The organism is Spectribacter acetivorans (assembly GCF_031846305.1).
Taxonomy (GTDB): Bacteria; Pseudomonadota; Gammaproteobacteria; order Nevskiales; family Salinisphaeraceae; genus Spectribacter; species Spectribacter acetivorans.
This window is the reverse complement of record NZ_JAVRHY010000005.1, coordinates 57210-112430: the sequence shown is the minus strand read 5'-3', so window position 1 is coordinate 112430 and position 55221 is coordinate 57210. Positions and strand designations below refer to the sequence as shown.

General features: G+C 66.2%; 62 protein-coding genes (2 of these 62 running past the window's edge). 10 read left to right on the top strand and 52 right to left on the bottom strand.

The features are described from left to right. The 42 genes from RM531_RS07235 to RM531_RS07030 form a co-directional block, all read right to left on the bottom strand. Positions 1–307: the beginning of a protein phosphatase CheZ gene (locus RM531_RS07235; protein ID WP_311658348.1), read on the bottom strand. Its footprint begins 338 nt before the window's first position; the window shows 307 of its 645 coding nt (coding positions 1–307); it begins with the start codon at positions 305–307; the stop codon falls past the left edge of the window. Beyond that, positions 304–696 carry a chemotaxis response regulator CheY gene (gene cheY / locus RM531_RS07230; RefSeq protein WP_311658346.1) on the bottom strand — a complete coding sequence of 131 codons (393 nt, stop codon included), beginning with the start codon at positions 694–696 and terminating at the stop codon, positions 304–306. The genes RM531_RS07235 and cheY overlap by 4 nt, the downstream gene beginning before the upstream one ends. Further along, a complete protein-coding gene (locus tag RM531_RS07225) occupies positions 693–1448 on the bottom strand; it encodes an RNA polymerase sigma factor FliA (protein ID WP_311658344.1) in 756 nt (251 codons plus the stop codon). Before RM531_RS07225 ends, cheY begins: the two co-directional genes overlap by 4 nt. After that, positions 1445–2341, bottom strand: a complete 897-nt coding sequence (locus RM531_RS07220) for a MinD/ParA family protein (RefSeq protein ID WP_311658343.1) — start codon at positions 2339–2341, stop codon at positions 1445–1447. The genes RM531_RS07225 and RM531_RS07220 overlap by 4 nt, the downstream gene beginning before the upstream one ends. Continuing rightward, positions 2328–3569, bottom strand: coding sequence for a flagellar biosynthesis GTPase FlhF (gene flhF / locus RM531_RS07215; protein WP_311658341.1), 1242 nt, complete (start codon positions 3567–3569; stop codon positions 2328–2330). The genes RM531_RS07220 and flhF overlap by 14 nt, the downstream gene beginning before the upstream one ends. Before the next feature lie 31 nt (positions 3570–3600). Further along, on the bottom strand, positions 3601–5685 hold the full coding sequence (gene flhA / locus RM531_RS07210) for a flagellar biosynthesis protein FlhA (RefSeq protein ID WP_311658340.1): 2085 nt from the start codon (positions 5683–5685) through the stop codon (positions 3601–3603). Between the two features lie 3 nt (positions 5686–5688). After that, on the bottom strand, positions 5689–6828 hold the full coding sequence (gene flhB / locus RM531_RS07205) for a flagellar biosynthesis protein FlhB (RefSeq protein ID WP_311658339.1): 1140 nt from the start codon (positions 6826–6828) through the stop codon (positions 5689–5691). A gap of 4 nt (positions 6829–6832) precedes the next feature. Beyond that, positions 6833–7606, bottom strand: a complete 774-nt coding sequence (fliR, locus tag RM531_RS07200) for a flagellar biosynthetic protein FliR (protein ID WP_311658338.1) — start codon at positions 7604–7606, stop codon at positions 6833–6835. Beyond that, the gene (gene fliQ, locus RM531_RS07195; RefSeq protein WP_311651073.1) at positions 7603–7872 is read right to left on the bottom strand and encodes a flagellar biosynthesis protein FliQ; all 270 of its coding nucleotides are present in this window, start codon (positions 7870–7872) and stop codon (positions 7603–7605) included. Before fliQ ends, fliR begins: the two co-directional genes overlap by 4 nt. Next, on the bottom strand, positions 7869–8615 hold the full coding sequence (gene fliP / locus RM531_RS07190; RefSeq protein ID WP_311658337.1) for a flagellar type III secretion system pore protein FliP: 747 nt from the start codon (positions 8613–8615) through the stop codon (positions 7869–7871). Before fliP ends, fliQ begins: the two co-directional genes overlap by 4 nt. Continuing rightward, positions 8612–8974, bottom strand: a complete 363-nt coding sequence (fliO, locus tag RM531_RS07185; RefSeq protein ID WP_311658336.1) for a flagellar biosynthetic protein FliO — start codon at positions 8972–8974, stop codon at positions 8612–8614. Before fliO ends, fliP begins: the two co-directional genes overlap by 4 nt. Positions 8975–8976: 2 nt before the next feature. Continuing rightward, on the bottom strand, positions 8977–9357 hold the full coding sequence (gene fliN, locus RM531_RS07180; protein ID WP_349255410.1) for a flagellar motor switch protein FliN: 381 nt from the start codon (positions 9355–9357) through the stop codon (positions 8977–8979). Between the two features lie 13 nt (positions 9358–9370). Beyond that, positions 9371–10375, bottom strand: coding sequence for a flagellar motor switch protein FliM (gene fliM / locus RM531_RS07175; protein WP_311658334.1), 1005 nt, complete (start codon positions 10373–10375; stop codon positions 9371–9373). Continuing rightward, positions 10375–10809 carry a flagellar basal body-associated FliL family protein gene (locus tag RM531_RS07170; RefSeq protein ID WP_311658333.1) on the bottom strand — a complete coding sequence of 145 codons (435 nt, stop codon included), beginning with the start codon at positions 10807–10809 and terminating at the stop codon, positions 10375–10377. Before RM531_RS07170 ends, fliM begins: the two co-directional genes overlap by 1 nt. A 224-nt stretch (positions 10810–11033) precedes the next feature. Then, on the bottom strand, positions 11034–11852 hold the full coding sequence (locus RM531_RS07165) for a flagellar hook-length control protein FliK (RefSeq protein WP_311658332.1): 819 nt from the start codon (positions 11850–11852) through the stop codon (positions 11034–11036). Positions 11853–12280: 428 nt separating this feature from the next. Next, positions 12281–12733, bottom strand: coding sequence for a flagellar export protein FliJ (fliJ, locus tag RM531_RS07160; protein ID WP_311658331.1), 453 nt, complete (start codon positions 12731–12733; stop codon positions 12281–12283). After that, positions 12720–14099: a FliI/YscN family ATPase gene (locus RM531_RS07155; protein WP_311651080.1), complete on the bottom strand. Its 1380-nt coding sequence runs from the start codon at positions 14097–14099 to the stop codon at positions 12720–12722. Before RM531_RS07155 ends, fliJ begins: the two co-directional genes overlap by 14 nt. Before the next feature lie 14 nt (positions 14100–14113). After that, positions 14114–14683, bottom strand: a complete 570-nt coding sequence (locus RM531_RS07150) for a FliH/SctL family protein (RefSeq protein WP_311651081.1) — start codon at positions 14681–14683, stop codon at positions 14114–14116. Continuing rightward, the gene (gene fliG, locus RM531_RS07145) at positions 14676–15686 is read right to left on the bottom strand and encodes a flagellar motor switch protein FliG (protein WP_311651082.1); all 1011 of its coding nucleotides are present in this window, start codon (positions 15684–15686) and stop codon (positions 14676–14678) included. The genes RM531_RS07150 and fliG overlap by 8 nt, the downstream gene beginning before the upstream one ends. Continuing rightward, complete coding sequence (fliF, locus tag RM531_RS07140) at positions 15679–17277, bottom strand: flagellar basal-body MS-ring/collar protein FliF (protein WP_311651083.1); 1599 nt, start codon at positions 17275–17277, stop codon at positions 15679–15681. The genes fliG and fliF overlap by 8 nt, the downstream gene beginning before the upstream one ends. Before the next feature lie 7 nt (positions 17278–17284). Next, on the bottom strand, positions 17285–17647 hold the full coding sequence (fliE, locus tag RM531_RS07135) for a flagellar hook-basal body complex protein FliE (protein WP_311658330.1): 363 nt from the start codon (positions 17645–17647) through the stop codon (positions 17285–17287). Positions 17648–17716: 69 nt separating this feature from the next. Then, positions 17717–19075 (bottom strand): sigma-54 dependent transcriptional regulator, encoded by a 1359-nt coding sequence (locus tag RM531_RS07130; RefSeq protein ID WP_311651085.1) that lies wholly within the window; start codon positions 19073–19075, stop codon positions 17717–17719. Positions 19076–19123: 48 nt separating this feature from the next. Next, positions 19124–20440 (bottom strand): RNA polymerase factor sigma-54, encoded by a 1317-nt coding sequence (gene rpoN, locus RM531_RS07125; RefSeq protein WP_311651086.1) that lies wholly within the window; start codon positions 20438–20440, stop codon positions 19124–19126. 143 nt (positions 20441–20583) lie between these two features. After that, the gene (locus tag RM531_RS07120; protein WP_311651087.1) at positions 20584–21222 is read right to left on the bottom strand and encodes a LuxR C-terminal-related transcriptional regulator; all 639 of its coding nucleotides are present in this window, start codon (positions 21220–21222) and stop codon (positions 20584–20586) included. A 54-nt stretch (positions 21223–21276) separates the two neighbouring features. Then, entirely contained in the window at positions 21277–21822 is a 546-nt protein-coding gene (locus tag RM531_RS07115; RefSeq protein WP_311651088.1) for a PilZ domain-containing protein, read from the bottom strand. After that, on the bottom strand, positions 21819–22139 hold the full coding sequence (locus tag RM531_RS07110) for a hypothetical protein (RefSeq protein ID WP_311658328.1): 321 nt from the start codon (positions 22137–22139) through the stop codon (positions 21819–21821). Before RM531_RS07110 ends, RM531_RS07115 begins: the two co-directional genes overlap by 4 nt. Then, positions 22136–22531 (bottom strand): flagellar export chaperone FliS, encoded by a 396-nt coding sequence (fliS, locus tag RM531_RS07105; protein WP_311658327.1) that lies wholly within the window; start codon positions 22529–22531, stop codon positions 22136–22138. Before fliS ends, RM531_RS07110 begins: the two co-directional genes overlap by 4 nt. A gap of 63 nt (positions 22532–22594) precedes the next feature. Then, positions 22595–23971, bottom strand: a complete 1377-nt coding sequence (fliD, locus tag RM531_RS07100; RefSeq protein ID WP_311658326.1) for a flagellar filament capping protein FliD — start codon at positions 23969–23971, stop codon at positions 22595–22597. Positions 23972–24005: 34 nt separating this feature from the next. After that, positions 24006–24347, bottom strand: coding sequence for a flagellar protein FlaG (locus RM531_RS07095; protein ID WP_311658325.1), 342 nt, complete (start codon positions 24345–24347; stop codon positions 24006–24008). Between the two features lie 87 nt (positions 24348–24434). Then, positions 24435–25568, bottom strand: coding sequence for a flagellin (locus tag RM531_RS07090; RefSeq protein ID WP_311658323.1), 1134 nt, complete (start codon positions 25566–25568; stop codon positions 24435–24437). 141 nt (positions 25569–25709) lie between these two features. Then, complete coding sequence (gene flgL, locus RM531_RS07085) at positions 25710–26894, bottom strand: flagellar hook-associated protein FlgL (protein WP_311658322.1); 1185 nt, start codon at positions 26892–26894, stop codon at positions 25710–25712. 3 nt (positions 26895–26897) lie between these two features. After that, positions 26898–28775 carry a flagellar hook-associated protein FlgK gene (gene flgK, locus RM531_RS07080; protein ID WP_311658321.1) on the bottom strand — a complete coding sequence of 626 codons (1878 nt, stop codon included), beginning with the start codon at positions 28773–28775 and terminating at the stop codon, positions 26898–26900. Positions 28776–28790: 15 nt separating this feature from the next. Further along, positions 28791–29663 (bottom strand): flagellar assembly peptidoglycan hydrolase FlgJ, encoded by an 873-nt coding sequence (flgJ, locus tag RM531_RS07075; RefSeq protein ID WP_311658319.1) that lies wholly within the window; start codon positions 29661–29663, stop codon positions 28791–28793. A gap of 2 nt (positions 29664–29665) precedes the next feature. Continuing rightward, positions 29666–30781 (bottom strand): flagellar basal body P-ring protein FlgI, encoded by a 1116-nt coding sequence (locus RM531_RS07070; RefSeq protein WP_311658318.1) that lies wholly within the window; start codon positions 30779–30781, stop codon positions 29666–29668. A gap of 12 nt (positions 30782–30793) precedes the next feature. Beyond that, positions 30794–31465 (bottom strand): flagellar basal body L-ring protein FlgH, encoded by a 672-nt coding sequence (flgH, locus tag RM531_RS07065; protein ID WP_349255416.1) that lies wholly within the window; start codon positions 31463–31465, stop codon positions 30794–30796. Further along, on the bottom strand, positions 31465–32250 hold the full coding sequence (gene flgG / locus RM531_RS07060) for a flagellar basal-body rod protein FlgG (RefSeq protein WP_311658314.1): 786 nt from the start codon (positions 32248–32250) through the stop codon (positions 31465–31467). Before flgG ends, flgH begins: the two co-directional genes overlap by 1 nt. Positions 32251–32273: 23 nt before the next feature. Next, positions 32274–33014, bottom strand: a complete 741-nt coding sequence (locus RM531_RS07055; protein ID WP_311658313.1) for a flagellar basal body rod protein FlgF — start codon at positions 33012–33014, stop codon at positions 32274–32276. Then, positions 33014–34228, bottom strand: coding sequence for a flagellar hook protein FlgE (gene flgE / locus RM531_RS07050; RefSeq protein ID WP_311658312.1), 1215 nt, complete (start codon positions 34226–34228; stop codon positions 33014–33016). Before flgE ends, RM531_RS07055 begins: the two co-directional genes overlap by 1 nt. A 19-nt stretch (positions 34229–34247) precedes the next feature. Continuing rightward, positions 34248–34901, bottom strand: a complete 654-nt coding sequence (locus RM531_RS07045; protein ID WP_311658310.1) for a flagellar hook assembly protein FlgD — start codon at positions 34899–34901, stop codon at positions 34248–34250. Positions 34902–34914: 13 nt separating this feature from the next. Further along, positions 34915–35319 carry a flagellar basal body rod protein FlgC gene (flgC, locus tag RM531_RS07040; RefSeq protein ID WP_311651104.1) on the bottom strand — a complete coding sequence of 135 codons (405 nt, stop codon included), beginning with the start codon at positions 35317–35319 and terminating at the stop codon, positions 34915–34917. Positions 35320–35321: 2 nt separating this feature from the next. Next, complete coding sequence (flgB, locus tag RM531_RS07035) at positions 35322–35726, bottom strand: flagellar basal body rod protein FlgB (RefSeq protein ID WP_311658308.1); 405 nt, start codon at positions 35724–35726, stop codon at positions 35322–35324. Positions 35727–35880: 154 nt separating this feature from the next. Continuing rightward, on the bottom strand, positions 35881–36819 hold the full coding sequence (locus RM531_RS07030; protein WP_311658307.1) for a chemotaxis protein: 939 nt from the start codon (positions 36817–36819) through the stop codon (positions 35881–35883). Positions 36820–36901: 82 nt separating this feature from the next. Here RM531_RS07030 and flgA point away from each other — a divergent pair, with 82 nt between their 5' ends. The 3 genes from flgA to RM531_RS07015 are packed head-to-tail and all read left to right on the top strand — an operon-like array spanning position 36902 to position 38438. Beyond that, positions 36902–37585, top strand: coding sequence for a flagellar basal body P-ring formation chaperone FlgA (flgA, locus tag RM531_RS07025; protein ID WP_311658305.1), 684 nt, complete (start codon positions 36902–36904; stop codon positions 37583–37585). 41 nt (positions 37586–37626) lie between these two features. Continuing rightward, on the top strand, positions 37627–37989 hold the full coding sequence (flgM, locus tag RM531_RS07020) for a flagellar biosynthesis anti-sigma factor FlgM (protein ID WP_311658303.1): 363 nt from the start codon (positions 37627–37629) through the stop codon (positions 37987–37989). After that, the gene (locus tag RM531_RS07015; RefSeq protein ID WP_311658302.1) at positions 37986–38438 is read left to right on the top strand and encodes a hypothetical protein; all 453 of its coding nucleotides are present in this window, start codon (positions 37986–37988) and stop codon (positions 38436–38438) included. The genes flgM and RM531_RS07015 overlap by 4 nt, the downstream gene beginning before the upstream one ends. 7 nt (positions 38439–38445) lie before the next feature. Here the strand turns inward: RM531_RS07015 and RM531_RS07010 are convergent, their stop codons facing one another. The 3 genes from RM531_RS07010 to RM531_RS07000 all read right to left on the bottom strand — a co-directional run bounded on the left by RM531_RS07010 (position 38446) and on the right by RM531_RS07000 (position 40705). Next, complete coding sequence (locus tag RM531_RS07010; protein ID WP_311658301.1) at positions 38446–38877, bottom strand: DUF4345 domain-containing protein; 432 nt, start codon at positions 38875–38877, stop codon at positions 38446–38448. A gap of 77 nt (positions 38878–38954) precedes the next feature. After that, positions 38955–39755: an ABC transporter permease gene (locus tag RM531_RS07005; protein ID WP_311658299.1), complete on the bottom strand. Its 801-nt coding sequence runs from the start codon at positions 39753–39755 to the stop codon at positions 38955–38957. Next, the gene (locus RM531_RS07000; RefSeq protein WP_311658297.1) at positions 39752–40705 is read right to left on the bottom strand and encodes an ATP-binding cassette domain-containing protein; all 954 of its coding nucleotides are present in this window, start codon (positions 40703–40705) and stop codon (positions 39752–39754) included. The genes RM531_RS07005 and RM531_RS07000 overlap by 4 nt, the downstream gene beginning before the upstream one ends. Positions 40706–40876: 171 nt before the next feature. Between RM531_RS07000 and RM531_RS06995 the strand changes: the two genes are divergently transcribed. From RM531_RS06995 to RM531_RS06985, 3 genes are all read left to right on the top strand, one after another. Continuing rightward, a complete protein-coding gene (locus RM531_RS06995) occupies positions 40877–41704 on the top strand; it encodes an OmpW/AlkL family protein (RefSeq protein WP_311658296.1) in 828 nt (275 codons plus the stop codon). Between the two features lie 139 nt (positions 41705–41843). After that, positions 41844–42326, top strand: coding sequence for a cupin domain-containing protein (locus RM531_RS06990; protein WP_311658294.1), 483 nt, complete (start codon positions 41844–41846; stop codon positions 42324–42326). A gap of 41 nt (positions 42327–42367) precedes the next feature. Further along, on the top strand, positions 42368–44011 hold the full coding sequence (locus tag RM531_RS06985; RefSeq protein ID WP_311658292.1) for a flavin-containing monooxygenase: 1644 nt from the start codon (positions 42368–42370) through the stop codon (positions 44009–44011). Here the strand turns inward: RM531_RS06985 and RM531_RS06980 are convergent. Then, positions 44008–44808: a glycosyltransferase family 32 protein gene (locus RM531_RS06980; RefSeq protein WP_311658291.1), complete on the bottom strand. Its 801-nt coding sequence runs from the start codon at positions 44806–44808 to the stop codon at positions 44008–44010. The two genes, RM531_RS06985 and RM531_RS06980, sit on opposite strands and share 4 nt — an antisense overlap. A 221-nt stretch (positions 44809–45029) precedes the next feature. Between RM531_RS06980 and RM531_RS06975 the strand changes: the two genes are divergently transcribed. Then, a complete protein-coding gene (locus RM531_RS06975) occupies positions 45030–46577 on the top strand; it encodes a fatty acyl-CoA synthetase (protein ID WP_311658290.1) in 1548 nt (515 codons plus the stop codon). A 21-nt stretch (positions 46578–46598) separates the two neighbouring features. Here RM531_RS06975 and RM531_RS06970 read toward each other — a convergent pair whose 3' ends face one another. The 6 genes from RM531_RS06970 to RM531_RS06945 all read right to left on the bottom strand — a co-directional run bounded on the left by RM531_RS06970 (position 46599) and on the right by RM531_RS06945 (position 51466). Then, positions 46599–47486: an AraC family transcriptional regulator gene (locus RM531_RS06970; RefSeq protein ID WP_311658289.1), complete on the bottom strand. Its 888-nt coding sequence runs from the start codon at positions 47484–47486 to the stop codon at positions 46599–46601. A gap of 106 nt (positions 47487–47592) precedes the next feature. Beyond that, complete coding sequence (locus RM531_RS06965) at positions 47593–47889, bottom strand: response regulator transcription factor (protein ID WP_311658287.1); 297 nt, start codon at positions 47887–47889, stop codon at positions 47593–47595. A 233-nt stretch (positions 47890–48122) separates the two neighbouring features. Further along, positions 48123–48689: a DUF2452 domain-containing protein gene (locus tag RM531_RS06960; RefSeq protein WP_311658286.1), complete on the bottom strand. Its 567-nt coding sequence runs from the start codon at positions 48687–48689 to the stop codon at positions 48123–48125. A 109-nt stretch (positions 48690–48798) separates the two neighbouring features. Beyond that, complete coding sequence (locus tag RM531_RS06955; protein ID WP_311658285.1) at positions 48799–49197, bottom strand: hypothetical protein; 399 nt, start codon at positions 49195–49197, stop codon at positions 48799–48801. Next, the gene (locus RM531_RS06950; protein ID WP_311658284.1) at positions 49194–49559 is read right to left on the bottom strand and encodes a hypothetical protein; all 366 of its coding nucleotides are present in this window, start codon (positions 49557–49559) and stop codon (positions 49194–49196) included. The genes RM531_RS06955 and RM531_RS06950 overlap by 4 nt, the downstream gene beginning before the upstream one ends. A 266-nt stretch (positions 49560–49825) precedes the next feature. After that, positions 49826–51466, bottom strand: a complete 1641-nt coding sequence (locus tag RM531_RS06945) for a flavin-containing monooxygenase (RefSeq protein WP_311658283.1) — start codon at positions 51464–51466, stop codon at positions 49826–49828. A gap of 380 nt (positions 51467–51846) precedes the next feature. Here RM531_RS06945 and RM531_RS06940 point away from each other — a divergent pair, with 380 nt between their 5' ends. The 3 genes from RM531_RS06940 to RM531_RS06930 form a co-directional block, all read left to right on the top strand. Further along, positions 51847–52599, top strand: coding sequence for an EF-hand domain-containing protein (locus tag RM531_RS06940; protein WP_311658282.1), 753 nt, complete (start codon positions 51847–51849; stop codon positions 52597–52599). A gap of 122 nt (positions 52600–52721) precedes the next feature. Further along, entirely contained in the window at positions 52722–52988 is a 267-nt protein-coding gene (locus tag RM531_RS06935; RefSeq protein WP_311658281.1) for a DksA/TraR family C4-type zinc finger protein, read from the top strand. 99 nt (positions 52989–53087) lie between these two features. Further along, positions 53088–55221 carry the 5' portion of a penicillin acylase family protein gene (locus RM531_RS06930; protein WP_311658280.1) on the top strand. Its footprint extends 941 nt past the window's final position, so only the first 2134 of its 3075 coding nucleotides appear in the window; its start codon is at positions 53088–53090; the stop codon falls past the right edge of the window.

The following is a 55221-nucleotide window of genomic DNA, read 5'->3' as shown; positions in this document are numbered from 1 at the left end:
CGGCCTCGGTGAGGTCGAGCGTGCGCATGGCCGCGTCCTCGCTCATGTGGATCACCGCCTCCAGCCGGCTGCACATATCCGGCAGATCCCGGTCCGCCGCTTTGGCCAGCGGCGCGTCCAGCGCCAGCCGGCTGAGGCCCTCATGCAGCCCCCGGGTGATCTGGGCCACATCCACCAGCAGGCTTTTCTCCGCCGCTGGCTTGAGCGCCAGCAGCGCCGCATGGATGTCGCCATCGCTGCCAGCCTCGATCGCCGCCAGCAGATCACGGGCCCCGGTTGCCAGGGCCTCGCGGCCCGGCTGACTCATGCCGCAGCCCCGATACGCTCGAAGATGCGGTCGATCTTCTCCTTGAGAGTGGCCGCCGTGAACGGCTTGATGATGTAACCGTTCACGCCGGCCTGGGCGGCGGCCACGATCTGGCCCTTGCTGGCCTCGGCCGTCACCATCAGAACCGGCAGGCTGGCCGTGGCTGCCTCTCCACGAATGGTCTGCAACAGTTCCAGCCCGCTCATCTGCGGCATGTTCCAGTCCGTGACCAGGAAGTTGTACTGGCCGGTGCGCAGCATCGGCAGCGCCTCCTGGCCGTCCTCGGCTTCGCTGATGTTGTGGTACCCCAGATCGCCCAGCAGATTCTTGACGATGCGGCGCATGGTGGGAAAGTCGTCGACCACCAGGATCTTCATGGATTTGTTCATGTCATCACCTCATTGACACGGCGCGCCGGGCCCTCGGATACCGCGGCGATATGGCTGCGCAGACGCAGCAGCGCCTGACCCAGCAGTTGGGATACCCGCGAGTAGCTCACCCCGATGACCTCACCGATTTCGGTCTGGTTGAGCTCTTCGTCGTAGTACAGGGAAATGATCAGCTGCTCGCGTTCGGGCAACGCCGCAATGGCCTGCGCGATGTGCTCGCGCATGTCCCGATCAGCCATCTGATCGAGCGGGTCGGCATCCTCGGCGGCAAACTCCAGCGGCTGACCGTCGTCGTGATCGGTAGCGCCCAGGGTCAGGACGTTGGCGCTGGCCGCTTCCGCGGTCATGCGCGCGTATTCCAGGGCGTCGATGCCGAGTTCGGCGGCCACTTCGCTGTCGCGCGCGGCCCGTCCTTCCCGCTGTTCGATCTGGCGCATGGCGCGCGCGGCCTCCCGCATGCTCTTGCGCACCCGCCGCGGGGTCCAGTCGTTGCGGCGCATCTCGTCCACGATGGCGCCGCGGATGCGAATGCCGGCGTAGGTTTCAAAGCAGGCACCATGGCCCGACTCGAAGCTGCGGGCGGCCTCCAGCAGGCCGAGCATGCCGATCTGGATCAGGTCATCCAGCTCGACGCATGCTGGCAGGCGGGCACGCATGTGCAGGGCGATGCGACGCACCAGATCGCGGTGGCGTGTGACCAGATCGCCGGCCTCGGCCTGGCCACAGGCCCGATACTCGCCGACCGCGCTCATGCGCCCACCAGGGCCGGCGCCGCCGGACTGCGTCCGAGCAGGCGCTCCACGAAGAACTCCACGTTTCCGCGCGGGCCACCCGGGGGCTGCCAACTGCTGACCTGTTCACCGATCTTGTCGAAGGCGAGGCTGCTCGGCGCACCCGGGTAGGCCTCGACCACCGCCCGCTGCTGGCGCACCGCGCGGCGCACGGCTTCGTCGTGAGGTACGGTGCCGAGAAAGTGCAGGGTGACGTCCAGAAACCGGTCCGCCACACGACACAGATGATCAAAAACCTGGCGTCCGTCCGCGGCGCTTCTCACCGCATTGGCGACCACCTGGATACGGCCGATGCCGTAGTCACGCGACAGCACCTTGATCAGCGCGTAGGCATCGGTGATCGAGGCCGGTTCGTTGCAGGCCACCACCACGACTTCCTGGGCAGCCTGGGCCAGGGTGACCACCGAGCCGGAAATGCCGGCGGCGGTATCCACCACCAGCGTATCCAGATCGTCGCTGAACTCACTGAATGCCTGGACCAGGCCGACCAGTTGGGCGCGGTCCAGCTCGGCCATGCGCTGCCGGCCGGACGCCGCGGGCACCACCTTCAGGCCCATCGGCCCCTCGAGCAGAATGTCGGCCAGACCAACCCGGCCCTCCATCAGGTGGGCGAGGTTGTAGGTCGGCTGCAGACCCAGCAGGACATCGATGTTTGCCAGGCCCAGATCCGCATCCATGAGCATGACCCGCTGACCCTGTCGGATCAGGGCCAGGGCGAGATTGAGCGAGACGGTGGACTTGCCCACCCCGCCCTTGCCGCTGGCCACGGCAATGACCCGGACGGGCCGGTGGGGATGGAGACGGATCAGCCCGGCCGCCTGGCCGGCCACGGTATTGGAATCAGGCGCACGCATGCACGATTTCCTCGGTGACGAAACTCTGGGGTTCCGGGCATTCGCGGGCCGCGCGCAGCGCGCGCAGGATGAGATGATCGGGGCGCTCCCGATGCAGGTCCTGAGGCACCTGCTGGCCGTCGGTGACATAGGCCACCGGCAACTGGCTGCGAACGACGGCGGACAGGGCGCCGCCAATGCGGGTGGCCTCGTCCATCTTGGTCAACACGCAGCCAGACAGCGGCGTGGCACGGAATCGCTCTATCACCTGCTGCAGGTCGCGCCCGTGGGCATTGGCCGCCATCACAAGGTAGGTCCGCAATCGATCACGGGCGCCTTCCAGCATCCCCAGCTGGGCGGCGAGGCGCGTATCGCGCGGACTCATGCCGGCGGTGTCCACCAGCACCAGGGTCCGTTCCGCCAGCCGCGACATGACGGCGGCCAGATCGGCCTTGTCGTCGGCGGCAAACACCGGAATGCCCAGCATCTGGCCGTAGCTGAACAACTGCTGCCGCCCGCCGACGCGCATGCTGTCGGTGGTCACCAGCGCCACATCCCGCAGGCCGTGTCGCTGGGTATAGCGCGCGGCAAGCTTGGCAATCGTGGTGGTCTTGCCCACCCCGGTCGGGCCTACCAGGGCGATCACGCCACCATCCTGCAAGGGATCCCGGCGCGGCACGGGGATTCGCTGACGCAACAGGCTCAGTGCCTTGACCGGGCGGCGACCGTCACCGGGTTCCGGCAGGGCCTCGGCGATTTCCCGGGCCAGCGTCGAATCCACGCCGATACCAGCCAGTTCACGAACGGCTTCGGCCCGGTGCGGTTGACGCTGACACCAGTCGCGAGAAATAAGCGAACCGACCTGACGCTCGAGCAGACTGCGGACATTGTCGAGATCGCGCCGCACCTCGGCCAGATGCGGATCCTGGGCCCAGACGATACGCTGGGCTGACGGATTGCCGTCGGCCGGCGCCGGCGCCTTGTCGGCCCGGTTGCCGACATCGGCAGACGGCGCCTCGCGCCGGGGTGCGGCCGGTTGCGACCCAGCTGCGGGCGCGCCGTCAGGGGCGGGCCGGTTCTGCTGCAGCGCCTGGTGCACCAGCGACTCGTCGTAATCCACCGCCGCGACCACCTCCACGTGGTCGTCGACCCGCCGGCTGGAGAGGATCACCGCATCCGGCCCCTGTTCTTCCCGGACCCGGCGGATCGCCGCCCGCATGTCCGTTTCCACGAAACGCTTGATTTTCATCAACTTCTCCTCGGCGACCCTTGCCCCGGCCCTAGCCGGTGACGGAGTCGGTCATGCGAATCTGCCGATCCGGCGGAATCTCGTTGTAGGCCAGAACGTGCAGCCCCTTGACACTGTTGCGGATGAAACGGGCGAGCATGCCGCGCAAGCCTGCCGGTACCAGCAGTACCGCCGGCCTGCCGGCGGTTTCCTGGCGCTGGGTGAACTGCTTGAGCGCGTCGTGCATGCGTTCCGCGAGCCCCGGTTCGATGGCGTGCTGACTGTCCTGGAGGGACTGGTGCAACATGCGTTCCAGGGGCTCGGCCAGGGTCGCCACCGGTAATTCAGCTTCCATGCCGTTGATTTCCTGGACAATCTGCCGGCCAAGCGCGACGCGCACTGCCGCCGTGAGGGTGACGGGATCCTGACTGGCGCCACCGTGGGCTGCCAGCGCTTCGGCGATGCCGCGCATGTTGCGTACGGATACGCCCTCTTCCAGCAGGCTGCCGAGCACCTTGACCACCACCGACAGCGGCAGGAGCTTGGGCACGAGGTCCTCGACCAGCCTGGGCGCGGCGCGCGCGAGGTTGTCGAGCAGATGCTGCACTTCGTCATGGCCGAGCAATTCGGCGGCATGGGTGCGCAGTGCCTGACTGAGATGGGTGGCGATCACCGTGGTCGGGTCCACCACGGTCCAGCCGTTCTCCTGTGCGCTGTCGCGCTGACCGGGCTCGATCCAGTAGGCGGGCAGACCAAAGGCCGGGTCCCGCGTCTCGATACCCTCAACCGGCCCGAATACCTGGCCCGGGTTGAGAGCCATCTCGCGGTCGACACGGACCTCGCCAGCGGCCACCGGCACCCCGTGGATGGCAATGCGATACCCCTCGGGCGGCAACGACAGGTCGTCGCGGATGTGGACCGGGTGCATCAGGAATCCGAGTTCCTGGGTGAGCTTCTTGCGAACGCCCTTGACCCGACCCATCAGCTCGCCACCCTGCCGGCTGTCGGCCAGCGGGATCAGCTTGTAGCCGACCTCCAGGCCGATGACATCGTCCGCCGCCACGTCATCCCAGCCCAGTTCGCGCGGTGTCTGCGGACCGCTGTCGACCGGCTCGTCATTGCGCAGGGTTTCGGCCTGCCGGCGGCGGTGGAGCAGATAGGCCGCGCCACCGGCTGCCGCAGCCAGCGTGAGAAATGCCAGGTTGGGCATGCCGGGGATCAGCCCCAGCACCAGCAGCACGCCCGCCGTCACCAGCAGCGTCCGCGGGGAACTGAAAAGCTGGCCCACCATCTGGGCACTCATGTCCTGGGGCTGGGACATGCGAGTGACCAGAATCGCAACCGAAGTGGACAGCAGCAGCGCCGGTACCTGGGCCACCAGCCCATCGCCGATGGTCAGCAGCGTATAGACCTGCAGGGCCTCGCCGGCCGGCAATCCGCGTTGCAGCATGCCGATGGCCAGACCACCGAAAATGTTGATGAACAGAATCAGCAGGCCGGCAATGGCATCGCCGCGCACGAACTTGCTGGCGCCATCCATGGAGCCGTAGAAATCGGCTTCCTGGCGGACCTCTTCGCGACGCGCGGCCGCCTCCTCACGGGTCAGGGAACCGGCGTTGAGATCGGCGTCGATAGCCATCTGCTTGCCCGGCAGGGCATCCAGCGTGAAGCGGGCGCTGACTTCCGAGATGCGCTCGGCGCCCTTGGTCACCACCACGAAGTTGATCAGCGTGATGATGGCGAACACCACCAGACCCACGGCGTAATCACCGCCGATCACGAACTCGCCGAAGGCCTGGATGACCTGGCCGGCGGCATCCGGGCCGGTGTGACCCTCTAGCAGTACCACGCGGGTTGAGGCCACGTTCAGGGCCAGCCGCAACAACGTGACCATCAGCAGGACCGTGGGGAAGGCGGTGAAATCCAGCGGCCGCATGACATAGATCACTGCCAGCAGAATGGCGATGGCCAGCGCGATGTTGAAACTGAAGAAGGCGTCCAGCGCAATCGGCGGCAGCGGAACCACCATCATCGACAGCATCACCAGCAGCATGACCGGCACGCCCAGGCCGCGCGTGAGCCAACCCCGCAGGGCGAAAATGCGGGTCAATGGCGAAGAGGCGACGGCGTCGGCCATGGATTACTCCGGTGAGGGTGCGCCCGCCGGCGCATCAGGCAGATCGAATCGGGGCAGATCGGGTCCCGGCGTACCCGGCCGATGTGCCCGCAACTGGAAGACATAGGTCAGCAACTGTGCGACCGCGGTGTAGAGCATCACCGGCACGTCCTGGCCCACGTCCGCCGAGGCATACAGGGCGCGGGCCAGCGGCGGTGCGGACACCATCGGCACCCGATGCTGGATCGCACGCTCGCGAATGCGGGCAGCCAGATGGTCGGCCCCGGTGGCAACCACCCGGGGCGCACTCATGGTGTCGGGGTCATACTTCAGCGCCACCGCGAAGTGGGTCGGGTTGGTCACCACCACATCCGCCGTGGGCACGTCCTCGAGCATGCGACGCCCGGCCGCCGCCTGCTGCAGCTGGCGCTGCCGTGACTTGACCTCCGGCTTGCCCTCGGTGTCCTTGAGTTCGTCACGGACCTCCTGCCGGGTCATGCGCAATTCCTTGGTGTGCTGATGGATCTGCACCGGCACATCCACCAACGCGATCAGGGCCAGCCCGCCCAGCAGCCATAATCCGAGATATAGGCATAGCTGCAGGCCGCGCACGATGCCGCTGGCCGCGGGGGCCACGGACAGCTGCAGGAGTTCGTCGCCGTAGACGGCGACATAGAGCACGGTGATCCCGCCGAGCACCGCGAACTTCAAAAACGCCTTGCCGAGTTCGGTCAGGCTGCGGGCGGAAAACATGCGCTTGATCCCCTGCAGGGGGTCGAGGCGACTGCCCTTGGGCGCGGTGGCCTTCCAGCTGAAATTCCACCCGCCCAGCAGTAGCGGCGCGGCAATTGCCGCCACCCCGGTCATCACCAGCAGCGGCACCATCAGCCAGAGTCCCTGGGCCAATCCGGCCGCGAGTCCCTCGGTCAGAGCATGACTGTCGAGTGCATCCGCACGATCCAGACGCAGGCCACCGGTCAGCAGGGCCAGGGCCTGATGCCCCGCCCAGCCGCTGAATCCCCCCATGCCGAGCATGCCGGCCGCCACCAGCGCCAGCGCGCCCAACTCGCGGGAGCGGGCAATCTGGCCTTCCTTACGAGCATCACGGCGCCGCTTCGGCGTCGGCGCCTCGGTGCGTTCGGCGGCAGGTTTTTGTTGTGCCATCGGATCAGACGCCGATGAACGCAGCGATGAAGGCCCAGGCCTGCTCGAGACGACGCTCGAACACCACCGCCATCGCATCCAGCGTCATCGGCAGCACGGCCAGCGCGAACAGCAGGGCAGCAGGCAGGCCGATGGCAAACAGATTCAGACTCGGCGCCGAACGGCTGATGATGCCGAAGGACAGGTTGACCACCAGGATCGCCAGGGTCGCCGGCAGGGCAATCTGCATGGCCCCGGCAAATAGGTGCACGCCGTAGTCGGCAACCGCCCGGGCCACATCCGGGGTGAAGCCGATGGCGCCGACCGGCAGGGTATGAAAACTGGTGGCAACAAAGCTGATCAGCGCCAGGTGGCCGCCCAGGGCGAGAAACAGCAGCGTGGTGAGGATCACGAAATACTGGCTGACCACGGGCGTCTGGACGCCGCGCAGGGGATCCACCAGCGTGGCAAATCCCAGACCCGCGCCCATGGCAATGACCATGCCGCCCAGGACGATGCCCTCGAATACCAACTGCAGGACAAACCCCATGGTCAGCCCGATGAGCATCTGTTGCAGTACCGCCGTCCACCAGGCGACCGAAAAGGTGACCAGAACCGGTGGCGGCGGCAGTATCGCCATCAGCGCGATGGTCACCGCCACGGCCAGGGTCAGACGGGCACGCGCCGCGATCATCCGCGAACCGAACACCGGCGCGGCGATGGTCATGGCCCCAACCCGAAGAAAGGGCCAGAAGAACGCGTTGACCCAGGCGGCAAGCTGCTCAACGGTGAAGCTCACCCCAGACGCTCCGGGATCATGAGAATCAGCTCACGGGTGTAGTCGACCAGCACCCGCAGCATCCACGGCCCGGTGGCCACCAGCACCGCCGCCATCGCAAGCAGCTTGGGGATGAACGACAGCGTCATCTCGTTGATCTGGGTTGCGGCCTGGAACACACCGATGATCAGGCCCACTACCAGGGCGGTAATCAGCAGCGGCGCGCCGATCAGCAGCGCCAGGGTCAGCGCGCCACGACCGAACTCGATCACCTCATCCGGACTCATTGATAGAAGGTCCCGGCGAGGCTGCCCATCACCAGCGCCCAGCCGTCCACCAGCACGAACAGCATGATCTTGAACGGCAGGGATATGAGCATCGGCGAGAGCATCATCATGCCCATGGACATGAGCACGCTGGCTACCACCAGATCGATGACCACGAACGGGATGAACAGCATGAAACCGATCTGGAAGGCAGTGGTCAGCTCACTGGTGACAAATGCCGCCAGCAGCACCGGAAACGGCACGTCCTCGCGGCTGGCATAGCCCTCCGGCTGACCGGCCAGGTCCGCAAAGGTGTTGAGACTGGAGGTTCGGGTCTGATCGAGCATGAAGGCCCGCAGCGGCGTCACGCCCACCGATACCGCTTCCTCGGCGGGGAGGCTGCCATCCAGATACGGGGTGACGGCATCGTCGTAGATGGTCTGCAGCACCGGCGCCATGACGAACAGCGTCAGGAACAGGGCGAGGCCGACCAGAATCTGGTTGGAGGGGGTCTGGCCGGTGCCCAGGGCGTGCCGCAGCAGACCCAGCACGATGACGATGCGGGTGAACGAGGTCATGGTAAGCAGCATTGCCGGCAACAGCGTGATCGCCGTCATCGCCAGCAGCACCTGCAGTGACAGGGAGTAGGTCTGCCCACCCTCGCCGTTGCCGGTAACCGTCACCGCCGGCAACGCCTGGGCCGAGACCAGCGTCGGCAGTACCAGCAACGCCAGAACCATCAGTCCGGGCAGCATCCGCCTCATGGGTTCTGACTCCGGCCACGCAGCCGCGCCAGCAGATCGCCGAAGCTGGCCGCTTGCGGCACTGCCGCGGCGGGTGGTGCATCCAGTTCGGCCAGAGTGCGGACGCTGCCGGCGGCCACCCCCAGCAACAGGGTTCGCCCGCCCGCTTCGACCACCACCACCCGCTCCTTGGCACCGACGGCCGCCGCGGCATGGATCCGGATGCCGCCACTGCGCGCACCGATGCCGCCATGTACCCGGCGCAACAACCACAACACCGTCAGCATTGCCGCCAGGACCAGCAGCAGCGAGAGCAGGACCTGCCCCCAGCCAACCAGGGGCATGGCGGCACTGCCGGCCGCCTCGGTTGCAGCTTCCATGATCAGCGCAGGTTGCGGATGCGTTCGGCAGGGCTGACCACATCGATCAGACGCACGCCGAACTTGTCATTCACCACCACCACTTCCCCGTGGGCCACAAGGGTGCCGTTGACGTAGACGTCCAGCGGCTCTCCGGCGGCGCGGTCGAGTTCCACGACCGACCCCTGGTTGAGCTGCAACAGGCTGCGGATTGGCAGCCGCGTACGCCCCACCTCCATCGACAGCGTGATCGAGACGTCGAGGATGACGTCGAGATTCACATCGCCGTTCTCGGCAGCGGACGAGTGGGCGTGGCCATCCTGCTCGTGCAGTTCATCGAAATCGGCCCTGGCCACATCGCTGCGGGCCTTGCCGTTGGGCTGGTCGGTGACGGTGTTGTCCATGGAGTTCATCGCTCTAGTGAGTGGTGCGTTGTGCCGGCGGATCACGCCGGATCACGCCTTTGATTTGCAGGGCGTTGTTGCCGCGGGAGTTACCGAACTGGCAGCGGAAGGTAGGAATGCCCTCCACCTGCAGCGCCACTTCGGGCGGGAGATCGATGGGCAGGATGTCGCCGGCCTTGAGTCGCACCAGCTCGCCCAGCCTCATGCGCTTGGTCAGAAGCACGCTCGACACGTCCACCTCCGCGTCCTTGATCTGCTCGCGCAGCGCAGCCGCCCAGCCCTCGTCGCGTTCCTTGCGATCGCTCTGGATGCCGGCATCGAGAAGCTCGCGGATCGGTTCCAGCATCGCGTAGGGCAGCGTCACGTGGACCTGGCCGCCGCCACCCTCCAGTTCGACGTGGAAGCGGCTGACCACAACTACCTCGGACGGGCTGACGATGGTGGCCAGATGGGGATTCATTTCCGACTGGACATGCTCGAACTCGATATCCATCACCGGTGCCCAGGCCTCGATCAGGTCCGTGAAGGCCTTGTCGAGCAGCAGGCGCACGACCCGCATCTCGGTGGGCGTGAATTCGCGGCCTTCGATCTTGGTCTGGTATCGCCCGTCACCGCCGAAGAAGTTGTCGACCAGCGTGAACACCAGCCTGGGCTCGAACACGATCAGCGCAGTGCCGCGCAGGGGCCGTACGCGAACCATGTTGAGATTGCTGGGCACGTAGAGGGTCTGCAGATATTCGGCATATTTCTGGTTTTCGACGCCCACCACGTTGAGTTCGGGCGAACGCCGAAGCATGTTGAACAGAGAGATGCGGAACGCCCGGGCAAAACGCTCGTTGATCATTTCCAGCGTGGGCAATCGGCCACGCACGATGCGATCCTGGGTGGCAAGGTCAAATTGCTGTACCTCGCCCGGCCGGGACGGCACCGGATCAGTGTCGACCGCACCGCTATCCACGCCGTGGAGCAGCGCGTCGATCTCGTCCTGGCTGAGAATTTCCTCGTCACTGGAAGCCATTACTGCATCACCATGCTGGTGAAGTAGAGGGCCTCGACCGCGCCGGTTTCGCCGGCGTCGGCCAGTACCTTGCGAACCTCGTCGAGGGCAGCTGCCTGAAGCGCTTCCTTATCGGCGCGGGTCGCCAACTCCTCGAAGCGCCGGCTTCCCAGCAACAGCAGGAGCCGATTTCGGATCACCGGGAGATGGGTTTCCAGGGCCGCCACCATCTCCCCGTGCCGCGTCATCACCTCGACCTCGGTCTGCAGAAACCGCATGGCCTCGTCGTCGGCGAGATTGACCACGAACGCGTCACCCAGTGACACGTAGTAGGGGTTGGCGAGCGGAGGCGTTGCCTCGTCGGCCGTCTCGGCAGCGGCCTGATTGGCCAGCGCAAACCACCAGAAGGCGGCACCCGCCGCCGCCAGAGCCAGCAACGTGGCAAGACCGCTCACAATCAGAATCAGACCGCCCCGCTGGCGAGATCGCGGGCGGAACGAGGGACGAACATGTCGGGGCATCGGGCCAGGCAGTGAAGAAGTGTGGGATGACAAGGAGCAACCCCTGTGCCAGGCCTTGTGGGTGCGTTTTATATTTTTAATCAGATGGTTATGCGGGCACGGATTTCGGACGCCAAATACCCGTCCCGGCGGTCGGCAGCGCCGCCAAAAAACCGGCGTCAGGCGTAGAGGTCGATCAGGCCTTGCGCCGTCGCCGGATCCGCACCGGTGGCGACATCGCCCGGGCTCGGCGTCAATGCCGGCTCGGAAACGGGGGTGCCATCGTGCCGTGGCGCTGCCGGTTCACCCGGCTGCCGCCGCGCCCCGTGTCCCTGGTCACCGACCGCGGTTTCGCCCAGCTGCAGGCCCTGATCCGCCAGCATCTCCCGCAACCGCGGCAGGGCCGACTCGATCGCTTCGCGGGCCGCCGGGTTCGCCGACTGGAATTGCAGGTTGACCTGATCCCCATCCAGCTGCAGCTGGATCCGCAGCCGACCAAGGTCGGCGGGCTCCAGCATCAGCTCGATCTGCTGGTCCCCTCGCTGGACCGCGACGAAGACCTGATCGGAGAGGGCTTGCGGGGTCGGCGGCGTTCCGCCCGGGGGCAGCGGCAGTGCCGCGGCGGGTACCGGAACCGATAGCGAAGTACTCGACAGGGAACCGACCATGAGGCCGGCCGTGTCAGCCGACGATACGACAACGGCCTGACCGGGAGGATCACCGACCGGCCGTCGGAGCAGAAGATCGGCGAACGCGGCCGGGGCAGGATTGCGAGAGGCCTGTGGCGGCGTGCCGAGCGCCGGATTCGCGAAAGAATCCAGCGCAGGCGCCGCGCGGCGGGTAACCTCGATGCCGACCGGCAACTGCCGGGAGTCGGCCTGCCCGCGCCCTGATCCGGTCGGGGCCGTGGCATCGGTGGTCGTCGATGCCACAGGTGGCATCGATGTCTCAGCGGCCCCGATCCAGCGCCCTGTGACACCGGCTTCCGGTAGCGGCATCGTGGACGAGCCTTGGCGAGCCGAGGCCACCGTCTGAGATCCCGCGGTGGCAGTCAGTGGCGGTGCCTCGATTGCCGCACGATCCTCGGCAGAAATTCCGGTAACGCCAGGTAAGTGCGGCGAAACGCCTAACGCGTTGTCCGGTGTGACAGAGATGGGGGCACCGGTCACGCCGGGAACCGGTGACGGAACCACTGACGGGTCATCCCGTACAACGGCAAACTCGTCGGCGCCAGCGCCGCTAGCATCCGGGATCGGCTGAGCCGGGGCGCCCGGCTGTCGTAATGCCCCGGCGTCCGCGGGACCGGCGAACGCCGCAAACAGTGCGCCGAACAGCCCGCCGCCCGTATCGGATACCCGCGTGTCATCCCCCGGCGACGTCGTCCGGGTGCCTTGGGCGCCTGTCGGCAGTGACGACTGGATCATGCTCAACCGCCGACCAGCGCCGGTTGCCCGAAGCGCTGCACGGCCTGCTCGTCGGCCATCTTCTGCTCGAGACCCAGCCGGCGAATGCGGGCGGTGTCATGGGCCCTGTTTAGCAGCGTTTCCACCCGGCGGGCATCCTGGCGCTGCCCTTGCCAGCACCCATGGGCTTCGGACTCCCGGGCCCTGGCGGCATCCACGACCTGCATCTGCATCTCGACGGCCTGTTGCAGCCGCGCCATGAATGCACGCTGATTGGCCAGCAGCACGGGAGAGGCAGCACGGCCTTCGGCCGCGGCGCTGGCCCGATATTCATCGAGATACTGCTCCAGTTCCTGCAGCCGGCCGGCCTGTCGCGCGGCCTCGCCGCGACTGTGTCCCAGCTCCGTCACGGCCTGCCGGACACGCTCGCCGGCCAGTCGACCCAGTGTGGCGAGCTGTTGTTCACGTTGCTGCATGATGATCATCCCCTTCCTTGGTAATGAATGGCGTATCGGCCGACGGGCCGAATAACCCCCGCAGGTCGATCACGCTCTGGCGCATGTCCGCGGCTTCCTGCCGCGTTTGGGTGAGATAGGTCTCCAGCGCCGGCCAGGCGCGGATGGCGGCGTCGATCTCGGGATCGCTGCCGGCCTTGTAGGCACCCAGCTGGATGAGATCCCGGTTGGACTGATAGCGGCTGTAGAGCCGCCGGAAACTGGCGGCTGCCTGCTGCTGCTCGGGACGGGTAATATCGCTCGCCAGGCGGCTGACCGAAGCCTCGATATCAATGGCGGGGAAACGACCGCCTTCGGCGACGCGCCGCGACAGCATGATATGGCCATCCAGAATCGCCCGGGCGGTATCCGCGACGGGGTCATGCGGATCGTCACCTTCGGTCAGGACGGTGTAGATCCCGGTGATCGAGCCACCACCGGGACCGGTTCCGGCCCGCTCGACCAGCATCGGCAAGCGTGCGAACACCGAGGGCGGATATCCCCGCGTGGTCGGCGGTTCACCCACCGCCAGTCCGATCTCCCGCTGCGCCTGGGCAAAGCGGGTCAATGAATCCATCAGCAGCAGTACCTGCCGGCCCGTGCTGCGAAAGTACTCCGCGATGGCGGTAGCCAGCCACGCCCCGCGCAACCGCATCAACGGTGTGCGGTCAGCCGGGGTGGCCACTACCACCGAACGCTGCATGTGATGGGCACCCAGCACGCTGTGGACGAAATCGCCCACTTCACGGCCGCGCTCGCCGATCAGCCCGACTACGATCACGTCGGCCTCGGTCTGCCGCGTCATCATGCCCAGCAGTGTGCTTTTGCCAACCCCACTGCCGGCGAACAGACCCACGCGCTGCCCCCGGCCCAGTGTCAGCAGGCCGTTGATGGCGCGCACACCGACATCCAGCGGTTGCCGGATCGGCGGTCGCATCAACGGGTTGATGGGTTCGCCCATCAGCGGGACACGGTGTTCGGTCACGGGCATGGGTCGGCTGTCCAGGGGACGGCCCTCGCCATCGATCACCCGCCCCAGAAGGCCTTCGCCCACCGGCACCAGCGCGCCGCGCGGCATGGGCAACACCCGGGCATTCGGCACGACACCGCGCAATTCGCCCGTGGGCATGAGATAGGTACGATCGCCGGCGAAGCCGACCACTTCCGCCTCCACGCCCTCACCATCGCCCATGTGGATGCGGCACCGCCCGCCGATCTGCAAACGGCAACCGGTGGCCTCCAGTGTGAGGCCGACGACCCGCTGCAGCAGCCCTTCGGCGGTAAAGCCGGCCGACAGCGGCAGCTGCCCCCGGGCAGCCAGCCGGCCGGCCAGAGTGGTACCCGTCATGGAAACGGGCCCGGTCATGCCCCGGCCAGGAGTTGTTCGCGGATGCGGTCCAGCCGGGTCTTCAGGCTGCCGTCCACGACCGTGCTGTCGGTTTCCAGGCGATTTTCGCCCGGGCCCAGCGCCGAATCCGTCATCAGGCGCACGGGCGGCATCGCGGGATCGGCGTCCAGCGCCGTCCGGATGCCGTCAAAATCCGTGGCATTCACGTAGAGACGCACCTCGCGCTCGCCGTGACCCAGCGTGTCGAGCGCCAGCCGGGCCAGTCGGATCGGGGTGTCGGCATCGGTGGCAAGGGCATGACCGAACAGCGCGCCGCCGATCTCGCCGGCCAGCCAGACCAGCGCGGCCTCGACATCGGCATCCAGATCGGCCAGCGGTCGCTGCAGCCGCGTGAGTGCGGTCCGCAAGCGCGCCGCCTCCGCGGCCATCGCGGCGCGGCCGGCTTCACGGCCCTGGTCGAGGCCGGCCTGATAGCCCTCATCGCGGGCAGCATCGGCAATGGCATCGAGTTCCGCAGCACTGCGCGGCCGGCGGTTGCGATCTGCCAGCAGTGGCATATCCCAGCGAACGGCGGCGTCAGACATAGGTTTCGCCTCCACCGCCCAGCATGATTTCACCGTCGTCGGCCAGGCGGCGGGCGACGTTGAGAATCTCCTTCTGCGCACCCTCTACATCCGCCAGGCGCACCGGCCCCTTGGTTTCCATGTCCTCGCGCAGGATTTCGGCCGCACGCTGGGACATGTTGTTCATCAACTTCTCCGATACCGCCGGCTCGGCCCCCTTCAGGGCCAGCGCCAGCGTGTCACCACCGATCTCGCGCAGGAGCCGCTGAATGCCCCGGTCGTCGATTTCCACCAGGTTGTCGAACACGAACATCAGTTCCTGGATGGACTCACCCAGACGCTGGTCGAGTTCGGCAATACGGGCCATTAACCCCTGTTCCTCCGTCGAGTCGAGCAGATTCATGATGCTGGCGGCGACCTTGACACCCCCGACGCTCGAGGACTTGATGTTGTCGTGGCCGGCAAACTGCCGTTCCATCAGCTCGTCGAGTTCGCGCAGCGCATTGGGCTGGATGCCGTCCAGGGTTGCCACCCGCATCACGATCTCGGCACGCGAGCGCTCTGGCAGCAGGCTGAGGATGCTTGCCGCCTGATCGCTGTCCAGATAGCTGAGCACGATGGCAATGATCTGCGGATGCTCGTTGCGGATCAGTTCAGCGACCTGCCGCGTATCCATCCACTTGAGCGCATCCAGCCCCTTGCTGTTGCGTCCCAGCAGGATGCGGTCGATCAGGCTGCCGGCCTTGTCCTCGCCAAGCGCGTTGACCAGAACCGTGCGCACGTAGTCCTCGGCGCCCACACCCAGCGAGGTCTGTTCGTTGAGGGTGGCGCAGAACTCGCCAAGCACGCCGGCAGCACGTTCGCGGCTGACGTTGGAAAGCGTGGCCATGGCCGTTCCGACTTTCTGTACGTCCTTGGCACCCATGTGCTTGAGGACCTCGGCGGCCTCCGCCTCGCCCAGCGACATCAGTAGAATCGCCGCCCGCTCGGGCCCGGGGATTCTGGTTGCGGCGACTTCAGCCATCCTGTTTCACCCACGTTTGAACCACTTGCGCCACTCGCTTGGCGTCATTGCTCACGGCCTGTCTGGCCAGCATGAGCTGCTGCTCGTAAGGCCCGTCGGACACCGCCGCGGCAGCGGCCGCGCGCGGGCCCGACAGTGTCAGCCGGTCGTTGCCGAGTTCGTCTTCGACCGGCGTCACGTTGCGCATGGCATTGAAATTCGGCTGGGAAAGAATCTGCCGCAGCACCGGCCGTAACACCGCGAACAGCAGGATCAGCACCAGCAACCCGCCCATGATCTGCCGCCCCCAGTCACGCAGCGCCGGGCTCTGCCAGATGGGTGCGGCGGGCACATCGGAGATCTCCGGCGACACGAACGCCGCGTTCATCACGCTCACGGTATCGCCCCGCTCGGCGTTGAAGCCGACCGCGTCACGCACCAGGCTCTCCAGGCGCGTGATCTCGGCGTCGGTCAGCGGTACCGATTCGGTGACGCCCTGTGCATTGGTCCGCGGCACGTTGTCCACCAGCACCGCCACGGACAAGCGCTGTATATCACCGCTGGCATTCCGGGTATGGCTGATCGTGCGATCCAGCTCGAAGTTACGGGTGCTCTCGCGGCGGACGCTCTGCGTGCCGGCAGCCTCGCGACCTTCGGCGCCGGACTCCGGCGGCTGGTTGCTGGTCGCCCCCGGGATGCCGCCGGCAATACCGTTGGTACCGCCGTTATCACTGTTTTCGAGAATCTGCTCGCTGCGGATGGCCTCGGGCTTCGGCTCGAAGTTCTCGCTGGTACGCTCGGTCACCGAGAAATCCATGTCCACCGCCACCTCGGCGCGCACCCGACCCGCCCCGGTCACCGGGGTGAGCAGGGACTCGACCCGGTCGGCATAGCTGTCTTCCACCCGGCGCAGGTAATCGAACTGGGTGGCGGACATGGCAACGCGACTGTCGCGCTTGCCGCCATTGAGCAGGCGGCCCCGTTGATCCACTACGGTGACGTCGTCGGCGGCCATATCGGTTACGCCCGAGGCCACCAGATTGGCGATGGCTGCGATCTGGTTGTCGGTAAGACTGCGGCCCGGGTGAAGATCCAGGAACACGGAGGCGCTGGCCGCCTCGCGCTCGCGGGCGAAAGCAGTGCGCTTGGGCGTCGCCAGATGGATGCGTGCGCTGTTGACCGGCTGCATCGCACTGATCGTGCGAACCAGCTCTGTCTCCAGGGCATGCTGATAACGGGCGTTCTCCATGAACTGGCTGACACCGAAGCCCTGGCTCTCGGCCATCATTTCAAAGCCGCTGCCACTGCCGCTGGGCAATCCCTGCTCGGCGAGCTTGAGTCGGGCGGTGTGCAGCTCACCGGCCGGAACCGAGACAGTCCCGGCGGCGCTCAGGCGATGACTGATGCCGGCGGTATCCAGGCTCTGGGTGACGGCCGCAACGTCCTCGCTGCCCAGACCCCCGTAAAGAGTCACGAAAGCCGGCTTCTGTGCCCAGAAGAATATGAACAGCCCCACCGCGACCGCCGCAGCCAGCCCGGCCAGCAGCAGGGTTTGACGTACAGCGGGTTGAGCCGCGACATCCTGCAGGGTGTAATGCTTGAGGTCAGCCATGGCCACGCTATACCGGCATGTTCATGATGTCCTGGTACGCACTGACCAGGCGGTTGCGAACTTCGGTAGCGGCGCGAAACGCCACCTGGGATTTGCCGCTGGCCAGCATGACTTCGGACAGCGACACCGAGTCGTCCCCCATTTCAAACGCCGTCTTCAGCGTCGAGGACTCTGACTGCGTTCGGTTGACCTCGGCGAGGGCATTGCGAAGTACGTCGCCGAAGCCCGTATGTGCCGCGCCGGCAACGCCGGCGCCGGTTTCGGGACCGCCCGCGGCAGCACGCAGATTCCGCATCTGCGTGAGCACGCTATCAACATCGATTCGGGTCATCTCAAGGCTCTCGATCCGTTTCCCGGAGACTTGTTGCAAGCCCCGTGCCGCAGACTAGGTTGATTAGAATCAATTAGTTATATAAACGTCTCGGCTGGTGCGCCGGAATTACGTCGCGCCCGATGACTGCAGATCGTACTTGCGGACCTTTTCCGCCAGCGTGGTGCGCCGCAGGTGCAGCAGATCCGCGGCATGGGCGATCACGCCGTTGGTCTTGTCGAGCGCTGCCTGGATCAGCGATACCTCCACGCTGGCCATGTGCGCTTTCAGGTCGATGCCCTCCGGCGGCAGGGTGGCGGGCGCCTTCGGCGTTGTACCCGGCTCGGTGCGGCGCTGATAACGCGGCGGCAACCGGTCCTCGTCGACGTGTTCGTCGGGATACAGCACCGCAAGCCGTTCCAGCAGGTTCGACAGCTCCCGGATGTTGCCCGGCCATGCCCCCGTGCCCAGTGCTGCCAGCGCCGCCGGTGTCAGGGTGACCGAGGCCCGGCCATTGGCGCGGTGGCACCGGTTGATCTCGTCAATCAGGATGCCCAGGTCCGCAAGCCGTTCGCGCAGCGGTGGCAGTTCGATGGGGAATACGTCCAGGCGGTAGTAAAGGTCCTCGCGGAAACTGCCCTGCTTGATCATGGCTTCCAGATCGCGATGCGTGGCGGCAATCAGCCGGACATCACAACTGCGTGGCTCGTTGCCACCCACACGCTCGTAGCTACGTTCCTGCAACACCCGCAACACCTTCACCTGCATGGGCAGGCTCATGTCACCGATCTCGTCGAGGAACAGCGTGCCGCCTTCGGCCATTTCGAAGCGGCCCTCGCGACGGCTGATGGCACCCGAGAAGGCCCCTTTTTCGTGGCCGAACAGTTCCGATTCCAGCAACTCGGACGGAATCGCCGCACAGTTGACGGCCACGAACGGACGTTCGCGCCGCGGGGATTGCTCGTGCACGGCATGGGCCACCAGCTCCTTGCCGGTGCCCGATTCACCGCGAATCAGAACCGTGGCGTTGTGGCCGGCAACCTGGCTGACCAGTTCACGAACCCGGCGCATGGTCGGAACGTCCCCGGTGATGCCGCTGGGAACCCGATCGCGTTGGGCCTCGCGCCGCCGCCGGGCATCCACCCGGCACAGGATGTCGGCCAGTTCCTGATAACGGATAGGCGTGCCGATACGCCAGCATGCCTCGGGCTCCAGATCGAGATCGGCCCCCGTCTGTTCCGGCAGGAACAGCACCGGGGGATGCCGGGGGTCAGCCCGCAGCCATCCGGCCACGGTCGGCATCAAACGATCGTCGCCGGCACGACCCAGCACCACCGCAACCCAGTCGCGCGGTCGCGCCGCGCCTGACGGCAAATCGGCCAGCGTGTTGATGCGGACGGGTTGATAGTCGATGAATTCGAAGGCGCTCGCCAGGCTGGCGGCACGATCGGCATCGGCGTCGATGATCAGAATACGGGCGTGACTCATAAAGGATTCGGCCTGGTTATGTAATTTTTCTAGAGCAGAACGGCTGGCCTAACAGGCGGCAATGCGCTCGGCGGCAGGCGGTATGCCCAGCAGTCCGCGATACTTGGCGATGGTTCGCCGGGCCACCTTGATACCGCGCCGTGCCAGCGCGGCCGCGACATCGCCGTCGCACAGCGGGCGGGCTCGATCCTCGCCATCAATCATGTCCTGCACCATCGCCTTCACACCGTTGCCGCAGACGCCCTCACAGGCCTGACCGCCCACCTGGGCGGAAAAGAAGTACCGCAGGTCGAAGGTGCCGTGCGGGGTCTCGACGGTCTTGTTGCGGACCACCCGAGAGATCGACGACTCATGCATATCGATGGCCTCGGCGATCTCGCGCAGGGTCATGGGACGCAGTGCGGTTTCACCGCGATCCAGGAAATCCCGCTGGCGCGCGAAGATGGCCTCGGCCGTGCGCAACAGGGTGTCGCGTCGCATGGCCACGCTGCGCAGCAGCCAGCGGGCTTCCCGCAACTGGTCACGCATCGCGCTGGCGCCACGACTCTCGCCGCAGCCCTGCAGCCAGCCTTCGTAGGCGGCGTTGACCCGCAGTTGCGTGCGATCACTTTCCAGCAGCCGGACATGCCAGTCGTTGCCATCGCCTTCGACGCGCAGTTCCGGCACACGCAGTTCCGCGATGCTCGTTTCCGCTCCCGGCTTGGGGTCCAGACTGCGAACCAGAGCGAGCGCCGTGGCGATCTCGTCGGCCGTCACGCCGACCACTCGCGCCAGATCGGCATTGGTGGAAGTCGGGATCGTGGCCAGGTGATCGGCGACCAGAACAAGCGCAACAACCCGCCCCGGCTCATTTTGCGGAAGCGATTCCAGCTGGCAGGTCAGACATTCGGCGAGGGTGCGGGCCCCGATACCTGCCGGCTCCAGCCGCTGGACACGTGTGAGCACCGCTTCCAGCTCGGCCACGGACCAGCTCGGGTCATCGGCGGCGATATCCGCCAGGTCGGCCGCGAGATAACCGGCATCGTCAACCCGGTCGAGAATCGCTACGGCCATCGCCAGCTCACCGGGTGCGGGGAAGGCACCGGGCAGCTGGTCCATGAGCCGGGCCATCGGCATGACAGGCCTGTCCTCGATATCCGGTGCTTCACCATGCCCGGACTGGGGCCGCTCCCAGTTGTCATCGTCACCCGTCGCGGAGGCATCGTCCTCGGCGGTGTCCGCCTCGAGCATGACGTTGGTGTCCAGCGCCGCACGCAGCTGCTGCTCCAGTTCCAGACCCGACCACATCAGCATCTGGATGGACTGCACCAGTCTCGGGGTCATGGTGAGCTGCTGGCTCAGGCGAACTGCCATGGTCTGACGCATTGTCGTCTCCTGTTATCCCGCCGTGACGGGCGCCGCGACGGTTTTTTGGTCCCAACAGGGATATCGACGCCCGACCGGCAGGGACGTATCAGGAGAGTTCCGCGTTCTGTCAGGTTTTTCCTGACATCCGCGACGGATCGCCGTCAGCGGTCAGCGTCGAAATGGCGGATGGCGAACTGCAGGAGTTGGTGGCCACGACGAAATCCCAGCGCCCGCATCACCCGGGCGCGATGGGTCTCCACCGTCTTGACGCTGATACCCAGGTCCGCCGCGATCTCCTTGTTGGTGAGACCACGGCCCAGGCAACGCAGAATCTGGCGCTGGCGATTGGTGAAACGGGGTTCGCGGGGTTCCGTGCCGCCGTTGCGGCGGGTGAACTTGGAGACCATGCGGCCGGAAATATCCGGACTGACATACAGCTGACCGCGAGCCAGGGTATCCAGGGCGAGGCCGAGCTCTTCGGGCGCGGAGGCGCGCCCGAGGACACCGGCCACTCCGCGTTCGAACAACTGCCGCACTTCGGCACCGGGCCGGGCACCGCGCGCCACCAGCAGCGCGATGCCCGGATGATCACAACGCAACCGCTCGATCAGGTGCACCCCGGCATCAGCCGCAATACCGGTATTGAGCAACAGGATATCCGGGGCCTGGACCTCGGCCAGAGCGAGGGCTTCATCGACGGTTTCCGCCTCACCAACCACCACCACGGCCGGCAATGGTTCCAGCAGACAGCGCAGTCCGGCGCGGACCAGGCGCTCGTCGTCGATCAGACCAACCCGCATGTCCCCTCGGCCATTCCCGTTTGCCTTGTCCGTCAAATCACAATCCCGTTGCGGTTAATCAACCGGCGGCGCGGACCGCTCGCGGGCCACCGCACGACGATGCTGCCGAAAAATCCAGCGCTCCCAGGCCGCCAGCAGATCTCCCGTCCACTCGAACCGGGCATGCACTCGGAACTGGTCTGCCTCATCCTCGCATTCTTCGATACGGGCCGGCGCGCGGAGATCGTAGGCCAGATCGGGATGCAGGCGGATGATGATATCCAGGAGCTCACTCACGGCGGGCGGCGACGGTGTCGACCAGCTCGCCCCCGAACGGGTTAGCGTGAGCGGCACCCGGGGCGGCGGCGGCGAGCGATCGCTGATCAGCACACTGACCATTTCCATCAGCAGATCCAGCTTGTGGCTAAGCCGGTGGGTGACAGGATTGCCGTCGTCACCGGCATCCTCCTGCGATGCCTCCAGGCTCGCCACCACTTCCAGCAAGCGCAGGTTGCGTCGATAGCAGGAGTCCGTCTGCATCGTGTCCGTGACCCCGGCGCGCGGCACCCACTGCATGGGCAACGCCATGGTGCACACCGGCCCTTCGGCAGCAGCGCTCATGAGCGGGCAGTGTCCGCTTCGACATCCCGATAACCACGTGCCGCACCGCGACTTCGCTGATGCTGACGGAGTTCCGCAGCCACCGCGTCGCGGCGGGCCAACAGGTCCGGCAGACCGGCGGCGTCATCTGCGCGAATCCTGCTTGCCAGCTTGATCGCGTCCGTCCGGGACACCGGACTGCCGGGCCGGAACATGGCATGCAGCGCGTGATCGCGAGCCGTCAGACAAGCCAGCGCCTGCTCATGATTGCCAGCAATCAGTGCCGCCTGCATGTCGCCATGGGCCCGGCTCGCTTCCACCAGCACTGCCACGCTCATGAATCGGCCGGCACCGGCATGTCCTGCCAGGCCACACGGATCTCGGCGAGAAGATCACCCACTTCGCCGAGCCCGGTCAGATCCGAGCGACTGCCAGCCAGCAGCACCCGCCGCGACAGATAGTCATAGAGCGCCTCCAGCTGCCGGGCGATGTCGCCGCCGGCCTCGAAGTCCAGGCTGGCCCGCAGCTCGCCGAGAATGGCCAGCACCCGGCTCAGCGCGGCACCGCGGCCGGCGATGTCGCCACGCTCGATGCAGCCGCGGGCCTCGGCCAGCTTCTGGGCTGCTCCATTCAGCAGCAGACCGATCAGCTTGCGGGGACTGGCCTGCTCCACGCGGGCGTCCACGGCGACGGATTGATATTGACGGGCGGCGCCGGCAAAAGCATTCATGAGTGGTCTCCTTGGGTAACGGAATTATCGGCCGACCGGCGGGGGACAAGAGAGTCTTCGGCTCTAGCCGTCGCCCCGATTGACGCCGGGCAGTCCAGCCAGTTGCTGGGTAAGGAAGTTGCCGGTGGACTGCATCTGCGCCACCAGGCTGTCGAGGGCGGTGAACTGCGCCGTAAGGCGGGCGTTCAGACTCTGCATGCGGCGGTCCAGATCGCGCGAGCGATCCGCAATATCCTCGAGGCGCCCACTCAGCCCCTCGTTGCGGCCTTCGATCAGGCCGTCACTGCCGAGATAACGCTGCAGACCGGCGCTCATGGCGCCGGCCATGCCGGCGCTGCCTGTCAGGGCGGCACGCACGGCATCGGGATCGCTGTTCAGAGCACTGCCCAGTGCCGCCTTGTCGAGGCTCAGTGTGCCGTTCAGCGCGGTGGTGATGCCCAGATCCGCCAGGGTGCCAATGCCATCGACCCGGGTATCGCCGAGGATGCGGCGCATGCTCTGCGCGGCACCACGCAGCATGGCATCACCTACCAGCGCACCGCTACGATCACCACCGGGGTCCGCCCGTGTCACGGTGCTAACAGCCGCATTGAAGGTGTTATAGCGGTTGACCAGCGCAGCCATGGCTTCAACCACGGCTTGATCGTCGGCCCGGACAGCCACGTCGATCAGCTCACCTGGTGCGGCCTTCGACAGCGACAGGGTCACCCCGTCGAGCGCGCCATCGATGTTGTTGTCACTGGCGGTATGGAGAATCCCGTCGACGCGGACCTGAGCGTCCGCAGCGGCACTTATCTCGCTCATGTCGCTGCCGGCGCCGGGCGGGTAGCTCAGTGCGGCAAGCCCACCGTCACCGCCACTGGCCGTGACCGTCATGGTATTCCCGGTGCCCGCTCCCGCGGCGGTAAGCACGAGGTGCGCACCATCGTCACCCTGGATCACCGAGGCGCGCACACCCGGGTTGTCGACCGCGTTGTTGATCGCATCCCTGATGCCGGCAAGGCTGGCACTGGTGTCATCGATGGCGACGGTGAAGTCCGTGGTGCCGGCGGCGATCGTCAATGAACCGGTGCCCACGAAAGCGCCGCCATCGGCAAAGCCGCCCGAGGCGAGTTTCTGGGTCGATGCCAGCGCCAGCACCTCGACCTGGTAACCGCCCGGGGCGGTGCCGTCGGCCGCCGAAACCGACAGGATTTCGTCATTGGCGGAAGTCGCGAGTCGAGCACCGAAGGCGTCGCCGTCGACCAGACCGGCCAGCGCGTCATCCAGCCCCGACGCCACCGCCTTGAACGTGCCCAGCGCCGAAATCTGGGCGTCGATATCGGACTTTTGACGGGTGAGCCGCTGCTCCACCGGGGAGCGCTCGGCGGCGACCAGCTGCTGCACGATGCCGTTGATGTCCAGCCCGGACCCGATGCCCATCGAACTGATTCCCGCCATGCCGCATTCTCCTTGCGATGAGGTCTGTTGACTTTCAGGCCATCGTGTCCAGCACACGGGCATCCCCCGCCGCCAGACGACGAGCCACGCTCAGCACTTCTTCCGGCGGCAGCTGCCGCAGGACATCACCCGTTTGTTCATCGATCACCGACACGATCACCCGATTGAGGGTGTCATCCATCTGGAAGCGCAGCGCAGTATCCCGGCCGACCAGATCGGCGTTGATCATGGCCACGGCCGATCCCAGCGCCAGTTCAGACTCGGCCGGCCCGGCGCCGGCCCTGGGCGCTGCCAGCGGGCCGTTCTGCAGCGGGCGCGGGTCGCGCCATGGCCGATGCCAGTCGATTGCGGTCAGCGGTTCGATCGAATCAGTCATGCGTCGTTACCTCAACGTGAACGGCCAAAGCCCCGGGGCACCAGACTTGTCGCCTGCCGCCCCGGGGCTGTCACCTCGACCCCCGCCTTACTGAAGCAGCGAGAGCACGTTCTGCGGTGCCGAGTTGGCCTGGGCCAGCATCGCGGTACCCGCCTGCTGCAGGATCTGTGCCCGGGTCAGGGCGGCTGTCTCCTTGGCGAAGTCCGTGTCCTGAATACGGCTGCGGGCCGCCGAGAGGTTCTCCGACGAGGTCTGCAGGCTGGAGACCACCGACTCGAAGCGGTTCTGGATGGCACCCAGCGAAGCGCGGGCCGAGTTCACGGCCTGCAGGGCCGCGTCCATAGACTGCATGGCGGTGTCGGCACCACCGACGCTGGAGATATCCAGACTCGCGAAACCGGTCGAGGTTGCGGCAGTCGTGGTGGCCGCGGTCAGACCGGTGGTGGCCGTCGTGGAGGTGGCACCGGCATGGTTGATGACGATGTCATCGGTCGACACCAGGGTCACCGTGGTGGCGGTGTCATTGACCGCGTAGACGCCGGTCTGGTCGGACACCGAGTTGACGGCATCGCGGATGGAGCCGGCGCGCTCCGTGGCGCTGGAATCGGCGGCAATACCGCCGACGCTTACGCCGTTGATTTCCAAATCACCCGCGGTGATGGCGCTGAAATCCGTGGCGGCGGCGCCGGTGACTTCGGCGCGGTCATAGCTACCCAGCGCGGTGGCGTTGGCGTTGACAACCGAACTGATCGAGATGGTCTCGCCGGAATTGGCGCCGACCTGGAACTCCTGGTTGGCGAAGGAGCCGTCCAGCAGCTTGACGCCGTTGAAACTAGTCTGGGAGGCAACGCGGTTGATTTCGGCAACCAGTTCCTGGGCTTCCGTATTCAAAGCCGCCCGGTCGCTGGCGCTGTTGGTGGCGTTGCGGGACTGCACCGCCAGCTCACGCACGCGCTGCAGGTTGTTGGAAATTTCCACCAGGGCACCCTCGGCGGTCTGCGCCAGGGAAATGCCGTCGTTGGCGTTACGTGCGGCCTGGTCCAGGCCGCGGATCTGGGTGGTGAAACGCTCCGAAATCGCCAGACCAGCGGCGTCGTCCTTGGCACTGTTGATGCGCAGACCCGACGACAACCGCTCGAGCGACGTGGCCAGATCCGAACCGGTGTTCGACAGGTTCCGCTGGGCGTTGAGCGACATCAGATTGGTGTTGATAACTTGCATGACAGGTTCTCCGTTGAATGCGTCTGACGTCGGCTAGTAGTGTCCCGGCGTCCTCGTTCAGGCGGCGGCTGGTACTTCGGTTGAGGTACTCAGGTCGCCTTGCGAAGGGCATAACGGACGGACGCGCAGCATTTTTAGGACTTACCGCAGGAAATTGAACAGGGACAGACCCTGCACCCGTACGAAAGCATTTTGCGCGGCCTGCAGTGCCGTACTCTGGATGCTCAGGCGGGTGGCGGCTTCGGCGATGTCTACATCACGCAGGTCTGACAACGATGCCTCGAGTTCCAGCGCCATGCCCTCGCGTGCCGCGTCGCTACGATCCAGCGCCTGCAGGCGGACTCCGACGCCGGTACGCAGGTTCTGTATGTGATTCAGTGCGCCATCAAGGTCGGAAAGCGACCCGACCATGGCCGTACGGCGCGCCGCATCGGGTGTGCCGCTGGACAGGGCCTCCGCCAGATCACCGGCCATCGAGAACAGACTGGCGGATCGGCTGGCGGTGAGGTTGAACGCATCACCGTCATCGGGGCTGCCATTGAACGTCAGGCTTAGCCCACGGAAGGAAATGGGTTGATCTGCGGTATAGGTGCCGGAAGCGATCGTCGCACCGGCACTGTCGGTGACGGTGTAACCGCCGCCGCTAAAGCCGATGGTGTAGTCACCTCCGTCGTAGGCTGCCGCGTCCGCCACCTGGGCGTTGCGCAGATAGCCACCACCAGTATTGGCGGTCTGCACGGCCACGCTGAATGTGCCGTTGCCGGCGGGCACGCGCAGAAAGACGTCACTACCGGTGTCGCCGTCGGCAACGGCACGGGCGGCATCGATCGGCACCTGTCGGGCCAGATCATCTCCGAAGTAGGTCACCCCGCCGCCGGGCGTCTTCGCGAACGGCGCGGCCGCATCCGCGCTGCCGGCAAACAGATAGCGGCCGCGCCCGTCGGCGCTGTTGGCCAGCCCCAGCAACTGATCCTGCAGCGAGCGGACTTCCGCCGCCACCGCCGCGCGATCGTCATCAGCCAGCGTATCGTTGCTGCCACGCACAGCCAGTTCGCGCAGTCGCTGCAGCACGTCGGCGACATCGTTGAGCGCCGACTCCTCCATCTGCAGGCGCTGCCGGGCCAGGTTCGCGTTCTCCGCAAACTGGGACATTCCGGCCAGCGTGGTGTCCAGGCGGGTCGCCCCGGCCACCGCCGCCGGGTCATCGGCCGCGCTGAGATGACGCTGACCGGAGCCCACCTGCAATTGCGTGCGGGCCGTCTCGGTCTGCAGCCTCAGCATCTGGTTCAGGGCCTGCTGAAACTGGCCCATGGTGGATACACGCATGCGTTATCTCCCCACCGCGGCCAGCAGTGTCTGAAAGGTTTCATCGGCCACGGCAATGATGCGGGCGGCGGCCTGATAGGCCTGCTGAAAACGCAGCAGATCCGCGGCCTCCTCGTCCAGGTTCACGCCCGAGACGGCTTCCCGCTCGGCCACGTTCTGCTGGTTGACGGCCGCAGCCGCCTCGGTTTGACGACCGAGCTGGCGGGCCCGATTGCCGGCGGCACCGATCATCTCGGCATTCTCCGCGGACAGGGTCCGGGTGCCACCGGCCAGCAATGGCGCGTTGCCGACCGCGGCCAGGGCCAGCGCGTTGCGGTTGTCGCCACTGTTGGCCCCGGTCGGACCCACGTTGAATACGTCACCGGCTTCGGGCGCGCCATCGAGCATCACCTGCCAGCCGTTGGCCGTGATGCCGGTGGCTGCGTCATACGTGAAGGGCCCGGCGCCACCCACGGTGTACTCGGTGTCGCTGGTGAAGTTGATCGTGGCCGGGGCATCCAGCGCCGCATCCGCCGCGTCCAGCACGCTGATGCTGCCGGTGGCGCTCCCGGGATTCCCCGTGTCGGCGGCCACGCGCAGGCGACCGGCGGCGGCAATGCCGGTGGTATCGGTCAGCGCCACGCCCATGTCGGCGGCCGCATCCTGGGTCGGACGGATCAGAAATCGGTCGCCCGCCGCCGGACTGCCGGAAATCGTCAGACTCAGACCGTCCCCAACCAGCGGATCGGCGGATGTGCCGGTGCCGGCAACCGCGACGCCGGCCCCGGTGACCGCATCCGCAAGCTGCCAGGCGCTGCCATCGAAGGACAGGACATAGCCACGGCCGGTCAGATCACCCACGTCGGCGTAGGCTACGGCCACATCGGCGCTGCCGCCGTTGTCGGCGTGGCCGCGCACGTCCACGACCGGCACGGTGAAGATGTTGCCGCCGGGCTGGCCGGCCGCATCCACCCCACCGGCGTTGGCCGCATTGATCGACAGGGAAACCGCCGCTGCAAGACGGCCCAGGCGGCCCGCCTCGGCATCGAGCGTGGTGCGACTACCTAGCAGCCCCGCAACCCGTCCACCACTGATCTGATCGCCCACGGGCAGCGCCTGACCACCGGCATCGAAAACGAGCCGTGAACGCTCTGCCTGGTAGGGGTCGGCCTGCAACGCCAGCCGGTTGGCCTCTGCCCCCAGCACCAACGGCTGGCCACCGGCGATGAACACATTACGACTGCCGTCGTCGGCATCCACAGTCCGCACGTCGACTAGACCGGCCAGTTCATTGATCAGACGGTCGCGCTGATCGAGCAGATCATTGGGCGGCTGCCCACCGCTGCTGCCGCGGGCGCGCACGATGCTGTCGTTGATATCGGCGATGTCGCGGGCGAGCTGATTGATGTCGGCAACCGCCTGGGCGAGCCCGGCTTCCACCTCCTCGCCAAGCCGGGTCAGTTCCCCCCCGGCCCGGTTGAAGCCGGCAGCCAGCGACTCGGCGTAGCCCAGAACCTCGCTGCGTACCGCGCCGGACGCGGGATCGCTGGCCAGCTGCGACAGACTGTTGAAGAAGGCATCCAGGTCGCTGGCCAACCCGATCCCGCTGTCCGAATGCAGTTGATCGATGCGCCGCGCGCTGGTTTCCAGCGTTTCCAGCCGCCCCAGAGTGGCGGCGTCGAAGGTCAGACGCTGATTTATCGCTTCGCTGAGCAGCCGCTCCACCCCGGTGGTGCGGACCCCGCTGCCGACCCCGGTACCCGCGGGCACCTGGGAGACGAAACCGGTCTGCTGGCGGGTGTAGCCGGGCGTCGCCGCATTGCTGATGTTGTGGCCGGTCGTGTCCAGCGCCCGCTTGTAGGCGTTGAGCGCCGATGTGCCGATACCGAGAAGGTCAGGCATGAGTGTTCATCCTTGTCATAACGCAGCGGCACCATCGCCAGCACGCGCCATTGCCTGCTGGAACCGGTCGCTGTGCAGAATCCGCCGCACCTTGTCGGCATAGGCCGGATCCGTGGCATATCCGGCAGACTGGAGGCGCGACAGAAAGACGTCGGCATCGCCGCCATGGTCAAGTGCCGCGCCATAGCGCGGGTTTCGATTGAGAAACTCGACATAGTCGGCAAAACTCTCGCCGGCATGGTCATAGGCGCGGAACGCGGCCTCGATGGTGACCATGCGCCCGTCCCGGAATTCACGGGTCACGTGCGCACGACTGCCGCCCTGCCAGGCGGCATCCGCCTTGATCCCGAACAGGTTGTGACCGCCGGTGGGCGCATTGCCCCATCCGCTTTCCAGGGCCGCCTGGGCAAGCAGGACGTCCGGGGACAATCCCAGTTCGGCCGCAGCGCGGCGGGCGTGCGGCAGCATTTGGGAAACAAAGGCTTCCGGCCCATCGGGGAACGCGGCGTCGGCCGGCCGGGCCGACATCGCCCCGCCAATCGCGGCGGTGCCGTCGAAACGGGGCAGCGCCCCGCTCGGCCCGCGCGGTGACGCGGGGGGCAACGGATGATCGCCACCCAGTTGGCGCAGCATCATGTCGGCGATACCCAGCCCCTTGGCGCCGCCGACCTCGGCGGCGAACGTCTGGTCCAGCATGTCGCGATAGACCCCACCGCTATCACCCATCAGGTCGTTGCCGAATTCCGTGGCCCGCATGCTCTTGAGCATCATCTGCATGAACAGACTCTCGAACTCGCGCGCCGCTTTCGCCAAAGCCTCACGCTGGGCTGCCGCGCCCGAATCCGGACGCGGCGCCACTGCAAGCGCATTCAGGCCATGGGTGACCATGGTCAGATCACGACCAGCTCGGCCCGGAGCGCGCCGACCTGCTTCAGGGCTTCGAGAATCGCGATCAGATCACTGGGGGCGGCACCAACGCGGTTGACCGCGCGCACGATGTCTTCAAGCGTGGCGCCGGGCTCGAACAGAAACATGTTGGAGCCTTCCTGGGCGATCTCGATCCGGGAATCGGGTACGACGACGGTCTGGCCATCCGAAAACGGCGCCGGCTGGCTGACACCGAAATCTTCCTGGATGGTGACCGACAGCGAGCCGTGCGTGACGGCCGCCGGCGACACCTGCACATGCTGCCCGATCACGATAGTGCCGGTACGGGCGTTGACCACTACACGCGCCGCGCGCTCACCCGGATCGATGCGCATGTTCTCCAGCTCGGCCATGAACGCCACCCGCCGGCCGGGCTCGCCGGGCGCGCGCACCGCCACGGTCACGGCGTCGAGTGCCCGCGCAACGTCGGCACCCAGCGCTGCATTGATGGACTGGACCAGTCGATTGGCGGTGGTGAAATCCGCGGTGTGCAGGTCCAGGCGGATATCCCCGCCCTCGCTCATGGTGTTCGGCAGGGCCCGCTCCACCGTGGCACCCCCGGGAATCCGGCCGGCGCTCGGGATGTTCACCGACACGCTGCTGCCGTCGTTGCCGCTGGCGCCCACGCCGCCAACCACCATGTTGCCCTGGGCCATGGCGTAGACCTGCCCATCGGCGCCGCGCAGCGGGGTCATCAGCAGGCTCCCGCCACGCAGGCTGTCGGCATTGCCGATGGAACTCACGGTGATATCGATCTTCTGACCCGGCTTGGCGAAGGGGGGCAGATCCGCGTGAATGGCCACGGCCGCGATGTTGCGCAGCTGCGGGTTGACGTTGGGGGGGATCACCACGCCCAGCTGACTGAGCATCGCACGCAGGCTCTGCAGGGTGAACGGTGCCTGGGTGGTCTGATCACCGGTCCCGTCCAGCCCCACCACGAGGCCATAGCCGATCAACGGATTGCTGCGAACACCCTCGACGCTGGCGAGATCCTTGATGCGTTCGGCACCCGTGGCCGGCTGAACGACCAGCACCAGGAAGGCGGCATACAGAACCAGGACGGGAATACGTATCGTCATGCCGGCCATCCTCTAGAAGGGAAACCAGGGCGAATTGAATACCCGCAGCAGCCAGCCCTGACTGTTGCTGTCGGCGAGCGCACCCTTGCCGCTGTAGCTGATCTGCGCCTGCGCCACGCGCGCCGAGGGCACGGTGTTGTCCGGCAGAACATCATCGGGCCGGATCACGCCGGCCAGCCGGATGTACTCGCGACCCTGATTAATGGTCAGCCATTTCTCACCGGCGATGACCAGATTGCCGTTTCCCAGCACCTCGGTGACGGTCACGGTGATGCGGCCATCCAGCTGATTGCTCTGGCTGCTGGCGCCGCTGCCGTCAAAGCTGCGGCTGCCGTCCACCGACGCGTTGAGCAGCGGGCGCCCGTCGTCCATCACCTCGCGCCCGAAAAGCGTGGGATTGGCCAGGCTGATGCCGCCTTCCTTCGAGGTGGTGGTGGCGGCAGCCTTCTGCGCGCTGGTCTTTTCGGCCAGCAACACGGTCACGGTGTCGCCCACCTGGCGGGCCCGGCGATCCTGGAACAGCGACAGACCCTGACCCGGCTGGTAGATCGCGCCCGGCGTGCTGGCGGCCGCCGGCGGTGGCGCAATCACGCCCGGTGGTTTTTCCGGGGGCGCGGTCGCGCAACCGGCCATCACGGCAACCAGGCCGATCAGTACGAGACCACGGCGATTGATCCGGCTGATCACAGGTTGTTGCTCAGATAGGCGAGCATGTCATCGACGGTGGAAATCGCCCGGGAGTTCATTTCGTAGGCCCGCTGGGTCTCGATCATGTTGACCAGCTCTTCCACCACATTGACGTTGGAGGACTCCAGCGCACCCTGGTTGAGCGAACCCAGGCCGTTGAGCCCCGGGGTACCGGGCGTGGCGGGACCGCTGGCACCGGTCTCGATCAGCAGATTCTGCCCTCGCGCCTGCAACCCGGCCGGGTTGACGAAATCCACCAGCTGCAGCGCGCCGATCTGCTGCGCTGCCGCCTGACCGGGCAGCTGTACGCTGACCGTGCCGTCCTGACCGATGGAGATGCTCTGCGCGCCCTGCGGCACGGTGATACCCGGCTCCAGGGCCAGACCCGCGGCCGTGACCAGCTGTCCTTGGGAATCGACACGGAAGCTGCCGTCCCGGGTGAAGGCGGTGGTGCCGTCAGCCTGTAGCACCTGGAAGAAGCCGCGCCCGTCGATCGCGACGTCGAGCGGATTCTCGGTCTGGACCACGTTGCCCTGGGCGTAGAGCTTTTCGGTGGCAAGCACCCGCACGCCGGTACCCAGCGACAGGCCGGTGGGGTCCTCGCTGTTCTGCGTGACCTGGGCACCCGCCTGACGGATGTTCTGGTAGAGCAGATCCTCGAAGGCGGCGCGGCCTTTCTTGAACGCCGTGGTATTGACGTTGGCCAGATTGTTGGAAATGACGGTCATGCGCGTCTGCTGCGCATCGAGGCCGGTCTTGGCGACCCAGAGGGATGAATCCATGGCTTGCGACTCCTTGCGAGGCGTCAGGTCTGGCGGAGCAGGCGGGCGCCGGCTTCCGCGTTGTTTTCCAGGGTGCGCATCATCCGCACCTGCATCTCGAACTTGCGCGACTGCTCGATCATGCTCACCAGTGCTTCGGTAGCATTCACGTTGCTCTGCTCCAACGCACCGGGGATCACGCTGTCGCCGGCCATGGGCAGAGCCGCCTCCCCTTCGCGCAGACGGAACAGACCATCAGCACCGCGCATCAGGGTTTCCGGTCCGGCCTCGATCACCTGCAGCCTGGCCACCGCCGCCCGCGTATCCGGGCCGGCGCCGGTGGGCACGATCGACACGGTGCCGTCGTCCCCGATCGCCAGGTCGTCGTGAGGCGGGACGGCAACCGGCCCGCCATCGCCGAGAACCGGGTGACCGGCGGCCGTGGCCAGTTGCCCGAGGGCGTTGACCTGCAGATTGCCGGCCCGGGTGTAACCGACGGTGCCGTCGTCCGCCTGTACCGCCAGCCAGCCATCACCGCGCAGGGCAATATCCAGCGCCCGGCCCGTGTTCACGACACCGCCTGACCGGGCGTCGAAGCCGCCGGCGCTGCCCGCGGCATTCACCCGGGTGGCCCAGCCGGCGCCGGCGACAGGGGCACTGCCGGCCGCCGCCAGTTCCGCACGGAAGCCTGCGGTAGACACGTTGGCGAGATTGTTGGTGGTCACGCCCAGGGCCTGCCGCGTCTGGCTGGCCCCGGTCATGGCAATGAAGAGCGCGCGGTCCATCAGCGGAGATTGATGATGGTCTGGGTAATGGTGTCGGCCGTGGAGATCATCTGCGAGTTCGCCTGGAAGTTGCGCTGAGCCGTGATCATGTCGACCAGTTGCTCGGTCAGGTCGACGTTGGAACCTTCCAGCGCACCCGACTGGATGAGGCCGAGATCGGAACTCCCGGCGCTGCCACGCAGGGGCTCACCGGCGGCAAACGTCGAGCCCCAGGTGCTGTCACCCAGTTGTTCAAGACCCTGCGGATTGGCGAAGCGGGTCAGGGCCACCTGACCGAGTGCGTTGGACTGCCCGTTGGAATAACGCGCCTGGACGATGCCTTCCTGGGTCACTTCGATGCCGGTGATACGGCCAGTCGCGAAGCCATCCTGGGTGAGGCTGGCCACGCTGAAGGATTCCCCGTACTGCGTGGAGGCCCCCATTTCCAGGGTGATATCAAGCGGTGCTGCGCCATTGGCCAGGACATAGGTTGGAAGCACGATTTCACCGTTGGCCGGCGTGGTCAGTGCACCGCTGCTGTCGTAGGTAATGGTGTTGGCGCCGCCGACCAGAGTGCCGTCAATGGCGGTGTGCACGTCCCAGGTGTTGGGCGTCGCCCCCTTGACGAAGTAGAGGGTGGCGGCATGGGACGCACCGAGGGAGTCGTACACGGTCGCGGAGGTCGTGTGATTGAAGGTCTCCGGATCGGTTGCGTCAAACGCCAGTGCCGGGGCAGTCGCCGATGCCGGCAGATTGGCCTCCACGTCCAGGCCGGTGGTCGCCGCCGGCGCGTTGTCGGCGGAGGACAGGCGCAATGAGGTCAGCGAGCCGGTATCGAAACGTCCGCCGGCCAGCGCCGGGAACACTTGCAGGGACTGCCCCAGGCTGTTCACCACCTCACCATCGCGGTTGACCTTGAACGCCCCGGCCCGGCTGTAGACCTGGCTGCCGTTATCGTCGAGCGTGAAGAAGCCGTCACCGCTGATCGCCAGATCCAGCGCGTTTTCGGTGAATTCAATGTTGCCCTGGCCGAACTGTTGCGCCACATCGGATACCCGCACGCCGCTGCCGATACGCGACGTCCCGAGACTCTGGGCGCTGTTGGCGAAGACATCCGCGAACTCCGCGCGCGAAGCCTTGAAACCGGTGGTGCCGACGTTGGCGATGTTGTTGGCGATGACGTTCAGATCGGACGACGCCGCATTGAGGCCGCTGAGGGCGATTCGGAAACTCATGACGTGCTCCTCGTGATTGTTAGAGAATGCGGCGGACGTCGCCCAGTGCGACGTTGCCGAGGGTGAGGGTATGAAGGTTCAGGTCGGGACCGGACAGGTCCACGCTGTCGACCCGGCCGACGGCCAGTACCGGCAGAGCCTGCTCGGATTCACCGTCCCGGACAGACGCCCGGACGCTGTAACTGCCGGCCGGCAATGCGCCACCGGCATTGTCGAGACCATCCCATTGGAACGAGACCAGGCCCGCGGCACGGGTGCCGAGATCGAGGGTGCGCATGGTCTGGCCCGCGGCGTCGACAATATCGATGCGCACGGCGCCGGCCGCCGACAAGTCCAGGGCGCCGGCAGCACCACCACCGTCATGGACAAGCGTATCGCTTGCCACCAGCACATCGCGGCCGATCAGACTGGCTGCCGTCAGCGCCTTGTCCGCCGACAGCGATTCGGTCAGCCGGTCGAGACCCGTCTTGAGTTCGGACACGCCGGTGGCGGTACTGAACTGGGCCAGCTGGGCGAGGAAATCGCCGTTTTCCATCGGCTTGAGCGGATCCTGATTCTTCATCTGGGCCAGCATCAGTTCGAGGAACTGATCCTGACCGATGTCCTTCTTGTTCCCGACGGCACCGGTCGAAGCCGAGCCGAGACCGAGAGACTGCAATGCGCTGACGTCCATGTCGGGCTCCCTTCTACTTGCCGAGTTCGAGCGTGCGCAGCATCAGATCCTTGGTCGTGCTGAGCACTTCCACGCTGTTCTGGTAGCTGCGTGAGGCCGAGATCATGTCCACCATCTGTTCGACCACGTCGACGTTGGGGGCATACACATAGCCTTCGGCATCCGCGGCCGGGTGGCCGGGCTGATACCGGCGCTGCGGCTCGGCGGTGCTTTCCACCACCCCCGCGATACTCACGCCGGCATTACCCGAGGCATCGGGGCGAGACGCATGGAAGACCGGGTGCAGGGCACGATAAGTGGTGGCCGGGTCGCCGGTTACCGCGTCGGCGTTGGCCATGTTGCTGGCGACGGTGTTGAGCCGCACCGACTGGGCGGCCATGGCCGAACCGGCAATATCGAAAATTCCGAAGCCCGCCATGATTATCGACCTCCGGTAATGGCCAGCATCAGCGACTGAATACGCCCATTGGCGAAATCCAGGCTGGCGCGATAACGGGTCGCGGCTTCCGCAAAGCGGGCCTGTTCCTGGGAGGCGTCAACGGTATTGCCGTCAGCGCTGGGTTGCAGGGGCTGGCGATAGACAACACCCGCCGCCGCGGCCCCCGTGCCACTGAGGTGGCTGCCCGCGCTTCGGGCCATGGTCAGGCCGCCATGGGAGACGCCGGCCAGCACCTGGCGAAAGTCGATATCCCGCGCCTTGTAATTGGGGGTGTCCGCATTGGCCAGATTCGCGGCCAGCACGGACAGCCGGTCACGGTTGACGCGCAACGCATCCGCATGGATGCCGTAGATGGCGTCGCTGGCAGCTCCTATCGGTTGAGTCATCGCTCACAGGTCCCTGAATCGGTCACGGGAACCCTGGAGCAAGCCGCGTGCCACGGGTAAAGACACGGCACCGCAAAACGGTCCTAGAAACCCGCGGGCGGGGCAGGGTACGCCCGTGGCCGGGTTACCACTGGGAGCCAGGGGATTCTCGAAATTAAGCGATCTCGTTCAACGAGTTAAGTCGTTCCAGTATGCCCTGCGCGAGCTCATCGGAACTGAATTTCGGCACGAACTTGTCGGCTCCGACACGGGCCACCATCGCGTTGTTGAACACACCGGACAGCGACGTATGCAGTAGAACGTAAAGGCCAGCAAAGCGCGGATCGCGACGAATTTCCGTCGTTAACGTATAGCCATCCATGTCGGGCATCTCCACGTCGGAGATCACCATCAACAGTTCGCTGTCGATCGACTGCCCCCCGGCGACCATGCTTTCCAGCATCTGCAGTGCCTCGCGACCGCTGGTGACCAGAATCGCCTCCAGCCCCAGCTGCTGCAGGGTCCCGGCGATCTGCGTGCGCGCCACCCGCGAGTCGTCGGCGACGAGAACCCGTCGCGTTCCCCGCGTGGGCTTCTCCGCCGCCCGCGAAATCAGCTCGGCGGAGACCGTGGCCGGCGGCGACGAGAACTCCGCGAGCACCCGTTCGACGTCGATGATCTCGATGATGTCATCGCCGATGCGGGTCACTGCCGTCAGATAGCTGGCGGGATCATCCTCGCGCGGCGCCCGAACGTGGGCGACGTCCACGTTAACGATCCGCTCCACCCGCTCCACCTGAAACCCCTGCACGCAGCGGTTGAACTCGGAGATCACCAGATGCCCGGCCGGGGCACGCGCGGGGGCCGGCAGTCCGATGGCGGCGGCGAGGTCCAGAACGCTCACCAGCCGACCGCGGGTGGAGGCAAGCCCACGAAATACAGCCGGCGCGCCGGGCATCCGCCGAATCGGCGGCATCGGCACGATTTCCTGCACCTTGAAGACATTGATGCCGTAGAGAACCTCGGTGCCCAGCCGGAACAGCAGCAGTGCCAGCCGGTTGTAGCCCGCCAGCCGCGTGCGCTGATCGACCTGTGACAGCAGTTGTGAATCCATGGATGCCTCCTTGCGGCAGGTAACGGCCGCCCGGCAGCGGATTTGAGTCGCGCCGTGGCACGTCGATTGCTTTACATCAGGCATGACCATCCGTCCCCACATTCATGTCGGGCTGACCATCAGCCTTGTGCTGCTGTCCAGCGCGTCGATGGCCGCACAATGGCACGACGTCGCCGACATCCGCGCGGCCGCCGAACGGACGCTGGGCGGTAACGGTGTGCATGCCGAAGCCTCCAGCCTGGATCAGCGTCTGCGGCTGGCGGTCTGTACCGAACCGCTGGTCGCCGATCCCGGCCGCGCGGCGCCGGGGGCGACCCGGGTGACCGTGCGCGTGGCCTGCCCGGCGCCCAACTGGTCCCTTTATGTTCCGGTGCGCCTGTCGCGACAGCAGTCGGTGGTAGTGCTGACGCGGGCGGTGAATCGCGGTCACGTGATCACGGCCGCGGATGTTGAAGTGATCACGCGGCAGGCCAGGTCCGGTTATCCGGTGCTGCGTGACGCGGCCCACGCGGTGGGTCAGCGACTTCGCCGCCCGGCGGCCGCGGGCACTGAACTGACGCCATCCTGGCTGGAAACGCCCGCCGTGATTCGACGCGGCCAGCGGGTAATTCTGGTCGCCCGATCCGGCGGACTGGAGATCAGGACCAACGGTGAAGCCATGAGTGACGGCGGTACCGGTCAGCAGATCCAGGTCCGCAATCTTTCCAGCGGCCGGATGGTCAGCGCACGCGTGCGCAACGGCGACATCGTGGATGTTGCGTTCTGAATCCAGGGCCGAGGATCTTTTTCCACCCGACCGCTAAAAATTTGACGCTGGCGACCGATACCCGTCACAAGCAAGCAGGCATGGAGACAACTTTGAGTCATCGAATCGACAATCCCGGATCCACCCCCGGCGTCACCGGCAACCGCCTCCGTACCAACCAGGCGTCGGCCGAAGCCAGCGGCAGCAACCGGCCGGACAGTGTGCCCGCGACCGATTCGGTCCGGCTCACGCGCGACGCACAGCAACTGCAGTCGCTGGCCGACAACCTGAAAACGGGAGACGACGTGGACACCGCCAAGGTCGCGCGGCTGCGCGAAGCCGTTCTCAGCGGCGACTATTCGATCAATCCTGCGCGGATTGCGGATCGTCTGCTCGCATTCGAGACCACCATCAACCGCGCATGAGCCATTCCAGCCTTCATCGACGGCAACTGGCCGAGGTGCTGGCACTGACCCGCCACTGCCATCGGCAGCTGCGGGCCCAGCAACAGGCCCTGCAGATACGCGACTACAGTGGCTTGATGGAAAGCAGTCGGGAACTCGAACGGATCAGCACTCGTCTGGGCCGCGAGTACGAGACCTTTCTCGCCGGCACTGGTCACCGCGATCTGGCCGCCCTGATGGCAACCGCCGCGTCCGGCATCAGCCAGGCAGCCCTGCACCGACTTCAGCGCGCGGCAGCCCGTTGTGCGGACCTCAATCTGGCCAACGCGGCCCTGGTCAGCACACGCGCCGGCCGGTTATCACGCCTGACCCGCGAGTTGCACCAGGCCGACGGCGGCGGCCTGTATACCGGCGGCGGCCGCCCCGGCGCCGACGCGGTCATGGCCTGTCGCAGTCTGGGGCAGGCCTGAATGTCGATCAGGGCGTAGCGGCACTACCCCTGGCACGGCGCACTTTCCGGTGCCATGCAATCAGGGCCGGCATCCCGACAATCTCGACGGCTATCGCCAGCACCACAAACCCGATGCTGAAAACCGTGTCGGGAAAGCCCTGATCGACCAGCGCCAGAATCCGGCCGACGCCGCCGAGAAAGACCACCGCCAGCACGCCGTCGAGCACCGGGCCGTATCGTTCCAGCCGGAACACGCACAGGCACAGCAGCAACCCCAGTCCCAGCCAGATGGCGGCCAGAAACCGGAACTGGCTGTTGAGCACCGCGTCGTTGGCGGCCTCGGCCGACAACTGCACACCCAGCGCGGCCTGACCCGGCACGCCCAGAATCATGTCGGCAGTGCCGGTAACGATCGCCAGTGCGGCCAGCAGCAGCACCACGGTCTTGAATGCTTTCATCGATGATCTCCCTGCCCGGCGTGACGGACACTGTTTGTCGATTGCTTGCGCCCGCCCCGAAACCACACTGTACCGCGTCACCCGCGGGACAGTCGCCGACGCAGGGCCCACAGCGATAGCGGCGCGAACACCGCCGTGATCGCCAGGGACCAGGCCAGCACACCCAGTGCCGGCATCAGCACGTCGCCGTCGCCGAGCAGGCCACGCACGGCGTCCGCCAGCAACGACACCGGGTTGACGTGCACCACCGTCTGCAGCCAGGCGGGCATGGTTTCGACCGGCACGAAGGCATTGCTGACGAAGGTCACCGGAAACAGCGCGGTGAAGCCGAATAGCTGAACGTGTTCCGGGTCACGGGCGATCACCCCCACCAGCACCATCAGCCAGGACATGGCCAGGGCAAAGGTGAGCACCAGTGCGATCGCGCCCAGGACAGCGACCGGCGACGTAATCACCCGAAACCCCAGCAGATACCCCACCGCCAGCAACAGCAGGATGCACCAGCCCTGCTTGACCAGGTCGGCGATGATGCGGCCGGCCAGCGGGGTCCAGGGGCCGATGGGCAGCGACCGCAAGCGGTCGAAGAAGCCCTTGGTGAGATCGGTGTTGAGCCCGTGGCCGACGTATACCGTGACGAAGGTCATGTTCATCACGATCACGCCGGGCAGCATGTAGGCGAGATAGTCCGCCGTGGTGCCGGCGATCGCACCACCGAACACGAACAGGAACAGCAGCAGGAACAGCACCGGCTGGATGCTGAAATCCGCCAGTTCCCAGGGGTTGTGGCGAATCTGCAGCAGGGTGCGCCAGGCCAGGGTGGCGGTCTGCTGGGCAGCGGCGGCCAGCCGCGGACGCCGAGTCACGGGATCGACGCTCATGCCGGGGGCTCGTCGTCGGGCACGGCATGACGGCCGGTCAGCGCGAGGAATACGTCATCCAGGCTGGGCTGACGCAGGGCCAGGTCGGTGACCGGGATGGCCGCCGCGTCCAGCCGGCGGACCAGTTCGACCATCACGCCGGGATCGGCGACCGGCGCGGTCAACCGCTCGCCGTCCGCCTGCGGCTCGGCACCGACCAGTTCGGCCACGATGGGTCGCAGCCGGTCGATATCGGCGGGATTGCGCACCCGGACCACCAGTGCCCGGTCGCCGACCCGGGCCTTGAGCGCCGCAGGCGTGCCCGTGGCGATCACCTGACCGGCATCGATCACCGCCAGGTCATCCGCCAGCTGGTCGGCCTCGTCGAGATACTGGGTGGTCAGCAGGACCGTCGTGCCCTCGGCCACCAGCTGCCGGATCAGCGCCCAGAGTTGCAGGCGGGCGCGGGGGTCCAGTCCGGTGGTGGGCTCGTCCAGGAACAGGATCGCCGGGCGCCCCACCAGACTGGCGGCCAGGTCCAGCCGGCGGCGCATGCCGCCGGAATAGGTCTGGGCGGCGCGATGGGCGGCTTCGGTCAGCGCGAACTGCCCCAGCAGTTCGCCGGCGCGCTGGCGTGACGCGGTACGCGACAGCCCCAGCAAGCGGCCGATCAGGATCAGGTTCTCGCGGCCGGTGAGTTTGTCGTCCACCGCGGCGTACTGGCCGGTCAGCCCGATGCGGCGCCGCACCTCGGCCGCCTGACCGACCACGTCGAACCCGTCGACACGGGCCTCGCCGGCATCCGGCGCCAGCAGCGTGGTGAGAATGCGCACGGCGGTGGTCTTGCCCGCCCCGTTGGGGCCCAGCACGCCCAGCACCGTACCGGGCGGCGCGGTCAGGTCGACGCCGTCCAGCGCCCGCGTGGCGCCGAAATTCTTGACCAGGCCGCGGGCCTGAATGGCGGGTGTCATGGCAGCCTGGCGGATTCGATGGGGCGGGCGGCAGGGGCGTCATCGTCCACCGAACCGGGCATTCTGTCCACCGCAAGCCATGCCGACCGGGCCACGGTTGTCGTGGTGGCGACCCGCAGGCACCATCGGTGACCGACCCACTCCGGCGGTTGCTGCCAACCGGGAGCTTTCGTGAAGTCCTGCCTGACCGGCCTCGCCTGCCTGATACTGCTGCTGCATGCCGAACCGGCACCGGCCCAGAAGCAGGGCGATATCGTCGTGCTCACCGGCCTGGCCCATATCCGGCCGGACGAATCCAGCAGCACCGTGCGCACCCGGGTGCGGCCCGGGCTGGCCACCCTGCTGACCGGCGACAGTTTCGACTCTCCCGGCACCAGCTTGTCGGTGAGCAACTCCAGCACTCTCGCGATGGTGGCGAAGCTGTTTCTGACCGATCATCTGGCGGTAGCCGTGGACGGCGGCATACCAGTGAAATTCGACATCAGCGGCCGCGGGATGGTGGCACCACCCGGCCTGACCGGCGAACTGCTGAGCGTCGACCTGGGCGACCCCGACAACAATCCGATTGGCGAAGCCCGCCAGTGGAGCCCGGTGTTCATGCTGCAGTACAACTTCGGTGAACCGGATGCCACGTTCCGCCCGTACATCGGGCTGGGTGCGACCTATACCTTCTTCACCGACGTGGGCCTCAGCGATGGTGTGCGCTCGGACATTCGCGACAACTTCGGCACGCCGCTGGCCCTGGCCGCGGGCAAGCCCGGCCCCACGTCGGTATCGCCGGAGGCGACCTCCGATTTCGCCCCCGTCTACAGCCTGGGCGGCAGCTACAAGCTGGGCGATCGCTGGAGCCTGTCGATGGCCGCGACCCACCTGGGCCTGGAATCCGACTCCATCATTCGCGTGAGGGCCGATGACGGCACGGAGCTGGCCGAAAGCCGCAGCGAGCTCGATCTCGGCACCTTCGTGTTCAGCCTGCTGGTCGGTTACAACTTCCAGTGAACGGCCGGCCCCGCCAACCCATCCGGGTGGGGTCGGCACCCATCATTACCGCTAGGTTGATGGAAATATCCGGGGTACGCGCCAACGTGGCGCGTCCCGGGACCATTGTGGTCATAACGATCCAGAGAGGAGATTCATCATGGCAACCCCTGCCGCACAAAGTCATCAGACGCTGCCGTTCGACGACCGCAACATAAACTGGTTGCCACTGGGCGACATCGAGCCGCTGCTCGAGGGCGTCGACGCCTGGTTCTACGATGTCGACGAAAAGCAGGGCGCCGTCGACGCACTCCTGCGCTTCCCGGCCCATGCCCGCATCGTGCTGCACCGCCACCTGGCCCCCTACCGGACGCTGGTACTGCAGGGCGAACTGCGGCTGTACGACGGTGACGACAACCTCACCGAAATCCGCCCGGTGGGCAGCTACGTCTACAGCGACGGCAATGGCGAACCGCACAGCGAAGGCGGCGGCGATCAGGACGTCATCGTGTTCTTCAGCAACCGCAACATCCGAGCCGACGGGGCGGTATACGAGTTGCTGGATGCCGATCTGAACACCATCAAGTACCTGAGCATGGCCGACTTCAAGGCGATTCAGGCGATGCAGACATCCGGCGGCTGAGCCGCTGATCCGCCCGCCGCGGATAGCCGGAACGCGGATTGATGATCGACGCGAGCGGCGACGAATCGCCCGTTGACGCCGTTGTGGTCGGTGCCGGCTTCGCCGGCCTGTACATGGTGCATCGCCTGCGCGACCACCTGGGCCTGTCGGTGCGCGGCATCGAGGCCGCCGAGGGGGTGGGCGGCACCTGGTACTGGAATCGCTACCCCGGCGCGCGCTGCGATATCGAAAGCCAGCTTTACTGCTATTCGTTCTCCCGCGAGCTCGAGCAGGAATGGGACTGGTCCGAGCGCTTCCCGGCCCAGCCGGAGGTGTTGCGATACCTCAACCACGTTGCCGAGCGTTTCGACCTCAAGCGAAGTTTCACCTTTGGCACCCGCGTGGTCGGGGCCGACCTCGATGAAACCAGCGATACCTGGCTGGTGCGCACCGACCGCGGAGAACGGTTACGGGCGCGCTTCCTCGTCGCCGCCACCGGCAACCTGTCGGCCGGACGGGTTCCGGATTTCCCCGGCCGCGAAAACTTCCGCGGTCACACCTACTTCACGGGCGACTGGCCGCATCAACCGGTGGATTTTTCCGGCCGACGCGTGGCATTGATCGGCACCGGCTCCACCGGGGTACAACTGGTGCCCCATGTTGCACGACAGGCCGCCGCCCTGACCGTGTTCCAGCGGACCCCGGCCTACGCCTGCCCGCTGGGCAACCGGCCGATCGATGCCGGAACCATGGCACGCATCAAGGCCGACTACCCGGCCATCCGTCAGCGCGAATGGGACTTCCCCGGCGGGGTGATCTTCGACGACGTGCGGCCATCGGCGCTGGCTGAATCCGCCGAGGAACGGCAACGTTTCTACGAGCAGAAGTGGCAGGCCGGCGGCATGAACCTGTGGCTGGGCAGCTACGAGGACATTCTCCTCGACGAACGGGCCAATGAAACGGTGGCCGGATTCGTCCGGGACAAGATCCGGAGCCGGGTGGACGACCCGGATACCGCCGAAAAGCTCACCCCCCGGGGCTACCCCTTCGGCGCCAAGCGCCAGACGCTGGAGGATGGCTACTACGAGGCCTTCAACCAGCCCCATGTCGAACTGGTGGATGTGAAAGCCACGCCGATCGAGTGCATTACGCCCGACGGCATCCGCACCGCGGACCGGCACCACCCGGTGGACGACATCATCTTCGCCACCGGCTTCGATGCCTTTACCGGCGCCCTCTACCGGATGAACATACGCGGCCGGGGCGGGCGCCTGCTGTCCGACCACTGGGCCGCCGGTCCCCGACCCTATCTGGGCCTGAACACCAGCGGCTTTCCCAACCTGTTTTTCATCACCGGGCCGTTGAGTCCGTCGGTGCTGTTCAACATGCCGCGCGCGATCGAGCAGCACTGCGACTGGATCGCGGACTGCATCGCCTGGTTGCAGGCGCACGACTACCAGGCGATCGAGGCAGAACCCGACGCCGAAGCGGACTGGGTCGACCACGTGCGCGAAGTCGCCGACGCCACCCTGCTACCACAAGCGGATTCCTGGTATCTGGGCGCCAACGTCCCGGGCAAGCCGCGCGTGTTCATGGTGTATCTGGGCGGCTGCGCCAATTACAAGCGAATCTGCGACGACGTTGCCGCCGACCATTATCGGGGGTTACGGCTCATATCGGCGGCGGCAACCGTTGGCGGCGATTAAGCCTTCTCTTCGGGGTCGGAAAGCAGCGGCATGTGCTCCTGCTGCCGGGTCCACTTGCCGGCGGGCCGGTCCCGGTACTGGAAATATTCATTGGTGAAATTGCCCTGATCACAGACCCAGCGGAAGGGCGCCGCGGGCAGTTCCCCGGGTTCAAACAGGGTCGCCATCATGCCCGGACCGGTCAGGTCGTAGACCGAGGCGATGCTGCCCGCGTCAACGTTGGCGACGATGCGCTGAATCATGCGCGCCAGGGTCGGATTGTCCGGGCAACTGGCCATCCAGTAGTTGGTGACACGACCGGCACGAGAAAGGACAAAGAATTCCCGCGAATCACGCGGCACCACCCAGCCAAGCGGCCAGACTGAATGCGCATCGATATCCATGTAGACCCCGCCGAACTTCTGCAGGATCAGCACGCGCCAGAAATCCGCGCGCGCCGCGCCGATCCGCAACCGTTTATAGCTGGCGACAATCTCGGCGGGAAAATTCGCAGCCACGAAATCGGCTGCCGCCTCGTCGGTCATCAGGCGGTAGGCGTGGCAGGGCGACATCAACCGATTGCACAGGTAATTCAGATAAACCGGCAACGTCACGCGATCGGTGAAATTGGTCTGCCACAGCACCCGCGGAACCCGTGCACGGGCGCGCGCCGGCAGCAGAGGCCCGGACGACGCGGGAAGGGTGAATCGCTTGCCGGGAAACACGGCATGGAACCCGTAGCCCAGCAGCTTCAGCGCATTGCCCAGCACCTTGATCAGCCGGTAGGCCACCAAACGCCAGAGATGCGTTCCGAACACGTTGAATTCACCTCTTCAATTAAATCGGGTCGCTCGCACGGCGCGCGGCGATTCCGGGCTGCTGCATTGTCGAGGGTCCCGCCGGTCCGGGCAAGATGTCTGCGCCAGACTATGCCGTCAGGCCGGACGCCGCTACCCTGAATCCACACAAGCCGGGCAGGTCCCGTTGAACGGCAGAGACGGCGGCCACGACCCGATTCAACTGCCACCAAGGAGGAGACATGAAACAGGAATCGATGGCCGCTCCGGCCACCGGCAACACCATCGGCGAGGCGCTGACCCGCAGCGTGCGCCGCAACCCCGGGGCAACCGCCCTGATCTTCGGCGATCGCCGGTGGACATTCGCGGAACTGGATGTCGCGGTGAACCGCGTCGCCAACGGTCTGATCGCGTCGGGCCTGCAGCCGGGCGAACGCGTTGCCGCCTACGCGCACAACTCGGATTCCTACGCCCTCCTGTGGCTGGCCTGCTGCCGGGCCGGCCTGGTGCATGTGCCGGTCAACTATTCCATGACCACCTCGGAGCTGGCCTACATCCTGGAACAATGCGGTGCGTCGGCGCTGTTCATCGACGACCAGGCCCACGCCGACGTGGACACCGCCCAGCAGGGCAGCCAGGTCCGGCTGCTCGGGCACATGACGGGGGGCGGCGAGCCGGATGTACTGGCCTGGGCACAGGGCGGCGCCAGCGATGCCGCGCCGGGAGTGCCGGTGGCGGAAACCGAGCTGGCGCAGCTGCTTTACACCTCCGGCACCACCTCCGCGCCCAAGGGTGCGATGATGACCCACCGGGCGCTCATGGCCCACTACACCAGCACCATTATCACCCTGTCGATCGATCCGAATGACCTGTTCCTCGGCGCGCTGCCGCTGTATCACTCAGCGCCGACACACGTGTTCCTGATGCCGCAGCTGCTCATGGGCGGCGCGACCGTGCTCATTGACGGTCCCAAGCCCAACCTGGTGTTCGATTACATCGAGAACCACCGGGCGGCGGCCTTCTTCGCGCCGCCCACCGCCTGGATCGCCCTGCTGCGCCATGAAGACTTCGACAAGCGCGATCTCTCGGCGCTCAAGAAGGCCTATTACGGTGCGGCAATCATGCCCGAGCCGGTGCTGCACGAACTGCGCGAGCGACTACCCGGGCTGCAGGTCTATAACTGCTACGGGCAGAGCGAGATCGGACCGCTGGCCACCGTGCTGCAGCCCGAGGAGCATGACGAACGCCCCACCTCGGCCGGCCGGCCGGTGTTCAACGTGGACATGCGCATCGTCGACGAGGACATGAACGACGTGCCCATGGGAGAACTGGGCGAGATCGTCTATCGCTCCCCCCAGCTGCTCCAGGCCTACTGGGACAAGCCCGACCAGACCGAGGAATCCTTCGCCGGCGGCTGGTTCCACTCCGGGGATGTGGGCCGTTTGGACGAAGGCGGTTACCTGTACGTGGTGGACCGCATCAAGGACATCATCAATACTGGCGGCGTCACGCTGTCCAGTCGCGACGTGGAAGACTGCCTCTACACCCATCCGGCGGTAGCCGAAGTGGCGGTGATCGGCCTGCCGGACGACAAGTGGATCGAGAAAGTGGCCGCGGTGGTCTGCCTGAAAGCGGGCGAAAGCGCCGATGCGGCCGAGCTGGAGGCCCACGCCCGCAAGCATCTGTCGGCCTATAAGGTGCCGAAGGTGTTCCATTTCGTGGACGACCTGCCGCGCAACGCCTCGGGCAAGCTGCTCAAACGCGAACTGCGCGACCGCTTCAGCGAATAGGCCGCGGTATCGGCATCGGGGTCAGTGCCGGGCAGCCCGGCACTGACCCGGCGTACGATCGAACCGGCGCCGGAAACTGCGGGTCATGTGGCTCTGATCGGCAAAACCGCAGCGGCTGGCGACACACTTCAACGGCAACTCGCTTTCTTCGAGTAGCCGGCGGGCGGCGTCGATGCGCTGGTCCAACACGAAGGCATGGGGCGGTGCCCCGAAAGCCGCCCGAAAGCGCCGGGCGAAGGCGTAGACACTCAGACCGGCCACCCCGGCCAGTTCCGACAACGCCATGTTGCGATGCAGGTTGGCGTGGATGTATTCCAGCAGTTGCCGACGCTGGCGCGGTGACAATCCGCCACCAGCGCCGCCCGGTTCGCGGAAGGCCACGTCCGCGTAGTGGCGCAGGATGTGCACGCAAGCCTGGTTGAGCACAGCCTCGGCGAACAAGCGTCCGCCGAGGCCCGGGCAACGGGCCTCCTTCGCCAGTTGCTGCACCAGGCCGCAAAGGTAGCCGTCCTCGGCCTTGAGCAGATCGTGCAGTTCTACATCGCTGACCTCTCGGTCAAACGCGTCCGCGGCCACCCGTGTTAGTTGTTCGGGAGAAAGATAGAGGTGGGTCACCTCAACGTCTTGACTCCACCGCCAATGGGCCTGCATGCGGTGGCTGAGGAACGAAATGTTGCCTGGTGCTACGCACTCATTGCGCCAGCGGCTGACACACTGCCGAGACATTGGCGATATACCGCGGCCATAAGCCACGATCATGTAATCGTGCATGCGGGGAACGAACACGTCCGAGGGCGCATAGTGCCAGCCACGCAGGCGCATACCGCCCCAATCGAGGTCATCCGTGTTGAAGGTCATCCGGCCCGGCACCCATGCCGGCAGTTCGTCCGGTGTGATCGGCTCGGTCATAAATCGTCCAAAAGCCCAACCCGTACCGAATATACGCTGCCCGCGGCGGCTGCGCCAACAGCGGCCGGTACCGGGCTCTCTACGGGCGTGCCACGCCCGTAGAGCCTCAGGCTGAGGTCAAGCGAGGTTCCTGAGCCCGACTCTCGCCCTCATCCGGGTCGTTAGGATCGACCAGCCCGATGCGGGTAGCCACCCACACCGCCTCGGTACGCTTATGCACATCCAGCTTCAGATAGATATTCTTGAGGTGATACTTGACCGTGTTAATGCTGATGAACTGCGCTTGCGCAATACGCTGGTTTGACCAGCCGCGGGCAACCAGCTGAAGCACCCGCTTTTCCCGCCGGGTGAGTGGCTCCACCAGCAACACGTCATGGTCCGCGGGACGATTGAGACACAGCATAGCAACGCACCTCCTTTGGGGCGCGCCGGATCGCGGCGAGGCCGATGAGGCGTGTGCCGGATTGCTCCGGCGGTAACACCCGCGTCGACGACTGCCTGCGCGGCGCACCGTTCGATCTTGTTGGAATTCTGATCACAATGCCGGCCCGAAGCCGGCTCGCCGAGTGTGCTCCGGCCCACAGTGGGCGTATTGAACGCAACAACCGGCCTTATTGAATGCCCTTGCGGCCCCGGCTACTCGGAATCGTGCTTCAAGCGGCCCTGCGCCTCGGCATAGGACAGCTCCAGAATGCCGGACTGCTGCATCGACCGGCCCAGCGAATGGGCCAGGGCAAATGCCGAGGCCCGGCGGTAGAAACCCAGCCGCTTTTCATGCACCGGCAGCACTTCATCCATGCTATCCGCGTCGTCCAGGCGCTGTTCGAACGCCTCCCGCTTGCGCTGAAGCTCGTCCATGAAGGCCGGGTCGTCGGCCATGTCATCAGCCAGCGCCAGGGTCCAGGTCATGTCCGGCTGCAGCTCGCATTCGCCGATGAAACGGCCGGCGATGTCCGCGCTCCACATCGAGGGGGGATTGATGGATAGCCGGTACGTGCCCTCCTTGCAGTACAGGTAGTAGGGTTTGCCCGGCACCGGCTGGAAGCGGAACTCGCTTTCCAGCACGAACAGCGAGGTGAACAGCTCGGTCGACACCTGTTCGACATGCTTGGCCGGCACCGCGGCCAGCCCCGCGCGCTGCTGGCTGAGGGTATTCAGTACCAGCGAGCCGCCCTTGCCCTGCGGATTCGGGTTGTCGGCCATTCGGTTGCCCTGGTCGTGGAAATATATCGGGGGAGCGCCCCCGGCCTACCTCTAGAACGTGGGGCGAGCTCGCGCGGATGCAAGATCGCACACCGGCAGCGACATCACGTCAGTCGTCCCGGTGGTCGCGTGCGGGCGGTTTGAGCAGGCCCGACACCAGACGACCGATGCCCCGGTTGGTACCCCGGATCTGCCGGTAGACCAGGCTGCTGGTGTGGTCGTGAACCTCGCGGGCAGGCCGGCTGCCCGACCCGCAGAGATCGAAGGAAAGGTCGGCGACCGCCCGGTGGATGCGTTCGACCGACGCGGTGGCAAAATCCACGGTTTCCTCCACCAGCTGGCGGTTGGCTTCCAGGTCGTGGCGAGCCTGCACCTCGCGCCGGGCGTCGGCCAGGCGGGCCTGTAATCCAGCCAGATCGCGGCCATCGGCGCGAAGCCGACCATGAAGGCGCCACAGCACCGCCGCGACGATTGCCTGCAGCAACAGGCACGCAATCACGACAGTCATTGCGATCCACCGCGATGGAGTTCGATCCGGGCGTCGATGCCACGCTCCTGCAGTTGCTCTTCCAGCTCGCGCTGCAACTGATCGTAGACCCGCCGGCGAACCAGTCCCGGGGCCACCCCGCTGACCGGGCCGGCCAGGCGGGAATGGGTAGCGGCAACAGCCAGCGGATCGACCACCTCCACCGTGAGGCAAAGGCTTTCCCGCTCGGCCAGTGCATATCGCAGGTCGGCATCCGCCGCATTCATCTGCGTAATCAAGGCTGCCAGCTCATTCCGCAAACCCCGGGCCCGCCACCAGACCAGCGCAGCCGCAGCGAGCAGGACGACACTGCCGGCAACCGGCAAACACCACCAACCGTTCATGCGGATACTCCACCAGATAATGGCGGCATGGTAGCCCACCCCCGGCAACCCGCAAACGGGCTTGCATACCCCCGTCGCGGCCAATCGTGGCGTATGGCCGGGTGGGGTATGCCATTCCGGCTACTGCCTGGAACATGGCCGATTCCGAGTGGCATCCGGTGCTTATGATCGGTGTTGTCGCCGAACGACCGGGCGTTTGCCGATGGCAATAAAAAACGGGGCCGCAATGCGGCCCCGCTGGTGGTCACGGCAGATAACCGGACGGGTCAGCTAATCGCGAACCCGGGGTAACCCTTTTCCTTCAGTTCGTCGCACATCTGGTGATAGGCGTTGGCCCCGCCGATGTACGACAGCAGCCGGCGCGGCTTGCCGTCGATGTTGGCGCCCATGTACCAGGAGTCGGTCTTGACCACGAGGGTCTGGTTGGCCACCTCGTCGTGGTGGTTGACCCATTCGGCCTCCTTCTCCTCGGTCGGCTCGATGGCATGCTGTCCCTGGTCGCGCAGGTAGCCGATGGTGTCGGCCACCCAGCCGCCCTGCTGAATCAGGCAGGTCGCCATGTTGCAGAAGGCGGTGGAGGGGGCCAGCGGGCCGGCCACCGTGAACAGGTTGGGGAAGCCGTGCACCTGCAGGCCGAGGGTGGAACGAATGTCCTTGTCCCACTTTTCCTTCAGCGACTGGTTGCCGCGCCCGCGGATGTCGATGCGGGTGAGCGCGCCGGTACCGGCATCGAAGCCGGTGGCCAACACCAGGATGTCCAGCTCGTACTCGGCGCCGCTTTCCAGCCGCACGCCGGTTTCCGTGATCTCGGCAATCGCATCCTGCTTGACGTCCACCAGGTGCACATTGTCCTGGTTGTACGCCTCGTAGTACTTGGTCTCCAGCGGCACCCGCCGGGTACCGAACCCGTGGCAGGTGGGGATCAGCTTCTCCGCGGTTGCCGGATCCTTCACACGCTCGCGAATGCGGTTGCGCACGAATTCCGAGATGTAGTTGTTCACTTCCTCGTCGAAGAACACTTCCGCGAAACCGAGCCAGAAGTGCAGGCTGCCATCATTCCACAGATCCCACAGACGCTGCTCGCGTTCCTCGGCCGACATCTCGGTGAACGGGGTTTCGCTCAGGTCGTAGTCGAAGCCGGCGAAGGTGTTGAACACCGTCTTCTCGATCTCCGGATACTCTTCGCGCAGCGCATCGCGATCCGCGTCGTCATACTGCGGATTGCGCATCGGAATGGTGTAGTTCGGCGTGCGCTGGAACACGAACATCTCGCCCACTTCCGGGGCGATGGTCTGGATCACCTGGATGCCGGTGGCACCGGTGCCGACCACGCCGACGCGCTTGCCGGCCATTTCGACCTTTTCATGCGGCCAGCGGGCCGTGTGGCAGATCTGACCACGGAACTTCTCGTGCCCGGGAAACGGAATCTGCGGCGCCGAGAGCATGCCCGTGCAGCTGATGAAGAAACGCGTAGTCAGCGTATCACCCTTGTCGGTGGTCACCGTCCACAGCTGATTCTCCTCGTCGTAGGTGGCCGACTCCACGCGCGTCCGGAAGCGGAACTCCTTGCGCAGGTCGAACTTTTCGGTCACGTAGTTGAGGTAGCGCTCGGTTTCGGGCTGGGCCGGGAAACGTTCGCTCCAGTCCCACTCGTCCAGCAGCTCCTGCGAGAACCAGTACTGATAGATGTGCGACTGCGAATCCACTCGGGCGCCCGGGTAGCGATTCCAGTACCAGGTGCCGCCGACATCGGTGCCGGCTTCGAAACCGATCACGGACACCCCCATCTCGCGCAGCTTGTACACCTCGTGGAGCCCGGCGATGCCGGCGCCCACCACAACAGCCTCGTAATCAAGGGCGGCGCCGTTGGTGGTGCCCTCCTCAACGCTTCTTAATGCTTCACCCATTCTATCTCCTCCATATTCTCTGATATATTGAGCCTGCCCGGTATCCGGACAGTTGCCCATTGACTGCCCCGACCGTAGCACGGTGCCTCATAATCCTCGGTCACCCCTTTGGGTAGGGAAAGGCACGTGCTCCACGCCGCGGGCTGGCTTCTCGGCCAGTTCCGCGAGCTTGCCGCAACCTGCAATGCGGGTATTGAACCGATCAACCTCCGTTATTGAACCCTCTTGCGGCAATTGTCCACCTAAGCCTGTGTGGACACATCATCTTAGTCAACGGTGAAGTGCGCCCGATTCGCGGGCGGTTCAGCCAACGTTAAGCCTCCCGACTTAGGATATTGCGTGGCAACAGACCACCATCTCATTCAACGGAAGGAAACGACATGCGTTATCTCACCCTCCCTCTTGCCGCCGCCCTGCTCTGCGCAGGTACCGCGCAGGCGGTCGATCTGGACCTGAACACCAAGATCAATATCGGCGTGAACGCCGAAACCTCGCTCAGCGAGCAGTTCAGCAAGCTCGACGCCAACGATGACGGCGTGATCACTGAAAACGAAGCCGAAGCCAATGCCTCGCTGGCCTCCATGTTCGACACCTACGACAAGGACGACAGTGGCACCCTGACCAGCGCCGAATACAAGGCCGGCTTGCGGGCCCAGGCGGATCAGAGCCTGGCCGAACAGACCAAGGCCGGCGCCAAGGCCGGCTATGAGGCCACCACCGAAGCCGCCGGCAAGGCGGCGGGCAAGGCCAAGTCCGGCGCCAAGGCCGGCTACGAAGCCAGCAAGGATGCCGCCGGCGCCGTGGCCGACAAGACCAAGGCCGGCGTTAGCGCCACCGCCGACGCCGCCGCGGGACTGGCCAACGATTCGCGCAAGGCCGCTGCCGCCAGCGCCAACGCCGGTGTGGAACTGAGCAGCAAGCTTGCCGCTCGGTTCCAGAACCTGGATGGCAACGACGACGGCGTGCTGACCCGCCGCGAGGCCAGTGCCAACGCCGACATCGAAAGCAACTTCGACATGGCCGACGACAACGATGACGGCCTGCTGAACAAGGCCGAGTTCAAGGTGGCGGCGAATGCCCGCGCCGAATCCGGCCTGTTGAACAGCGTGTTCGGCGGCCTGTTCGGCAGCTGATTGCCGAATCGGCAAAAGCCGGTTTTGCAGACCACGCCCCGCGCCACCGCGCGGGGCGTTCTTGTATGCGACCGGGGACAACCGCATATAGTCTGATCAACGAAGCAGACGCGGAGCACACCATGGCAACGGGCTGGGCGAAAGAAGGGGCGGTCCAGGAGCAGATCGACGCCACCGTCGACGACGCAGTCGCACAGGCCCGCCGCCAGCTGGGCGGTGGCCAGTCCCTGACTCACTGCGAGGAATGCGGCGACGCCATTCCCGAGAAGCGCCAGGAGGCCGTGCCCGGCGTGCGGCTGTGCGTGACCTGCCAGAGCGAGGCCGATCAGGCCGAAGCCGGCGCCGCCGGCTTCAACCGCCGCGGCAGCAAGGACAGCCAGCTGCGCTGACGCGCCCATCAAGCGTGCTTGGGCCCCGGTAGCGGGCCGGGTAAACTCCCTCTGACATAAATCTGAAAAGCGGCCTATCCGCTTCGGGGGGAGACGACCATGCGCGCACGACTCATCAGCCTTCCGTTCCTTCTTCTGGCATTGACCGCCTGCGGTGGCGGCTCTGGTGGCGGGGGCTTCAATCTCGGCGGCGATGGCGACGACGGCGGGGACAATCCCGGCCCGGTCTTGCCCGGCGTGCCGCAGATCAACGCACCGCCGGTCGGTGATCCCTACGCCGACAACGGCACCGTGCTCAACATCCTGCCACCGGGCCAGGACGACACCGGCGGACTGGAAAACGCCAGCGTGCCGGGGCCACTACCGGTCAATCAGCTGGGACCCGTGGTGAACCAGGTTTCGAACGCCACCGGGCTGACCCCGGCGCTGGCCGCCGAGGCCCACTTCATGGATCAACTCGGCACCTACGACGCCCTGGCCCACAGTCCACCGGGGCTGACCAACGCGGATCTGGTCCCGACTTATTTCAAGACCGCCGAGTTGCGTGGCCCCGACGACGGCCCCTGGGAAAGCGAGCAGACCGTGAGCGGTGCCGGCTACGAGGTCGCCATCAAGCGCGGCGCGGACAAGGGCGTACCCCACATCTTCGGTGACACCCGGGCGGACGCGCTGTTCGGCACCGGCTACGTTACCGCCGCCGACCGGCTGTTCCTGCTGGACGTGCTCCGCCGCGCCGGCCGGGGCGAGCTGTCGAAATTCCTGGGCCCGGCCGATTTCTCGTTCGACCGCGACATCGCCTTTGCCGCGCCCTATCGCGAGGCCGATCGCACCCGCCAGATCACCGAAACCGCGGCCAAGTTCGGTGCAGCGGGCGAGCAGGTACTCGCCGACGTGCAGGCGTTTGTCGACGGGCTTAATACCTACGTCGCCGAGGTCCGCACCTCGGCCCAGCTGCAGGCGGCGGGCACCTCCAAGCTGCCGATCGAATACCTGGCCCTTGGCGTCGAGCTGCAGGACTTCACCCGCGAGGATGTCCACGCCATCGCCACGCTGATCCAGTCGATCTTCGCCGGCGGCGGCGGTGGTGAGGCCGACAATGTGCGCCTGCTGCATGCCCTTGCCGATCAGACCGCCGACGCGGCCACCGCCTGCCGCCTGTGGCGAGACATCCGTCATGCGCTGGACCCGGCCTCCTCGGTCACCACCACCGAATCCTTCGCCACCCAGTCGCCGGCCGACTACGACGACGACATCTGCCCGCTGCAGGGGGATTTCGCCGCCACCTATCCGGGCAATGCATTCTTCGACGCCGGCAGCTACCAGCCGCACGACTTCTTCACCACCGAGCCCTGCGGGCTGCAGCAGCAGACCGCCTGCCCGAATCCGGTGGTGACCGGCAATCTGCCGCAGCTGCCCGGCACCGGCGAAGTCACGAACGTGCTTGACGAACTGATCGGCGGGATCTTCGACATTCTTGCCGACCGGGAATCCGCCGTGCAGCCGCCGCTGCGGCAAGCTCACCGCGGCCCGCTATCGGCGGGCGAGTTGCAGCAAGTGCGCCAGCGCGTTGCCGGTCTGGCCAGCGCCCTGTCCGACATGGCCGACGGCCTGCCCCGGCAGATTTCCAACGCCCTGCTGGTGGGCGGCGAGCACACTGCCAGCGGCAACCCGATCGCCGTATTCGGCCCGCAGACCAGCTACTTCACCCCGCAGCTGCTGGTGGAAATGGCGGTGCACGGCGGCGACCTGCATACCCGCGGCATGACCTTCGCGGGCCTGCCCTACGTGGTGATCGGCCGCGGCGTGGATTTCGCCTGGAGCGCTACCTCCGGCAGCTCCGACCTGACCGACGTGCGGGCCGTGCGGCTGTGCGCCGCCGAGACCGGCGCGCCGCGGTCCGGCTATCTCGTGAACGGCCAGTGCAAGGCCTTCGACCGCTTCACCGAATCCTGGCCGGCGCGCTGGAATCTGGCCGTGCCCATGGACGACCCGGCCAGCGTGGGCCAGAACGTCGCGGTCACCCGCGACATCATCCGCACCGACGAGTACGGGCCGGTATTTGCCTTCGCCACCGTCAACGGCGACCCGGTGGCGCTGACCCGCCAGCGCAGCACCTACCGGGCCGAACTCGACACCGTGGTGCCCTTCTTCCTGGCCACCCGCAACGACGTGTTCGACGCCGACAGCTTCCTGCGGGTGTTCAACACCACCACCGGCAGCTTCAACTGGTTCT

Excerpts from the sequence above, each read along its gene's own strand:
- cheY (WP_311658346.1), bottom strand. The coding sequence starts at position 696 with ATGAACAAATCCATGAAGATCCTGGTGGTCGACGACTTTCCCACCATG.
- RM531_RS07225 (WP_311658344.1), bottom strand. The coding sequence starts at position 1,448 with ATGAGCGCGGTCGGCGAGTATCGGGCCTGTGGCCAGGCCGAGGCCGGC.
- RM531_RS07220 (WP_311658343.1), bottom strand. The coding sequence starts at position 2,341 with ATGCGTGCGCCTGATTCCAATACCGTGGCCGGCCAGGCGGCCGGGCTG.
- flhF (WP_311658341.1), bottom strand. The coding sequence starts at position 3,569 with ATGAAAATCAAGCGTTTCGTGGAAACGGACATGCGGGCGGCGATCCGC.
- flhA (WP_311658340.1), bottom strand. The coding sequence starts at position 5,685 with ATGGCCGACGCCGTCGCCTCTTCGCCATTGACCCGCATTTTCGCCCTG.
- flhB (WP_311658339.1), bottom strand. The coding sequence starts at position 6,828 with ATGGCACAACAAAAACCTGCCGCCGAACGCACCGAGGCGCCGACGCCG.
- fliQ (WP_311651073.1), bottom strand. The coding sequence starts at position 7,872 with ATGAGTCCGGATGAGGTGATCGAGTTCGGTCGTGGCGCGCTGACCCTG.
- fliP (WP_311658337.1), bottom strand. The coding sequence starts at position 8,615 with ATGAGGCGGATGCTGCCCGGACTGATGGTTCTGGCGTTGCTGGTACTG.
- fliO (WP_311658336.1), bottom strand. The coding sequence starts at position 8,974 with ATGGAAGCTGCAACCGAGGCGGCCGGCAGTGCCGCCATGCCCCTGGTT.
- fliN (WP_349255410.1), bottom strand. The coding sequence starts at position 9,357 with ATGGACAACACCGTCACCGACCAGCCCAACGGCAAGGCCCGCAGCGAT.
- fliM (WP_311658334.1), bottom strand. The coding sequence starts at position 10,375 with ATGGCTTCCAGTGACGAGGAAATTCTCAGCCAGGACGAGATCGACGCG.
- RM531_RS07165 (WP_311658332.1), bottom strand. The coding sequence starts at position 11,852 with ATGCCGCTACCGGAAGCCGGTGTCACAGGGCGCTGGATCGGGGCCGCT.
- fliJ (WP_311658331.1), bottom strand. The coding sequence starts at position 12,733 with ATGCAGCAACGTGAACAACAGCTCGCCACACTGGGTCGACTGGCCGGC.
- RM531_RS07155 (WP_311651080.1), bottom strand. The coding sequence starts at position 14,099 with ATGACGGGTACCACTCTGGCCGGCCGGCTGGCTGCCCGGGGGCAGCTG.
- RM531_RS07150 (WP_311651081.1), bottom strand. The coding sequence starts at position 14,683 with ATGTCTGACGCCGCCGTTCGCTGGGATATGCCACTGCTGGCAGATCGC.
- fliG (WP_311651082.1), bottom strand. The coding sequence starts at position 15,686 with ATGGCTGAAGTCGCCGCAACCAGAATCCCCGGGCCCGAGCGGGCGGCG.
- fliF (WP_311651083.1), bottom strand. The coding sequence starts at position 17,277 with ATGGCTGACCTCAAGCATTACACCCTGCAGGATGTCGCGGCTCAACCC.
- RM531_RS07130 (WP_311651085.1), bottom strand. The coding sequence starts at position 19,075 with ATGAGTCACGCCCGTATTCTGATCATCGACGCCGATGCCGATCGTGCC.
- rpoN (WP_311651086.1), bottom strand. The coding sequence starts at position 20,440 with ATGCGTCAGACCATGGCAGTTCGCCTGAGCCAGCAGCTCACCATGACC.
- RM531_RS07120 (WP_311651087.1), bottom strand. The coding sequence starts at position 21,222 with ATGCGGGTTGGTCTGATCGACGACGAGCGCCTGGTCCGCGCCGGACTG.
- RM531_RS07115 (WP_311651088.1), bottom strand. The coding sequence starts at position 21,822 with ATGAGCGCTGCTGCCGAAGGGCCGGTGTGCACCATGGCGTTGCCCATG.
- RM531_RS07110 (WP_311658328.1), bottom strand. The coding sequence starts at position 22,139 with ATGAGCGTGGCAGTGCTGGTGGAAGCGAGCCGGGCCCATGGCGACATG.
- fliS (WP_311658327.1), bottom strand. The coding sequence starts at position 22,531 with ATGAATGCTTTTGCCGGCGCCGCCCGTCAATATCAATCCGTCGCCGTG.
- fliD (WP_311658326.1), bottom strand. The coding sequence starts at position 23,971 with ATGGCGGGAATCAGTTCGATGGGCATCGGGTCCGGGCTGGACATCAAC.
- RM531_RS07095 (WP_311658325.1), bottom strand. The coding sequence starts at position 24,347 with ATGACTGATTCGATCGAACCGCTGACCGCAATCGACTGGCATCGGCCA.
- RM531_RS07090 (WP_311658323.1), bottom strand. The coding sequence starts at position 25,568 with ATGCAAGTTATCAACACCAATCTGATGTCGCTCAACGCCCAGCGGAAC.
- flgL (WP_311658322.1), bottom strand. The coding sequence starts at position 26,894 with ATGCGTGTATCCACCATGGGCCAGTTTCAGCAGGCCCTGAACCAGATG.
- flgK (WP_311658321.1), bottom strand. The coding sequence starts at position 28,775 with ATGCCTGACCTTCTCGGTATCGGCACATCGGCGCTCAACGCCTACAAG.
- flgJ (WP_311658319.1), bottom strand. The coding sequence starts at position 29,663 with ATGGTCACCCATGGCCTGAATGCGCTTGCAGTGGCGCCGCGTCCGGAT.
- RM531_RS07070 (WP_311658318.1), bottom strand. The coding sequence starts at position 30,781 with ATGACGATACGTATTCCCGTCCTGGTTCTGTATGCCGCCTTCCTGGTG.
- flgG (WP_311658314.1), bottom strand. The coding sequence starts at position 32,250 with ATGGATTCATCCCTCTGGGTCGCCAAGACCGGCCTCGATGCGCAGCAG.
- RM531_RS07055 (WP_311658313.1), bottom strand. The coding sequence starts at position 33,014 with ATGGACCGCGCGCTCTTCATTGCCATGACCGGGGCCAGCCAGACGCGG.
- flgE (WP_311658312.1), bottom strand. The coding sequence starts at position 34,228 with ATGAGTTTCCGAATCGCCCTCAGCGGCCTCAATGCGGCGTCGTCCGAT.
- RM531_RS07045 (WP_311658310.1), bottom strand. The coding sequence starts at position 34,901 with ATGGACGTCAGCGCATTGCAGTCTCTCGGTCTCGGCTCGGCTTCGACC.
- flgC (WP_311651104.1), bottom strand. The coding sequence starts at position 35,319 with ATGGCGGGCTTCGGAATTTTCGATATTGCCGGTTCGGCCATGGCCGCC.
- flgB (WP_311658308.1), bottom strand. The coding sequence starts at position 35,726 with ATGACTCAACCGATAGGAGCTGCCAGCGACGCCATCTACGGCATCCAT.
- RM531_RS07030 (WP_311658307.1), bottom strand. The coding sequence starts at position 36,819 with ATGGATTCACAACTGCTGTCACAGGTCGATCAGCGCACGCGGCTGGCG.
- flgA (WP_311658305.1), top strand. The coding sequence starts at position 36,902 with ATGACCATCCGTCCCCACATTCATGTCGGGCTGACCATCAGCCTTGTG.
- RM531_RS07015 (WP_311658302.1), top strand. The coding sequence starts at position 37,986 with ATGAGCCATTCCAGCCTTCATCGACGGCAACTGGCCGAGGTGCTGGCA.
- RM531_RS07010 (WP_311658301.1), bottom strand. The coding sequence starts at position 38,877 with ATGAAAGCATTCAAGACCGTGGTGCTGCTGCTGGCCGCACTGGCGATC.
- RM531_RS07005 (WP_311658299.1), bottom strand. The coding sequence starts at position 39,755 with ATGAGCGTCGATCCCGTGACTCGGCGTCCGCGGCTGGCCGCCGCTGCC.
- RM531_RS07000 (WP_311658297.1), bottom strand. The coding sequence starts at position 40,705 with ATGACACCCGCCATTCAGGCCCGCGGCCTGGTCAAGAATTTCGGCGCC.
- RM531_RS06990 (WP_311658294.1), top strand. The coding sequence starts at position 41,844 with ATGGCAACCCCTGCCGCACAAAGTCATCAGACGCTGCCGTTCGACGAC.
- RM531_RS06985 (WP_311658292.1), top strand. The coding sequence starts at position 42,368 with ATGATCGACGCGAGCGGCGACGAATCGCCCGTTGACGCCGTTGTGGTC.
- RM531_RS06975 (WP_311658290.1), top strand. The coding sequence starts at position 45,030 with ATGAAACAGGAATCGATGGCCGCTCCGGCCACCGGCAACACCATCGGC.
- RM531_RS06970 (WP_311658289.1), bottom strand. The coding sequence starts at position 47,486 with ATGACCGAGCCGATCACACCGGACGAACTGCCGGCATGGGTGCCGGGC.
- RM531_RS06965 (WP_311658287.1), bottom strand. The coding sequence starts at position 47,889 with ATGCTGTGTCTCAATCGTCCCGCGGACCATGACGTGTTGCTGGTGGAG.
- RM531_RS06960 (WP_311658286.1), bottom strand. The coding sequence starts at position 48,689 with ATGGCCGACAACCCGAATCCGCAGGGCAAGGGCGGCTCGCTGGTACTG.
- RM531_RS06955 (WP_311658285.1), bottom strand. The coding sequence starts at position 49,197 with ATGACTGTCGTGATTGCGTGCCTGTTGCTGCAGGCAATCGTCGCGGCG.
- RM531_RS06950 (WP_311658284.1), bottom strand. The coding sequence starts at position 49,559 with ATGAACGGTTGGTGGTGTTTGCCGGTTGCCGGCAGTGTCGTCCTGCTC.
- RM531_RS06945 (WP_311658283.1), bottom strand. The coding sequence starts at position 51,466 with ATGGGTGAAGCATTAAGAAGCGTTGAGGAGGGCACCACCAACGGCGCC.
- RM531_RS06940 (WP_311658282.1), top strand. The coding sequence starts at position 51,847 with ATGCGTTATCTCACCCTCCCTCTTGCCGCCGCCCTGCTCTGCGCAGGT.
- RM531_RS06935 (WP_311658281.1), top strand. The coding sequence starts at position 52,722 with ATGGCAACGGGCTGGGCGAAAGAAGGGGCGGTCCAGGAGCAGATCGAC.